This is a genomic window from Luteimonas salinilitoris (assembly GCF_041300785.1).
In the GTDB taxonomy this organism is placed as follows: domain Bacteria; phylum Pseudomonadota; class Gammaproteobacteria; order Xanthomonadales; family Xanthomonadaceae; genus Luteimonas; species Luteimonas salinilitoris.
On record NZ_JBFWIB010000003.1, the window covers coordinates 171,817 to 226,738 of the forward strand.

The 54,922-nt window shown below is 69.8% G+C and carries 60 protein-coding genes and 2 riboswitches (2 of these 62 running past the window's edge); of the genes, 31 read left to right on the top strand and 29 right to left on the bottom strand.

Annotation, left to right across the window (positions count from 1 at the left end; translation table 11 throughout):
* The 6 genes from mfd to aqpZ form a co-directional block, all read left to right on the top strand.
* Positions 1–1,004 carry the 3' end of a transcription-repair coupling factor gene (gene mfd, locus AB5T46_RS07495; protein WP_370563418.1) on the top strand. The gene continues 2,176 nt to the left of window position 1, outside the view, so the window shows 1,004 of its 3,180 coding nt (coding positions 2,177–3,180); the start codon falls outside the window, past its left edge; the stop codon is at positions 1,002–1,004.
* 353 nt (positions 1,005–1,357) lie between these two features.
* Positions 1,358–1,888 (top strand): SixA phosphatase family protein, encoded by a 531-nt coding sequence (locus AB5T46_RS07500; RefSeq protein WP_370563267.1) that lies wholly within the window; start codon positions 1,358–1,360, stop codon positions 1,886–1,888.
* Entirely contained in the window at positions 1,885–2,592 is a 708-nt protein-coding gene (gene nfi, locus AB5T46_RS07505) for a deoxyribonuclease V (RefSeq protein WP_370563419.1), read from the top strand. The genes AB5T46_RS07500 and nfi overlap by 4 nt, the downstream gene beginning before the upstream one ends.
* 128 nt (positions 2,593–2,720) lie before the next feature.
* The gene (locus tag AB5T46_RS07510; RefSeq protein ID WP_370563420.1) at positions 2,721–3,587 is read left to right on the top strand and encodes a pirin family protein; all 867 of its coding nucleotides are present in this window, start codon (positions 2,721–2,723) and stop codon (positions 3,585–3,587) included.
* Between the two features lie 104 nt (positions 3,588–3,691).
* Positions 3,692–4,153 (top strand): hypothetical protein, encoded by a 462-nt coding sequence (locus AB5T46_RS07515; protein ID WP_370563268.1) that lies wholly within the window; start codon positions 3,692–3,694, stop codon positions 4,151–4,153.
* 206 nt (positions 4,154–4,359) lie between these two features.
* Positions 4,360–5,115, top strand: coding sequence for an aquaporin Z (gene aqpZ / locus AB5T46_RS07520; protein ID WP_370563269.1), 756 nt, complete (start codon positions 4,360–4,362; stop codon positions 5,113–5,115).
* A 117-nt stretch (positions 5,116–5,232) separates the two neighbouring features.
* On the opposite strand, the gene AB5T46_RS07525 is transcribed toward aqpZ, so the two are convergent.
* The 4 genes from AB5T46_RS07525 to AB5T46_RS07540 form a co-directional block, all read right to left on the bottom strand.
* Positions 5,233–6,093: a pirin family protein gene (locus AB5T46_RS07525; RefSeq protein ID WP_370563270.1), complete on the bottom strand. Its 861-nt coding sequence runs from the start codon at positions 6,091–6,093 to the stop codon at positions 5,233–5,235.
* An 82-nt stretch (positions 6,094–6,175) separates the two neighbouring features.
* Positions 6,176–8,500 carry a bifunctional 23S rRNA (guanine(2069)-N(7))-methyltransferase RlmK/23S rRNA (guanine(2445)-N(2))-methyltransferase RlmL gene (rlmKL, locus tag AB5T46_RS07530; protein WP_370563271.1) on the bottom strand — a complete coding sequence of 775 codons (2,325 nt, stop codon included), beginning with the start codon at positions 8,498–8,500 and terminating at the stop codon, positions 6,176–6,178.
* Positions 8,501–8,661: 161 nt separating this feature from the next.
* Positions 8,662–9,192: a hypothetical protein gene (locus tag AB5T46_RS07535; RefSeq protein WP_370563272.1), complete on the bottom strand. Its 531-nt coding sequence runs from the start codon at positions 9,190–9,192 to the stop codon at positions 8,662–8,664.
* Positions 9,189–9,692, bottom strand: coding sequence for an MOSC domain-containing protein (locus tag AB5T46_RS07540; RefSeq protein WP_370563273.1), 504 nt, complete (start codon positions 9,690–9,692; stop codon positions 9,189–9,191). The genes AB5T46_RS07535 and AB5T46_RS07540 overlap by 4 nt, the downstream gene beginning before the upstream one ends.
* A gap of 23 nt (positions 9,693–9,715) precedes the next feature.
* Here AB5T46_RS07540 and AB5T46_RS07545 point away from each other — a divergent pair, with 23 nt between their 5' ends.
* From AB5T46_RS07545 to AB5T46_RS07560, 4 genes are all read left to right on the top strand, one after another.
* Complete coding sequence (locus AB5T46_RS07545; RefSeq protein WP_370563274.1) at positions 9,716–10,294, top strand: N-acetylmuramoyl-L-alanine amidase; 579 nt, start codon at positions 9,716–9,718, stop codon at positions 10,292–10,294.
* Positions 10,295–10,351: 57 nt separating this feature from the next.
* Positions 10,352–11,248, top strand: a complete 897-nt coding sequence (gene tesB / locus AB5T46_RS07550) for an acyl-CoA thioesterase II (RefSeq protein WP_370563275.1) — start codon at positions 10,352–10,354, stop codon at positions 11,246–11,248.
* A 4-nt stretch (positions 11,249–11,252) separates the two neighbouring features.
* Positions 11,253–11,663, top strand: a complete 411-nt coding sequence (locus tag AB5T46_RS07555) for a putative signal transducing protein (protein WP_370563276.1) — start codon at positions 11,253–11,255, stop codon at positions 11,661–11,663.
* 339 nt (positions 11,664–12,002) lie between these two features.
* Positions 12,003–13,154: an RNA polymerase sigma factor gene (locus tag AB5T46_RS07560; RefSeq protein ID WP_370563277.1), complete on the top strand. Its 1,152-nt coding sequence runs from the start codon at positions 12,003–12,005 to the stop codon at positions 13,152–13,154.
* Between the two features lie 89 nt (positions 13,155–13,243).
* Here AB5T46_RS07560 and AB5T46_RS07565 read toward each other — a convergent pair whose 3' ends face one another.
* Positions 13,244–13,918 (bottom strand): EF-hand domain-containing protein, encoded by a 675-nt coding sequence (locus AB5T46_RS07565; RefSeq protein ID WP_370563278.1) that lies wholly within the window; start codon positions 13,916–13,918, stop codon positions 13,244–13,246.
* A 146-nt stretch (positions 13,919–14,064) separates the two neighbouring features.
* On the opposite strand from AB5T46_RS07565, the gene AB5T46_RS07570 reads away from it, so the two are divergent.
* The 3 genes from AB5T46_RS07570 (at position 14,065) to AB5T46_RS07580 (ending at position 16,868) form a co-directional block, all read left to right on the top strand.
* Positions 14,065–14,643, top strand: coding sequence for a hypothetical protein (locus tag AB5T46_RS07570; protein WP_370563279.1), 579 nt, complete (start codon positions 14,065–14,067; stop codon positions 14,641–14,643).
* A complete protein-coding gene (locus AB5T46_RS07575; RefSeq protein WP_370563421.1) occupies positions 14,640–15,359 on the top strand; it encodes an arginyltransferase in 720 nt (239 codons plus the stop codon). The genes AB5T46_RS07570 and AB5T46_RS07575 overlap by 4 nt, the downstream gene beginning before the upstream one ends.
* A 258-nt stretch (positions 15,360–15,617) precedes the next feature.
* Positions 15,618–16,868 (top strand): endonuclease/exonuclease/phosphatase family protein, encoded by a 1,251-nt coding sequence (locus tag AB5T46_RS07580; protein WP_370563280.1) that lies wholly within the window; start codon positions 15,618–15,620, stop codon positions 16,866–16,868.
* Between the two features lie 201 nt (positions 16,869–17,069).
* Here AB5T46_RS07580 and AB5T46_RS07585 read toward each other — a convergent pair whose 3' ends face one another.
* Together AB5T46_RS07585 and purT are read right to left on the bottom strand one after the other, a co-directional pair.
* Positions 17,070–17,357: a hypothetical protein gene (locus AB5T46_RS07585; protein ID WP_370563281.1), complete on the bottom strand. Its 288-nt coding sequence runs from the start codon at positions 17,355–17,357 to the stop codon at positions 17,070–17,072.
* Positions 17,358–17,467: 110 nt separating this feature from the next.
* The gene (purT, locus tag AB5T46_RS07590; RefSeq protein ID WP_370563282.1) at positions 17,468–18,667 is read right to left on the bottom strand and encodes a formate-dependent phosphoribosylglycinamide formyltransferase; all 1,200 of its coding nucleotides are present in this window, start codon (positions 18,665–18,667) and stop codon (positions 17,468–17,470) included.
* 143 nt (positions 18,668–18,810) lie between these two features.
* On the opposite strand from purT, the gene AB5T46_RS07595 reads away from it, so the two are divergent.
* From AB5T46_RS07595 to AB5T46_RS07620, 6 genes are all read left to right on the top strand, one after another.
* Positions 18,811–19,680 carry an SPFH domain-containing protein gene (locus AB5T46_RS07595; protein WP_370563283.1) on the top strand — a complete coding sequence of 290 codons (870 nt, stop codon included), beginning with the start codon at positions 18,811–18,813 and terminating at the stop codon, positions 19,678–19,680.
* A 7-nt stretch (positions 19,681–19,687) separates the two neighbouring features.
* A complete protein-coding gene (locus tag AB5T46_RS07600) occupies positions 19,688–19,963 on the top strand; it encodes a hypothetical protein (protein ID WP_370563284.1) in 276 nt (91 codons plus the stop codon).
* Positions 19,960–20,148, top strand: coding sequence for a type II toxin-antitoxin system antitoxin (locus AB5T46_RS07605; RefSeq protein ID WP_370563285.1), 189 nt, complete (start codon positions 19,960–19,962; stop codon positions 20,146–20,148). Before AB5T46_RS07600 ends, AB5T46_RS07605 begins: the two co-directional genes overlap by 4 nt.
* Before the next feature lie 54 nt (positions 20,149–20,202).
* Positions 20,203–20,325: a DUF4177 domain-containing protein gene (locus AB5T46_RS07610; protein WP_370563286.1), complete on the top strand. Its 123-nt coding sequence runs from the start codon at positions 20,203–20,205 to the stop codon at positions 20,323–20,325.
* Between the two features lie 117 nt (positions 20,326–20,442).
* Positions 20,443–20,577 carry a hypothetical protein gene (locus AB5T46_RS07615; protein ID WP_370563287.1) on the top strand — a complete coding sequence of 45 codons (135 nt, stop codon included), beginning with the start codon at positions 20,443–20,445 and terminating at the stop codon, positions 20,575–20,577.
* A gap of 378 nt (positions 20,578–20,955) precedes the next feature.
* On the top strand, positions 20,956–21,777 hold the full coding sequence (locus AB5T46_RS07620) for a M15 family metallopeptidase (RefSeq protein WP_370563288.1): 822 nt from the start codon (positions 20,956–20,958) through the stop codon (positions 21,775–21,777).
* 97 nt (positions 21,778–21,874) lie between these two features.
* Here AB5T46_RS07620 and AB5T46_RS07625 read toward each other — a convergent pair whose 3' ends face one another.
* From AB5T46_RS07625 to AB5T46_RS07645, 5 genes are all read right to left on the bottom strand, one after another.
* On the bottom strand, positions 21,875–22,549 hold the full coding sequence (locus AB5T46_RS07625) for a DNA-3-methyladenine glycosylase family protein (RefSeq protein WP_370563289.1): 675 nt from the start codon (positions 22,547–22,549) through the stop codon (positions 21,875–21,877).
* Between the two features lie 17 nt (positions 22,550–22,566).
* On the bottom strand, positions 22,567–22,923 hold the full coding sequence (locus tag AB5T46_RS07630; protein ID WP_370563290.1) for a DUF423 domain-containing protein: 357 nt from the start codon (positions 22,921–22,923) through the stop codon (positions 22,567–22,569).
* 85 nt (positions 22,924–23,008) lie between these two features.
* Positions 23,009–24,220 (bottom strand): polyketide cyclase, encoded by a 1,212-nt coding sequence (locus tag AB5T46_RS07635; RefSeq protein ID WP_370563291.1) that lies wholly within the window; start codon positions 24,218–24,220, stop codon positions 23,009–23,011.
* A gap of 303 nt (positions 24,221–24,523) precedes the next feature.
* Positions 24,524–25,165 carry a response regulator gene (locus AB5T46_RS07640; RefSeq protein ID WP_370563422.1) on the bottom strand — a complete coding sequence of 214 codons (642 nt, stop codon included), beginning with the start codon at positions 25,163–25,165 and terminating at the stop codon, positions 24,524–24,526.
* 38 nt (positions 25,166–25,203) lie between these two features.
* The gene (locus AB5T46_RS07645; RefSeq protein WP_370563292.1) at positions 25,204–26,409 is read right to left on the bottom strand and encodes a sensor histidine kinase; all 1,206 of its coding nucleotides are present in this window, start codon (positions 26,407–26,409) and stop codon (positions 25,204–25,206) included.
* Between the two features lie 255 nt (positions 26,410–26,664).
* Between AB5T46_RS07645 and AB5T46_RS07650 the strand changes: the two genes are divergently transcribed.
* The 6 genes from AB5T46_RS07650 (at position 26,665) to AB5T46_RS07675 (ending at position 32,051) form a co-directional block, all read left to right on the top strand.
* Positions 26,665–27,261, top strand: a complete 597-nt coding sequence (locus AB5T46_RS07650) for a GNAT family N-acetyltransferase (protein WP_370563293.1) — start codon at positions 26,665–26,667, stop codon at positions 27,259–27,261.
* 2 nt (positions 27,262–27,263) lie between these two features.
* A complete protein-coding gene (gene minC, locus AB5T46_RS07655; protein WP_370563294.1) occupies positions 27,264–28,037 on the top strand; it encodes a septum site-determining protein MinC in 774 nt (257 codons plus the stop codon).
* 103 nt (positions 28,038–28,140) lie between these two features.
* Entirely contained in the window at positions 28,141–28,950 is an 810-nt protein-coding gene (gene minD / locus AB5T46_RS07660; RefSeq protein WP_370563295.1) for a septum site-determining protein MinD, read from the top strand.
* 3 nt (positions 28,951–28,953) lie between these two features.
* Positions 28,954–29,217, top strand: coding sequence for a cell division topological specificity factor MinE (minE, locus tag AB5T46_RS07665; RefSeq protein WP_370563296.1), 264 nt, complete (start codon positions 28,954–28,956; stop codon positions 29,215–29,217).
* 223 nt (positions 29,218–29,440) lie between these two features.
* Positions 29,441–29,935, top strand: coding sequence for a hypothetical protein (locus tag AB5T46_RS07670; protein ID WP_370563423.1), 495 nt, complete (start codon positions 29,441–29,443; stop codon positions 29,933–29,935).
* A gap of 148 nt (positions 29,936–30,083) precedes the next feature.
* The gene (locus AB5T46_RS07675; protein ID WP_370563297.1) at positions 30,084–32,051 is read left to right on the top strand and encodes a M2 family metallopeptidase; all 1,968 of its coding nucleotides are present in this window, start codon (positions 30,084–30,086) and stop codon (positions 32,049–32,051) included.
* 269 nt (positions 32,052–32,320) lie between these two features.
* Here AB5T46_RS07675 and AB5T46_RS07680 read toward each other — a convergent pair whose 3' ends face one another.
* From AB5T46_RS07680 to AB5T46_RS07695, 4 genes are all read right to left on the bottom strand, one after another.
* On the bottom strand, positions 32,321–33,538 hold the full coding sequence (locus AB5T46_RS07680; RefSeq protein ID WP_370563424.1) for a multidrug effflux MFS transporter: 1,218 nt from the start codon (positions 33,536–33,538) through the stop codon (positions 32,321–32,323).
* A 38-nt stretch (positions 33,539–33,576) separates the two neighbouring features.
* The gene (locus AB5T46_RS07685) at positions 33,577–34,011 is read right to left on the bottom strand and encodes a VOC family protein (RefSeq protein ID WP_370563298.1); all 435 of its coding nucleotides are present in this window, start codon (positions 34,009–34,011) and stop codon (positions 33,577–33,579) included.
* A gap of 290 nt (positions 34,012–34,301) precedes the next feature.
* Entirely contained in the window at positions 34,302–34,616 is a 315-nt protein-coding gene (locus AB5T46_RS07690; RefSeq protein ID WP_370563299.1) for a type II toxin-antitoxin system RelE/ParE family toxin, read from the bottom strand.
* On the bottom strand, positions 34,613–34,882 hold the full coding sequence (locus tag AB5T46_RS07695; RefSeq protein ID WP_370563300.1) for a YlcI/YnfO family protein: 270 nt from the start codon (positions 34,880–34,882) through the stop codon (positions 34,613–34,615). The genes AB5T46_RS07690 and AB5T46_RS07695 overlap by 4 nt, the downstream gene beginning before the upstream one ends.
* A gap of 135 nt (positions 34,883–35,017) precedes the next feature.
* Here AB5T46_RS07695 and AB5T46_RS07700 point away from each other — a divergent pair, with 135 nt between their 5' ends.
* A complete protein-coding gene (locus tag AB5T46_RS07700) occupies positions 35,018–35,221 on the top strand; it encodes a DNA/RNA helicase domain-containing protein (protein WP_370563301.1) in 204 nt (67 codons plus the stop codon).
* On the opposite strand, the gene AB5T46_RS07705 is transcribed toward AB5T46_RS07700, so the two are convergent.
* Positions 35,218–36,546 carry an alpha/beta hydrolase family protein gene (locus tag AB5T46_RS07705; RefSeq protein ID WP_370563302.1) on the bottom strand — a complete coding sequence of 443 codons (1,329 nt, stop codon included), beginning with the start codon at positions 36,544–36,546 and terminating at the stop codon, positions 35,218–35,220. The genes AB5T46_RS07700 and AB5T46_RS07705 overlap by 4 nt on opposite strands.
* A 469-nt stretch (positions 36,547–37,015) precedes the next feature.
* Positions 37,016–37,106: riboswitch (glycine riboswitch) on the top strand.
* A gap of 53 nt (positions 37,107–37,159) precedes the next feature.
* On the opposite strand from AB5T46_RS07705, the gene AB5T46_RS07710 reads away from it, so the two are divergent.
* Entirely contained in the window at positions 37,160–37,321 is a 162-nt protein-coding gene (locus AB5T46_RS07710; RefSeq protein ID WP_370563429.1) for a hypothetical protein, read from the top strand.
* An 8-nt stretch (positions 37,322–37,329) separates the two neighbouring features.
* Here AB5T46_RS07710 and AB5T46_RS07715 read toward each other — a convergent pair whose 3' ends face one another.
* Complete coding sequence (locus tag AB5T46_RS07715; RefSeq protein ID WP_370563303.1) at positions 37,330–38,868, bottom strand: MBL fold metallo-hydrolase; 1,539 nt, start codon at positions 38,866–38,868, stop codon at positions 37,330–37,332.
* A gap of 68 nt (positions 38,869–38,936) precedes the next feature.
* Here AB5T46_RS07715 and AB5T46_RS07720 point away from each other — a divergent pair, with 68 nt between their 5' ends.
* The 3 genes from AB5T46_RS07720 (at position 38,937) to AB5T46_RS07730 (ending at position 44,077) form a co-directional block, all read left to right on the top strand.
* Entirely contained in the window at positions 38,937–39,812 is an 876-nt protein-coding gene (locus AB5T46_RS07720; protein ID WP_370563304.1) for a helix-turn-helix transcriptional regulator, read from the top strand.
* Positions 39,813–40,078: 266 nt separating this feature from the next.
* A riboswitch (glycine riboswitch) is annotated at positions 40,079–40,169 on the top strand.
* A 53-nt stretch (positions 40,170–40,222) separates the two neighbouring features.
* Positions 40,223–43,111 carry an aminomethyl-transferring glycine dehydrogenase gene (gcvP, locus tag AB5T46_RS07725; protein ID WP_370563305.1) on the top strand — a complete coding sequence of 963 codons (2,889 nt, stop codon included), beginning with the start codon at positions 40,223–40,225 and terminating at the stop codon, positions 43,109–43,111.
* A 339-nt stretch (positions 43,112–43,450) separates the two neighbouring features.
* Complete coding sequence (locus tag AB5T46_RS07730; RefSeq protein WP_370563306.1) at positions 43,451–44,077, top strand: hypothetical protein; 627 nt, start codon at positions 43,451–43,453, stop codon at positions 44,075–44,077.
* Positions 44,078–44,410: 333 nt separating this feature from the next.
* On the opposite strand, the gene AB5T46_RS07735 is transcribed toward AB5T46_RS07730, so the two are convergent.
* A complete protein-coding gene (locus tag AB5T46_RS07735) occupies positions 44,411–45,370 on the bottom strand; it encodes a helix-turn-helix transcriptional regulator (RefSeq protein ID WP_370563307.1) in 960 nt (319 codons plus the stop codon).
* 109 nt (positions 45,371–45,479) lie between these two features.
* Between AB5T46_RS07735 and AB5T46_RS07740 the strand changes: the two genes are divergently transcribed.
* Positions 45,480–46,112, top strand: coding sequence for a glutathione S-transferase family protein (locus AB5T46_RS07740; RefSeq protein WP_370563308.1), 633 nt, complete (start codon positions 45,480–45,482; stop codon positions 46,110–46,112).
* 80 nt (positions 46,113–46,192) lie between these two features.
* Here AB5T46_RS07740 and AB5T46_RS07745 read toward each other — a convergent pair whose 3' ends face one another.
* The 10 genes from AB5T46_RS07745 to miaA all read right to left on the bottom strand — a co-directional run.
* Positions 46,193–46,777, bottom strand: coding sequence for an alpha-ketoglutarate-dependent dioxygenase AlkB (locus tag AB5T46_RS07745; RefSeq protein WP_370563425.1), 585 nt, complete (start codon positions 46,775–46,777; stop codon positions 46,193–46,195).
* Between the two features lie 13 nt (positions 46,778–46,790).
* Entirely contained in the window at positions 46,791–48,221 is a 1,431-nt protein-coding gene (locus AB5T46_RS07750) for an MFS transporter (RefSeq protein WP_370563309.1), read from the bottom strand.
* Between the two features lie 210 nt (positions 48,222–48,431).
* Positions 48,432–48,623 (bottom strand): hypothetical protein, encoded by a 192-nt coding sequence (locus AB5T46_RS07755; RefSeq protein WP_370563310.1) that lies wholly within the window; start codon positions 48,621–48,623, stop codon positions 48,432–48,434.
* Positions 48,620–49,912, bottom strand: a complete 1,293-nt coding sequence (locus AB5T46_RS07760) for an adenylosuccinate synthase (protein ID WP_370563311.1) — start codon at positions 49,910–49,912, stop codon at positions 48,620–48,622. The genes AB5T46_RS07755 and AB5T46_RS07760 overlap by 4 nt, the downstream gene beginning before the upstream one ends.
* 397 nt (positions 49,913–50,309) lie before the next feature.
* Positions 50,310–50,498 carry a DUF2065 domain-containing protein gene (locus AB5T46_RS07765; RefSeq protein WP_370563312.1) on the bottom strand — a complete coding sequence of 63 codons (189 nt, stop codon included), beginning with the start codon at positions 50,496–50,498 and terminating at the stop codon, positions 50,310–50,312.
* Positions 50,495–51,361 (bottom strand): protease modulator HflC, encoded by an 867-nt coding sequence (hflC, locus tag AB5T46_RS07770; RefSeq protein WP_370563313.1) that lies wholly within the window; start codon positions 51,359–51,361, stop codon positions 50,495–50,497. Before hflC ends, AB5T46_RS07765 begins: the two co-directional genes overlap by 4 nt.
* The gene (hflK, locus tag AB5T46_RS07775) at positions 51,358–52,497 is read right to left on the bottom strand and encodes an FtsH protease activity modulator HflK (protein WP_370563314.1); all 1,140 of its coding nucleotides are present in this window, start codon (positions 52,495–52,497) and stop codon (positions 51,358–51,360) included. Before hflK ends, hflC begins: the two co-directional genes overlap by 4 nt.
* Positions 52,498–52,902: 405 nt before the next feature.
* Positions 52,903–54,285 carry a ribosome rescue GTPase HflX gene (gene hflX, locus AB5T46_RS07780; RefSeq protein ID WP_370563315.1) on the bottom strand — a complete coding sequence of 461 codons (1,383 nt, stop codon included), beginning with the start codon at positions 54,283–54,285 and terminating at the stop codon, positions 52,903–52,905.
* Positions 54,286–54,402: 117 nt separating this feature from the next.
* Complete coding sequence (gene hfq / locus AB5T46_RS07785; protein ID WP_370563316.1) at positions 54,403–54,693, bottom strand: RNA chaperone Hfq; 291 nt, start codon at positions 54,691–54,693, stop codon at positions 54,403–54,405.
* Positions 54,694–54,866: 173 nt separating this feature from the next.
* A protein-coding gene (gene miaA, locus AB5T46_RS07790; RefSeq protein ID WP_370563426.1) for a tRNA (adenosine(37)-N6)-dimethylallyltransferase MiaA crosses the window boundary here: on the bottom strand, positions 54,867–54,922 show its end. Its footprint extends 904 nt past the window's final position; only the last 56 of its 960 coding nucleotides appear in the window; its start codon lies off the right edge, out of view; it ends in the stop codon at positions 54,867–54,869.

Genomic DNA, 54,922 nt, shown 5'->3' on the forward strand with positions numbered 1-54,922 from the left:
ACTTCCTGCACAACGACGTCGAGAGCATCGGCCGCATGCAGCGCGAACTGCAGGAGCTGGTGCCGGAGGCGCGGATCGGCATCGCCCACGGCCAGATGCCCGAACGCGAGCTGGAAAAAGTGATGCTCGATTTCCACAAGCAGCGCTTCAACACGCTGCTGTGCACGACCATCATCGAGTCGGGCATCGACATCCCCAACGCCAACACCATCGTCATCAACCGTGCCGATCGTTTCGGCCTCGCGCAGCTGCACCAGCTGCGCGGCCGCGTCGGCCGCTCGCACCACCGCGCCTACGCCTACCTGGTGATCCCGGACAAGCGCTCGATCACCGCCGACGCGCGCAAGCGCCTGGACGCGATCGCGGCGATGGACGAACTCGGCGCCGGCTTCACCCTGGCCACCCATGACCTGGAAATCCGCGGCGCCGGCGAGCTGCTCGGCGAGGACCAGAGCGGGCAGATGGCCGAGATCGGCTTCAGCCTGTACACCGAGCTGCTGGAACGCGCGGTGCGCAGCATCCGCCAGGGCAAGCTGCCGGATGCCGACGAAGCGCCCGATCGCGGCGCCGAGGTCGAGCTGCACGTGCCGGCCCTGATCCCGGAGGACTACCTGCCCGACGTGCACACCCGCCTGACGCTGTACAAGCGCATCAGCGGCGCGCGCGACGGCGACGAGCTGCGCGAACTGCAGGTGGAGATGATCGACCGTTTCGGTTTGCTGCCGGACCCGGCCAAGCACCTGTTCGCGATCGCCGACCTCAAGCTGCAGGCGACCGCGCTCGGCCTGCGCAAGCTCGACCTCGGCCCCGCCGGCGGCCGCGTGCAGTTCATCGACAAGCCGCGCGTCGATCCGATGGCAGTGATCCGCCTGATCCAGGGCCAGCCGAAGCACTACCGCATGGACGGCCCCGACAAGCTGCGCATCACCCTCGACCTGCCCGACGCCGAATCCCGCCTCAAGGCCGCGCGCGGTCTGTTGATCGCGCTGGCGCCGGCCGGCTGAGGCAATCTGGATCGAAGAAGCCGTCAGGCACCGGTGCCTGCTCCCGTAGGAGCGCGCCATGCGCGCGATGCCGCGGGCATTTCGCCGCCACGCGATTCCGCCCACCGACGCGCCTTCCGGCTTGCGGCGGAGCCGCGGATGGCCGAGACCAGACACATCGCCGGCATCGCGCGCATGGCGCGCTCCTACGAACAGCGGTTCGCAGCGCCGATTTCGAGGCGGACATCGAACCCATAGAAATAACCGTACCGATGGCACTGTTGTCGTTGCCGCGCACGCGGGTGATGATCCAGCCCCTTCCCTCCTCCACGGAGGACGCGGATGATGGCGAACATCCGTCAACGGAGTCTCCGATGCGTCCGATGATCCTGCTGCTGTCGCTGATGCTGGCCGGTTGCGCCGCGCATCCGGCGCGAACGCCGTCCGCGGCGGTCGCCCCGCCGGACCCGCCACAGACCGCCTTCCTGGTGGTGCGCCATGCGGAAAAGGCCGTCGGGGATACGGACGATCCGGTCCTGGATGCGTCCGGCCTGCGCCGCGCGGACGCTTTGGCGGAACTGCTGGCCGAGATGCCGGTGAGCGCCGTCTATGCCACGCCCACCCGGCGTGCGCGGCAGACCGCGCAGCCGATCGCGCGCCGGCACCGGATCGAGGTCCGCGACTACGACCCCGCGCAACCGCCGTCGGCGCTCGCCACCGTGCTGCACACGCGCCATGCCGGCGCCACCGTCGTCGTGGTGGGCCACAGCAACACCGTGCCGGGCATCGTGTCCGCGCTGTGCGCCTGCCCGATGGCGCCGCTGAGCGAAGAAGACTACGGCGATCTGTTCGAAGTGCGGATCGCCGCCGACGGCGCGTCGACGCTGGATCACCGGCAGTTCTGAGCGTGGCCGGCGCGGTCTTCGGCGACTGGGACGGCAGCATCGCCGGCGCGCGTGCGCTGCAGGTGGAACTGGCACGGCAGGTGTCGCTGCGCGACGGGTTCCGCGATCCGCCGCGCACGCTGGCGGGATTCGACGTCGGCTTCGAGGATGCGGGCGGCACCACCCGTGCGGCGGTGGTGCTGCTGGACGCCGACACGCTGCAGCCGCGCGCGGCGCACGTCGCACGGGTGCCGACCTCCATGCCCTACGTGCCGGGCCTGCTGAGCTTTCGCGAGCTGCCGGCGCTGCTGGCCGCGCTGGAGCTGCTCGACGAACGGCCCGACCTGGTGCTGGTGGACGGCCAGGGCATCGCCCATCCGCGCCGGCTGGGCATCGCGGCGCACTTCGGCGTGGTCACCGGGCTGCCCAGCATCGGCGTGGCGAAGAAGCCGCTGGCGGTGCGCTTCGATCCACCGGGCCCGGAACGCGGCGACCGCACGCCGTTGCTCCTGGGCGACGAGCGCGTCGGCGATGCCCTGCGCAGCAAGCCGCGCTGCAATCCGCTGATCGTCTCGCCCGGGCACGAGGTCTCGATCGATGCCGCCACCCGCCTGGTGCTGCGCTATACCACCCGCTACCGGTTGCCGGAGCCGACGCGGCTGGCCGACCGGCTGGCGTCGCGGCGCGGCGCACTGCCGTTGCCGGGATTCGATACCGACGGCTGAGCACGTGGGCTTGCGACATTGCTTTCACTCGACACTGGGAAAGAATCGCACGCTCCGTTCCGCGCAGTCGCCTGCTGCATGCCGCGGTCCGTGCCATGCTGCACGCACCCGATCGCGAGAGCTGGCCCATGACCCGGATCATCGCCCCGCGCGAACACGACCTCGGCGGCGGCTTCATCGTGCGCCGCGCCGTTCCGACGCTGCAGGCGCGCAGCATCGGCCCGTTCGTGTTCGTCGACCACATGGGCCCGGCGGTGTTCGAGCCCGGCACCGGCATCGACGTGCGCCCGCACCCGCACATCGGCCTGGCGACGGTGACCTTCCTCTGGGCCGGCACGATCCGCCACCGCGACAGCCTCGGTTCGATCCAGGACATCGAACCGGGCGACGTCAACTGGATGACGGCCGGGCGCGGCATCGCCCATTCCGAGCGTTCGCCGTCGCAGGTGCGCGCGGACGCGCATCCGGCGCACGGCATGCAGACCTGGGTCGGCCTGCCGAAGGCGCACGAGGAAACCGCGCCGGCGTTCCACCACCACGCGGCGGCCACGCTGCCGCAGCTGCAGCACGGCGGGGCACTGCTGCGGGTGATCGCCGGGCGTGCCTACGGCGAGGAATCGCCGGTGCGCTCCTTCAGCGAGATCCTCAACGTCGCCATCGATCTGGCGCCCGACGCCGAAACCCGCATCGACGCCGGCCACCGCGAACGCGCGCTGTACGTCCTCGAGGGCGATGCCCAGCTCGACGGCGCCGACATCCCGGCCCGCCACCTGGTGGTGCTCGACCCCGGCGCTCCGGCCACGCTGCGCGCCACGACCCCGCTCAAGGCGATGCTGTTCGGCGGCGAACCGCTGGACGGCGATCGCCGCGTGTGGTGGAACTTCGTCTCGTCCTCGCGCGAACGCATCGAACAGGCCAAGGAAGACTGGCGCCAGGGCCGGTTCGGGCGCATTCCCGGCGACGAGGAGGAGTTCATTCCCTTGCCGGAAAAGTGATATACATCACAATTCAACCTTCGATGCCCGACTATCGTCGGGACCCGGGAGGCCACATTTTTGCGGTGGATCACACCGCGTCCGGACTCAAAGGGGAAGTTTTCATGAAGTTCACGATCCGATACCTGGCGCCACTGGCCGCGCTGGGATTGCTGATTGCGGCCGCGGCACCGGCCCGGGCGCAGGTCGCGGAAGCCTGTCCACGGCTGCCGGGCGACTCGGGACTGACCTGGACCGAGCGCAGCAGCGAGGCCTTCGTCATCTGCCGCGCGGTGTCCGGGGACGGCCGCGAGGTCTTCGGGCTCTATCTCGCCGCCGATTCGCCGTTCCAGCCACGCCGCGCCAACCGCGAGGAGCGCGGGGTGATCAACGGCCAGGACATCCGCTGGTACAGCGGCGAGGTCGCGACCGATCCGGACAAGCTGGTGCGCGAGACCCTGCTCGAACTGGACAAGGACCGCGTGGTCCACATCTGGCTGCACGCCGACAGCGCGCAGGAGATGCAGCAGAGCATGCGCATGGTGGAAGAGCTGCGCTTCGAGGACACGCGCTTCAGCAGCAACTGAGCGTCCGGCTTCGCCACATCCGTCGTTCGCGGCCTGCCGATCGAACCGGCAGGCGCCGGCTCGGGAGTCGGGATCGAGACGTGGCACCGCCTCCCCTCTGCCGTATCGGCAACGAACGTGCATTAACGAAATCAGAACACCAGGATCACGGTCTTGATCTAGCGTTTGCAGCGGCCGTCCCGGCTGCATTCCTTGGGGGAAGTGTGATGATCAAGCGTCTTGCGGCCGAGTTCCTCGGCACGTTCTGGCTGGTGCTCGGCGGTTGCGGCAGCGCGGTGCTGGCGGCGAATTTCGGCGGCGACGGCAATCCGCTCGGGATCGGCCTGCTCGGCGTGTCGCTGGCGTTCGGCCTGACCGTGCTCACCGGCGCCTACGCGTTCGGCCACATCTCCGGCGGCCACTTCAACCCTGCGGTGAGCTTCGGCCTGTGGGCCGGCGGGCGCTTCGCGGCCAAGGATCTGCTGCCCTACGTCGCCGCCCAGGTGGCCGGCGCGGTCTTCGCCGGCTGGATCCTGTTCCTGATCGCCAGCGGCACCGCGGGGTTCGCGATCGATCCCGCCGCGCCCGGCGCGTTCGCCAGCAACGGCTTCGACGCCCGGTCGCCCGGCGGCTACGGCGCCGCGGCCGCGTTCCTGACCGAGGTCGTGCTGACCGCGATGTTCGTCGTCGTCATCATGGGCGCGACGCACAAGCTGGCGCCGGCGGCGTTCGCGCCGATCGCGATCGGCCTGGCGCTGACCCTGATCCACCTGATCAGCATTCCGGTGACCAATACCTCGGTCAATCCGGCGCGCTCGACCGGCGTGGCGCTGTTCGCCGGCTCCGGGGCACTCGGACAGCTGTGGCTGTTCTGGCTGGCGCCGATCCTCGGCGGCGTGATCGGCGGCATCGCCTACAGGTGGCTGGGCAGCGAAAAGCCCGACCTGCAGCCGCAAGCCGCAGCGGAAGCCACGACCGTGTAGCAGGAGTGAGTGGAGAGGAGTGAGAAACGAGAGAGAGCGGTAGAGCGGGAACGGCGGCATCGCGGGTTGTGGGCTGCCCTCTCTCGTTTCTCACTCCTCTTTACTCGTTTCTGCTCCTCAAAAGCGGCCTTCCTGGAAGTCCACGAAGGCCTGCATGATCTCCTGCCGGGTGTTCATCACGAACGGGCCGTGGCGCACCACCGGCTCGCGCAACGGCCGTCCGGCGACCAGGATCAGCCGCGCACCGGCATCGCCGGCCTGCAGCGCCAGCGCCTCGCCGCCGCCGAGCACCGCCAGTTCCCGGGCTTCCAACGCGCGCGCATCCTCGCCCTCGCCGATCGTCAGCGCGCCTTCGAAGGCATAGACGAAGGCGTTGTGGCCCTCGGGCAGGCGATGGCGCCAACCGGCCCCCGGCGCGAGCGCGACATCGAGGTAGACCGGATCGGTCGCCGGTTGCGCGATCGGGCCGGATACCTCGCCGACGCGGCCGGCGATCACCTTCACCTCCACGCCCGCGGCGGGCGCGACCACCGGGATCCGCTCCGGCCCGAACTCCTGGTAGCGGGGGTCCGACATCTTGTCCTTCGCCGGCAGGTTGACCCACAGCTGGAAGCCGCGCATGCGGCCGGCCTGCTGCTCCGGCATCTCCGAATGCACCAGCCCGCGGCCGGCGGTCATCCACTGCACGCTGCCGGGTACCAGCAGGCCCTCGTTGCCGTGGTTGTCGCGATGGCGCATGCGACCGTCGAGCATGTAGGTGACGGTCTCGAAGCCGCGGTGCGGATGGTCCGGGAAACCGGCGATGTAGTCCTCGGCGCGGTCGGTGCCGAACTCGTCGAGCAGCAGGAACGGATCGAGGTCCGGCAGCTCGGCGGCACCGATGACCCGGGTGAGCTTGACGCCGGCGCCGTCGGACGCCGCGCTGCCGCGGATCTTGCGGGCGATGCGGGCATGGCGGATCGGGGCGGTGGCGCTCATGGCGGCTCCTGTGTCGAAGACGTGTGCCGTTCAAGATGGGGACGCGGTGATGCAACGGCATCTCCATCGGTGGAACGGAAGGTTACGTGGGCGGATCGCCGGACGATCCCGTCGAGTGCGCCACGGCCGCCGTGGGAGCGCGCAGGCGCCAAGCCCTATGGATGCGCGGATTGCGGACGAAATCGGGCGGGATCGTCGCCGCGCCGACGTCCTCGCACTCCGCGAACGCGGAGACCGCCGCGGTATCCATCCGGAAGCGGCGGAAGTTGTTGCTGAAATACAGCACCCCGTCCGGCGCCAGCCGCGCCACCGCGGCGCGCAGCAGGCGCACGTGCTCGCGCTGGATGTCGAAGTCCTTCGCCCGCGCCGAATTGGAGAAGGTCGGCGGATCGCAGAAGATCAGGTCGTAGCGGCCGCGCTCGGCCTCCAGCCACTGCAGCGCATCGGCCTGCACCAGCCGGTGGGCGCTGCCGCCCACGCCGTTCTCGCGCAGGTTGTCGGCCAGCCATTGCAGGTAGGTCGCCGACAGGTCGACGCTGGTGGTCTGTTCCGCGCCGCCCACCGCCGCCTGCACGGTGGCCGCGCCGGTGTAGCAGAACAGGTTGAGGAAACGCGCGCCGCGCGCCTCGGCGGCGATGCGCGCGCGCAGCGGGCGATGGTCGAGGAACAGGCCGGTGTCGAGATAGTCGAACAGGTTCACGCGCAGCCGCGCACCGCCTTCGCGCACCACCAGGAACTCGCCGCGCGCGTCGAAGCGACCGTACTTGCTGCCGCCCTTGCCGCGGCTGCGGGTCTTCAGCGCGATGCGCTCGCGCGGCAGTTCGAACACCTCGCGCGCGGCCGCCAGCAGGTCGTTGAAGCGGCGGCGCGTGACCTGCTCCGGGATCTCGTCGGGGGCGGCGTATTCCTGCACGTGCAGCCAGCGGCGGTCCGGATCGTCGGCCTCGGCATAGACGTCGATCGCGGCGGCGTATTCCGGCAGGTCGGCGTCGTAGGCACGGAAGCAGTCGACGCCTTCGCGGCGGCGCCAGGCCTTGAGGCCGCGCAGGTTCTTGCGCAGGCGGTTGGCGACCATCTGCGCGCCTTCGGAGAGCGCGTGCGGCGCGTCCGTGGCGGCGGTTTCGTGCGCGACCGGATCGCACACGATCAGGGCGCATTCCAGCGCGCCGTTGAACACCTTGTAGCGCTTGCGCGCGCGCAGCCCGGTCGCGAACGCGAGTTCGTCGTCGCCGCACAACAGGCTCGCGCGCCAGCTGGGCACGGCGCGCCTGAGGGCGTCGCCGAGCGCGCGGTACAGGGCCGGATCGGCGGCCAGGCGCGCATCGTAGGGCGGATTGCAGACGACCAGCCCGGCCGCTCCCCCCGCACCTCCCCCACCCCGTAGAGCGGAGCTCGCTCCGCTACTCTCCCTCCCGGAGCCCACACCACGCACAGCGGACGAACCCGGCTGACGCAACCCGGAAAACGCGTCCGCCAACCGATCGATCGCGGCGACCTCGAACATGACGGCACCGGCAACGCCAGCGGCTTCGGCATTCGCTGTCGCGGCCCGGATCGCCTGCGGATCGAGATCGCTACCGAAGAACGCCGGCCGCAGCACGGCGCGCCCGCGGCGCTCGCGTTCGCATGCGTCCTGCCAGTGCGAACGCCATGCGACCCGGTCGAAACCCGGCCAGCGCGTCGGCAAGGGCGCGTCGTCGTCAGGACCGGCGTCGGCATCCCCGGCGGCACCGCGCAGCCGCTGCAACCCGGGCGCCACGTCCGCCGCCATCAGCGCGCCCTCGATCAGCAGCGTGCCGCTGCCGCACATCGGGTCGAGCAGCGCGCCGCCGTCGGCATGGCGCTGCGGCCAGCCGCCGCGCAGCAGCACCGCCGCGGCGAGGTTCTCCTTCAGCGGCGCCTCGCCCTGCGCGCGGCGCCAGCCGCGGCGATGCAGCGGTCCGCCGCCCAGGTCCACCGACAGCACCGCCCTGCCCTTGCGCACCACCAGGTTCAGTCGCAGGTCCGGCGCGTCGAGGTCGACGTCGGGACGGGTGCCGTCGTGCGCGCGCATGGCGTCGACCACCGCATCCTTGATCCGCTGCGCCGCGTAGCGCGCATGGGTGATCGCATCGCCGGAGACATGGGCGTCGACCGCGAGCGTCATGCCCGGCGCCAGGTGCTCGTGCCAGGGCAGCGCGTGCGCACCGGCATACAGCGCCTGTTCGTCGGGGCAGTCGTATTCGGTCAGCGGCCACAGCACGCGGCTGGCGATGCGCGACCACAGCACCGCGCGCTGGGCGTCGGCGAGACTGCCGTCGACATTGGCGCCGGCGACCGCCGCGGTGGCGTGCGCGCAGCCGAGCGCGGACAGCTCGTCGACGAGCAGGTACTCGAGGCCCTTGGCGCAGGAGGCGAAGAATTTCATGTCAGGCGACCATGGCTGCCGTGGCACGCAACCCCGTAGAGCGGAGCTTGCTCCGCTGCTCCGGGCTCCGGCGCCCACGTAGCCGAGCAAGCTCGGCTCTACGGGCCCCGCTCACACGCGGCCCTCTCGTACCTAGGATCGAAGCGACCATCGGCAAGCACTCACAATGCATCGAGCAGCTGCGCGAATGCCTGCGCCGACGCCTCGACATGGCCGGAGAGACGATGCGAATCGTCCACCAGCAGCAGCCGCGCGCGCCGCGCCTGTGCCCAGGCCACGACTTCCGCCGCCGGGATCAGTTCGTCGTCCCAGCCGTGCACCAGCGACATCGGCACCTGGGCTGCCTGCAGCGGCGGCGCACCGCCCATGCGCACCGGCGGCGCCATCAGGAACAGGCCCGCCACCGGCACCTGCAGCGACACCTGTCCCGACAGCCAGGCACCGAGGCTGGATCCGGCCAGCACCAGCGGTCCGCGCGCGGCCGCGCCGCGCGCCTTCGCCAGCAGCCGCTGCAGCCGCGACGGTACGTCGCCGAGATCGCTGATCTCGCGCCGGGCATCGAGATCGGTGTAGTCCGGGCGCTCGTGGCTCCAGCCCAGGCGTTCGGCCACGTCCGCCAGCGCGGTGACCTTGGTCGCGTCCGGGCCGCTCTCGAAACCGTGCGACAGAATGCAATGCCCGCGCGTGCTCACGGCTCGATCCATTCCACGGCGTCGCCGACCCGCAGCACGCCGCCAGCGACGATGCGCGCGCACAGCCCGCCCATGCCGCGCATGGCGTTGTAGCCGCCGGGGCCGAGCGCGTCTTCCATGCGCGAACACGGATCGCAGGGATCGGTGCCCTCGAACACCACCTCGCCGATGCGGAAGCGGCACCCCTTCAGCGCGATCAGTGCGATGCCGGACACCACCAGGTTGCGGCGCAGGGTGGGCGGCTGCACGACGGGCAGACCGGCCAGCGCGGCGATCGCGGGCAGGTGCTCGGCCTGGATCAGGGTGGCGCCGCGCTTGCCGCTGCCGCCGCGATAACGGTCGCCCTCGAGCCCGCCGTCGGCGCTCGCCTGGACGGATCCGACTTCCTGCATCGGCACCTCGCGCGCGGGGCGCAGGCCGATCCATTCGAGCCTGCCGCTACGTGGAAACCGTGTCATCAACCGATGCAGTTCGGAGCCCGGAGGCGGCAGCTTGATCATCCGCGAATGCTAGCATCCGCGGCATGTCGCCCGGCCCGGCCTCCATCCCGCAGATCGCGTCGCAGCCGCTGCCCTACGTGGACCGGCTGGGAACGCGGCCGCTGTCGGACATCGACCTGGCGGTGATCCACTGCACCGAGCTGCCGGACATGGCACTGGCACGCGAGTACGGCGAGCGCGTGCTGTATCCCGCCGCCGGCACCGGCGCCAGCGGCCACTGGTACGTCGACCGCGACGGCGCGATCGTCGAGTTCGTTCCGGCCGGGCGCATCGCCCATCACGTGCGCGGCTGGAACCCGCGCTCGGTCGGCATCGAACTGGTCAATCGCGGGCGCTTCCCGCACTGGTACGACTCGCGCCACCAGGCGATGGACGAAGCCTATCCGGACGTGCAGATCGACGCGCTGGTGCTGCTGCTGCGGCACCTGGCGAGCGCGCTGCCGGCGCTGCGCTCGGTCGCCGGACACGAGGACCTGGATACCGCACGCGTCGCGGCCAGCGACGACCCGGCGCGGACGGTGGCGCGCAAGTGCGATCCCGGGCCGCGGTTCCCCTGGACGAGGGTGCTCGATGCGGTACCGCTGCAGCGGCTGGTGCCATAAACCGTCTGCATCCCGGCACCGCCTATAATCCCCGGTCCGCCGCCGCTCCGTATCCGCATGCAATCGCCCGTCTCCGAACTGATCGAACTGCTGTCGCTGGAGCGGCTCGAGGACAACCTGTTCCGCGGCCAGAGCCGCGACATCGGCACCAAGTACGTGTTCGGCGGCCAGGTGCTCGGGCAGGCGCTGTCGGCGGCGCAGGCAACGATGACGCACTCGCGCGACGCGCACTCGCTGCACGCCTACTTCCTGCGCGCCGGCGATATCGAGCATCCGATCGTCTACGAGGTCGACCGCACCCGCGACGGCGGCACCTTCTCGGTCCGCCGGGTGACCGCGATCCAGCACGGCAAGGTGATCTTCTTCTGCGCCGCGTCGTTCCAGCAGCACGAAGCCGGCGCCGAGCATCAGTTCGCGATGCCGGAGGTCCCGGCGCCCGAGGACATCGCACCGGGGCCGTCGGTCCCGGCGTCGGTGCTGGCGACGCTGCCGACCAAGGTGCAGCGCTGGCTCGACCGCACCGGCCCGTTCGAGTTCCGCCACGTCTATCCCCGCGACGAGCTCGACCCACCCAAGCGCCCGCCCTACCAGCAGGTCTGGTTCCGCCTGTCGGAAGCCGTCGGCGACGCGCCGGAACTGCATCGCGCGCTGCTCGCCTACGCCTCCGACTTCCAGCTGCTCGGCACCGCCACCTTTCCGCATGGCATCAGCTACTACCAGCCCGGCGTGCAGATGGCCTCGCTCGACCACGGCCTCTGGTTCCACCGGCCGTTCCGCGCCGACGACTGGCTGCTGTATTCGATCGACAGTCCCAGCGCACAGGATTCACGTGGACTGGCACGCGGTCTGATCTACGATCGGGCCGGGCGCCTGGTCGCCAGCACCGCGCAGGAGGGGCTGATCCGGGTGGTGGCGGACGCCGATGCCGCGGCGCAGGTTCCCGTGAAAGAATGACGGCATGAGACAGATCTTCAGCAGTCAACGCCTCGAGAACGTCGAGAAGGTCGCGCAGCTGCTGCGCGACAAGGGCATCGAGGTGCGCATCACCAACGGCCGCTCCTACAAGAGCGGGCGCCGCCGCACGTTCAGCTACCGCGAGGGCGCCAACAACGGCCCGCAGCCGGCGGTCTGGGTGACCCATTCGGAAGACCAGCCGCGGGCGCGCGCGATCATGCGCGAGACCGGGCTTGCCGGCCCCACCACGCGTCCGGTCAGCGACAGCTATCTCTCCACCGCCTACACGCCCGGCAAGATGGGTTCGGGCCGCGCCGCGCCCGAGCCGACGCAGCGGAAGATCGTCCGCTACCGGCGCATGCTGCTGGTCGGGATCGCGATCCTGGTCGCGCTGGTGCTGGTGCGCTCGTTCTGATCCGCGCCAGGCAGCCTTCTCCGTTGCGGCGAGACAAGCCCCGTCGCCACGGGCGGTGCCAATCAATAGCCAAGCCCTTCACGATGGACCAACATCGCACCCGTGGGCTCCAGGTGTGGGCGATTCACTGACACCGCTCGTGGCGACGGCCCATTCTTCACTGCGACGGAAAGGGCTGCCTGGCGCGGCGCGCTCCTACGGATGCCACATCGTTGCGCCAGGAAAGGCCGATTTCGCGCATGCGCTAGTCTGATGTCCCGGCCAGGCCAAGCCAAGCCGGATACAGTCACATTCGGCGCCCGGATCCGTCCAGGATGCAGGCCCGAACCGGTTTACGCCATGTCCGCCGATACGCTCGAACAGCCGATCGAACAATTGATCCATCACGAACTGGCAGCCGCCGCCTCCGGCGATCGCCACGCTTACGGCCGCATCGTCGCCATCAGCCAGAACACCGTGACCGCGGTGGCGCTGGCGATCACCCGTGACGTCCCTGCCAGCGAGGACATCTCCCAGGAGGCCTTTCTCAAGGCCTGGCAACAGCTGGGCCGGCTCCACAATCCCGCCAGCTTCCTGCCATGGCTGCGGCAGATCACGCGCAACCTGGCACACGACCACCTGCGCGCCAACCGGCACCGGCCGCTGGACGGCGAGGTCGCCGAACTTGCGATCGCCCGGGCCGCAGACCCGGCGGGCACCCCGGTACGGCAACTGATCGACCGCGAACGCGAAGCGGTGGCGGCCGAACTGATCTCCGAACTGCCCGAGGACAGCCGCGAAGTGCTGCTGCTGTACTACCGCGAGGGCCGGAACTCGCGCCAGGTGGCGTCCCTGCTGGGGCTGTCCGATGCCGCGGTACGCAAGCGGCTCTCGCGCGCCCGCAGCTGCCTGCGCACCGAGCTGCTGGCGCGCTTCGGCGAGTTCGCACGCGGCAGCGCCCCGGGCACCGCGTTCGCGCTCACCGTGGTCACCGCGCTGGGCAGCTTCAGCAAGCCGGCGGCGGCGGCGGGCCTGACCACGGCCGGCTCGACGCTGGCCGGCGGCGTGCTCGGCAAGCTGCTCTTCGGGTCCGCCGGCGTGGTCGGCGGCGGCGTGCTGGCCAGCCTGGTCACCGCCTGGCTGTGCCGCAAGCTGCTCGAGCGCTATGCCGACGATGCCGAGGAACGGCGGCGCATCCTGCGCTGCTACAACACCTACCTGGCGATGTCGACGGCCGTGTGCCTGGGCGTGCTCGCCGCGGTTTGGCTGTTCGAGAGCCCGGTCCCGTCGCTGGCGATCGCGGTCGCCGGCTTCCTGGTGCTGAACTATCAGCTGATGGTGCCGCTGCCGCGGATCATGAATCCGTTGCTCCGGCGCGATGCCGAGCGCACCCCGTCGGGTGCCGCGCGCCGCGCACTGGTCTACCGCCTCACCTTCGGCCCGAGCGGCCTGCTGATCGCCAACATCGGCCTGATCGGGATGTTCGTGATCGTTTACCTGTCGAACAGTTGATCCCCATCGCGATCGCGTAAAAAAAGCCCGCGTGCGACGAACACGCGGGCGGAGACTACCGACTTACCCCTTGCTGCAACGCTCCCTGTTCAATGCGCCCGCTGCGGCCCGAGCTCTTCCCGGCTCAGGAAACCGTCGCGGCTTTCGTCCATCCAGGCGAAACTCCTTGCCAGTCGCGGCATCTTTTCCTCGATCTCGACCCGGCTCAGCTTGCCGTCGCCGTTGAGATCGGCGGCGGCGAAGCGCTGGTCGGCACGTTCGGCCATCTCGGCCCGGCGCTGCGGAAGCTGGCGCGCGTGCCAGGCGCGCAGTTCGCCGCGCGCGACCTGGCCGTCGCGGTCGGTATCGATGGCATCGAAGTGCTGCGCCAGATCGAAACGGGCGCCGCGGCCATCCTTGCGCGCGGCCGTGGCCTGCTCGAGCTCGACCCGGTTGATGCGACCGTCGCCGTCGGCGTCCAGCCGGGCGATGCGGTCCAGGCCCATATGGCCATGACCGCGGCCACCATGCATGCGCTTGCCGCCGTGCCGCGGCCTTTCGGCCGCATCGATGCGGCCGTCGCCGTTCTTGTCGAGGCGGTCGAACATCTCCGCCAGCCGCGGATGCGCGGCCGCTTCGTTGCGGTCGATCGCACCGTCGCCGTTGCTGTCGAGCTGCATGCGCGCCGGACGGGCCTCGCCCGCGGCCGGCTGCGCCACCGCCGCGGCAGTGGCGAACGTGCCCAGGGCCAACAGGGTCGCGGCAAACAGGCGGTTGGATTTCATGGGTGTCTCTCCGATGTGCAGCGGCGGCAATGCGCCGCCTGTGCACGGATCAACGCGGCCCCCGGGCGCGCGGTTGACAGCGCGACGGCCGTGTTCAGGCAACGGACAGTCGCGGCGCCTGCGATCGGCCGCAGTATGCTGGGCGGGTGAGCCGTTCCCTCGCCCGTACCGTATCGATCCTCGGCCATCCGCTGCTGATGCTGCCGTTGGCGCTGCTGCTGCCGGCAGTGGCGGGCGGCCTGCCGGGAACGGGCGGCATCGCGATCGCCTTCGCGCTCGCCGCCGCCCTGGTGATGGGCTGGTCCTGGCGCCGGGTCCGTCAGGGCCGCTGGGCGCATGTCGATGCCAGTGCCGGCGACGAACGCCGCTCGCTGCACCGGTTCCTGCTGCCGGTGCTGGCGGCGGCGATGCTGCTGGCGTTGTGGGCGCCGGCCGGCGTCTCGCTGTACCTGGGCCTGTCGGCGCTGATCGTCGCCGTGGCGATGCTGCTCGCGCGCTGGTGCACGCTGTCGCTGCACGCCGCCTTCGCCGTGTTCGCGGCGCTGATGCTGCTGCGCTGGACGTGGTGGGCCGGCGCGGCGGCGCTGGCATTCGCGGCCCTGGTGATCTGGTCGCGGCTGGCGCTGGCGCGGCATCGTCCGCGCGACCTCGGGGCCGGTGTCGCCACCGGAACGGGCGCCGCGCTGCTGTCGTGGCCGCTGGCGCCGCACTGGCCGTCGCCATGAGCCTGGGCGAGCCCGATTCGCTGCGCCTGTTCCACACCGGCCTGCATCCTTGCGGCTACTGGCCGGACCGTACCGCGCGCGACCTGGTCCTGGATCCGCGCGACCCGCGCCTGGCGCAGTTCTATCCGCAGGCGCTGCAGTGGGGTTTCCGCCGCTCCGGCGACATCGTCTACCGGCCGCATTGCCAGGGCTGCCGCGCCTGCGTGGCGGTGCGGATCCCGGTGGCGGCGTTCCGTCCCGACCGCAGCCAGCGCCGCTGCCTCGCGCGCAACGCCGACGTCGAGGCGCGCGTGGTGCCGGCCGAACGCGACGATGAGCGGCTCGCGTTGTACCGCTGCTATCTGCGCGCGCGCCATCCGCAGGGCGGCATGGACGGGCACGGCGCCGCCGAGTTCGACCAGTTCCTGCTCGGCAGCTGGACCCAGGGCCGCTTTCTCGAGCTGCGCGTGCGGCAGCGGCTGCTCGCGGTGGCGGCGACCGACCTGACCGGCGATGCGCTGTCGGCCGTGTACACGTTCTACGATCCCGACGAGGCCGCGCGCAGCCTCGGCACGCTGGCGATCCTGCGCCAGATCGAATGGGCCCGGCGCGAGGACCGCAGCCACCTCTACCTGGGTTACTGGATCGCCGGCCACGGCAAGATGGACTACAAGCGCCGGTTCCGCCCGCTGGAGGCTTTCGACGGTCGCCACTGGCAACCGCTTGATGAAGGATGACTCGGGAATCGGGAATCGGGAATCGGGAATCGGGAATCGGGAATCGGGAATCGGGAAAAGCGTAGCGCCCTTGCTCGCCATCCCGGCGCAAGCCGCGCCGGACGGATCTTTCCGTTGCGGTGAGACAAGCCCCGTCGCCACGGGTAGCGTCAATGACTAGCCGGGATCAACGCATTGATGCTGCACGAAACAAGATGGATCCCGGCTTGTGCCGGATGACGATGCGAGAGCGGTGATATCACCCTATACAATCCCGCCATGATTCCATCAGCCCGTTTCTTCGCCCTGGCCCTGTTTTCCGTAGCGCTGCTCGCCTGCACCGCCTGCGTACGCGTCAACGTCCACGGCGATCCGGGACACCGCTCGATGCCCGTCCAAACCCCGCTGCGTATCGCCACCTACAACGCATCGCTGTACGCCGGCGAGACCGATGGCCTGCGCGCGCGGCTGGAAGCCGGCGATGCCGGCGCCCGCAAGGTCACCGCGGTGCTGCAGCGGGTGCGTCCGGACATCGTGCTGCTGAACGAGTTCGACTACGACGCCGGGGGCCGCACCGCCGACCTGTTCCAGCGCGACTACCTGGAACGCGCGCAGGCCGGAGGCGGCGAGGCATTGCACTATCGCTACCGCTACTTCGCGCCGGTCAACACCGGCGTGCCTAGCGGATTGGACCTGGACGGCAACGGCACGACCGGCGGTGACGGGCGCGAGCGCGGCAACGATGCCTGGGGCTACGGCCTGCATCCGGGCCAGTACGGCATGCTGCTGCTGTCGAAGTACCCGATCGATACCGCGGCCGCACGCACGTTCCGGCAGTTGCGCTGGAGCGCGATGCCGGACGCGCGCCGGCCGCGCGATCCGGACGGCGGGCAGTGGTGGCACCCGGACGCGGTGTGGTCGCAGCTGCGGCTGTCGTCGAAGTCGCACTGGGACGTACCGGTGCGCACCCCGGCCGGCGTGCTGCACGTGCTCGCCTCGCACCCCACGCCGCCGGTGTTCGACGGCCAGGAGGATCGCAACGGCGCCCGCAACGCCGACGAGATCCGGCTGTGGACCGAATACCTCTCCGCCGGCGACAAGCCCTGGTTGTGCGATGACAGCGGCCGCTGCGGCGGGCTGGAGGCGGATGCGCGCTTCGTGATCCTGGGCGATCTCAACAACGACCCGGTGGACGGCGACGGCCGCCATGAGGCGATCGTCGAACTGCTGGAGCATCCGCGCGTGCTGCGCTATCCCACGCCAGCCAGCGAAGGCGCGGCGATCGCCGCGGCGACAAGCGCGGATGCGGCAACCGGAGACACGGGCCCGGCACGCCGCGGCGCGCCAGCACACGCGACCGGCGATTTCGGGCCGCGGGTCGGTCCGCTGCGGCTGGATTACGTATTGCCGTCAACGGGCTTCGAGTTCGTGGACAGCGGCGTGTTCTGGCCGCCGCCGGGCGATCCGGCCGCCGCCATCGTCGACGGCAGCGACCACCGCCTGGTCTGGGTCGACCTGCGCCACCCGTAGGAGCGCGCCGCGCCAGGCAGTCCCTTCCGCGGCGACGAAGCAAGCCCCGTCGCCACGGGTGGTGCCAGTGAATAGCCCGCACCTCAAGCGAAAAGATGAGATGTTGGTCGATCGTGATGGGCTTGGCTATTGATTGGTACCGCCCGTGGCGACGGGGCTTGTCTCGCCGCAACGGAGAAGACTGCCTGGCGCGGCGCGCTCCTACGAAACCGGGGCGGTGCGCGGACCGAAGCCGAAGTCGCCGTCGCCCTGGGTCGAGACGATCATCCGCACCATGCTGCCGGGCACCATCAGTTCCACCGTGACGTCGCCACCCTGCTCGGTGCGGCCGCGCAGCGTCATCTCGATCAGCGCGCCGCCGGTGTCGATCTCGTCGCAGGCCACGTGCGCGCCCATCGGGCTTTCGCGCAGGTAGGGCTTGATCGCCTCGCCCAGCGCCTCCAGCGCCTGCGGGTAGAGAAAAACGGCGTAGCCGTTGTGTGCGTTCATCGCTTCGATTCTCCAGAAATCCTCGATCGTCGGATCCGCGCTCACGCGCGGGAGCGGCACAACCGCGCTTCACCCGCGAAAGGCGTGCGGGTGAAGCGGATGCACCATGATTATTCCAGCGCGATCGCGACCGCCTCGGCCGCCTCGCGGGCGCCGCGCCGCGCGCTGTCGATGTCGCGTCCGCGCGCCAGGGTCACGCCGACCCGGCGCTGGCCTTCCACGCGCGGCTTGCCGAACAGGCGCAGCGCCGAATCCGGCGCCCGCAGCGCCGCCTCGACGTTGGAGAACACCGGCACCCCGGCGCCTTCCGCCAGCAGCGCGCAGGACGCAGACGGGCCCACCTGCCGGATCAGCGGAATCGGCAGGCCTAGGATCGCCCGCGCATGCAGCGCGAACTCGCTCAGTTCTTGCGACACCAGCGTCACCAGGCCGGTATCGTGCGGCCGCGGCGAGACCTCGGAAAACCAGACGTCGTCGCCCTTGACGAACAGCTCCACGCCGAACACGCCCCAGCCGCCGAGATCGTCGGTGATGCGCCGCGCGACATCCTGCGCGCACGCCAGCGCGGTCGCCGACATCGGCTGCGGCTGCCAGCTCTCGCGATAGTCGCCGTCGCGTTGCAGGTGCCCGATCGGCGCGCAGAAATCGGTGCCGCCGGCATGGCGCACGGTGAGCAGGGTGATCTCGTACTCGAAATCGACGTAACCTTCCACGATCACCCGTCCGGCGCCGGCACGGCCGCCGGTGCGGGCGTATTCCCACGCGCGCTCGACGTCGGCCTCGCCCCGCACCAGCGACTGCCCCTTGCCCGACGACGACATCACCGGCTTGACCACGCACGGCAGGCCGATCTCCGCCACCGCGGCCCGGTACTCCTCGGGCGTATCGACGAAGCGGTAGGGCGAGGTCGGAAGCTCCAGCGTTTCCGCGGCCAGTCGGCGGATGCCCTCGCGGTCCATGGTCAGCCATGCCGCGCGCGCCGTCGGAATGACGCGGGTGTCGTCGCCGACCTCGGCGAAGCTCTTCTCCAGTTCCACCAGGGTCGCGGTGTGGATCGCCTCGATCTCGGGCACGATCAGCTGCGGCTTTTCCTCGGCGATCAGCGCACGCAGCGCCTCGGCATCGAGCATGTCGAGCACGTGGCTGCGGTGCGCGACCTGCATCGCCGGCGCATCGGCGTAGCGGTCGGCGGCGATCACCTCGGCGCCCAGCCGCTGCAACTCGATCGCCACTTCCTTGCCCAGCTCGCCCGAGCCCAGCAGCAGTACGCGGGTGGCGTGCGGGGACAGCGGCGTGCCGAGACTGACCATCGTGGATTCCTGCGTGGGCGGTCGGACATTGTATGCGGGCGCCACCGCCGGCCGATGACGACAGGGCCGGGAGGAATTGACAAATTGATATCAATTCGATATCAATACCCCACTCGCCCAAGGGGGGCGGAGGAGACTTCGTCATGAAAGAGAACCCGATCCGCTCGCTGCCCGGCATCCCGATGCTGCTGGCGCTGCTGGCCGTGCTGCTGGCATGCGCCTACGCCTTTTTCACCGTGGTCGTCACCGGCGACGGCGGCGTGCTGCGGCTCGTCGGCGCCGTCATCGTCAGCGCGATCGCGGTGGTCGCCCTGGTCGGCCTGTACATGGTCGAGCCCAACCAGTCGGCAGTACTGAGCCTGTTCGGCAAGTACATCGGCACCGTGCGCGACAACGGCCTGCGCTGGAACAACCCGTTCTTCACCAAGCGCAAGGTGTCGCTGCGGGTGCGCAACTTCGAGAGCGGCAGGCTCAAGGTCAACGAGCTCGACGGCAGCCCGATCGAGATCGCCGCGGTGATCGTGTGGCGGGTGGTGGACTCGGCCGAGGCGGTGTTCAACGTCGACGACTACGAGAGTTTCGTGCACATCCAGTCCGAGGCGGCGCTGCGGGCGATGGCCACCACCTACCCGTACGACCAGCACGAGGACGGCCAGATCTCGCTGCGCAGCCACGCCGCCGAGATCTCCGACCGGCTCAAGGAGCATCTCGACGAACGCCTGACCTCGGCCGGCGTCGACGTGCTGGAGGCGCGCATCAGCCACCTCGCCTACGCGCCCGAGATCGCCCACGCCATGCTGCAGCGGCAGCAGGCCAATGCCGTGGTCGCGGCGCGCGCGCGGATCGTCGCCGGCGCCTGCGGCATGGTCGAGATGGCCCTGGCCGAGCTGCAGAAGAGCGGCGTGGTGCAGCTGGACGAGGAGCGCAAGGCGGCGATGGTGAGCAACCTGCTGGTGGTGCTGTGCGGCGACCGCAGTGCGCAGCCGGTGGTCAACGCCGGATCGCTGTATTGAGCCGGCGATGCCCGAAGGCCTGCTCCTGCCGATGATCGTCGCCGCCAGCAGTCTGCCGGCGTTCCTGGCCGCGCACGCGTTCGCGCGCGACCGGCGCCGGCTGGCGACGCTGATGCGGCTGGTCGGTTTCGCGATCCTGGCCGGCGCGGCCGGCCTGGCCTGGGCCGGCGGCGACCGCACGCGGATGCTCGCGGTCGCGGTGATGCTGGCGCTGGCGGTCAACGGCCTCGGGCTGGTGGTGCTGGTCGACGCGCTGCGCAGGCGCCGGGACGGGCCGCGATGAGCGAGAAGAAGAGCTATCCGCTGCGCATCAACGCCGAGATTCTGGCCGCAGTGCAACGCTGGTCGGACGACGAATTGCGCAGCCTCAACGCACAGATCGAGTACGTGTTGCGCGACGCCCTGCGCAAGGCCGGCCGGCTGCCGGACAAGGGCGCCAAGCCATCGAACAAGGAGAAGACGTCATGAGCCACCGCTGGACCTACCAGATGGTCGAGGTCAAGCCTTCGATCCTGAGCCAAGGTGAAACCCGAGAAGATCCAGGCCGAACTCAACCGCCTCGGCGCGCAGGGCTGGGAACTGGTCAATTTCGCCTTCTCCGGCCCGATGGGACCGGCAATGCTGGTGCTGAAGAAACCGCAATGACCGGGCGAAGACCGGTCACTGCGACCCGCCGCCGGACAAGGTCGGCGACGCGCTGATCGACGACATTGCCGCCCGGATCGCAGGATCCGATCCGCACATCGAAGCGAGGACACCACCATGTTGCATGTCGTGAAACTGATCGAACGTCGCTTTCCCGGACGCGGCCGCGCCGTCACGATCGCATTGCTGCTGGCATCCCTACTGGCGCTGCTGGTCGGAACGCTGCTGTTGTCCACGCCGGGTGGCACCTGAAGGCAGCGGCTTCACCTGGGCAAACGTAATGGGGCCGCCGCGCCCTGTGGATCCGGAAGGGCGCGTGTTCTACCCACCAGCCCGGCTGACACATTCCGTCGCGACGAAGCCTGTCCCGAGTTTGCCGAAGGGTCGCTCCACAACAGCCGGATTTGCTTTGGTTTCCGTTCGATGTGGGAGTGGCGGCGGCATGCCGCCGCCGGGAAGTCGCGACGGCGAACCTTCGGACAAGCCGATGCCATTGCAAACGGCAGACCACCCGGCGCGGGGCTGCTCGGGCGTTGGTCCGGCCTGCAGTGATGGCCGCGCCAGCCATGGGCCAGCTGCAGCGTCCGCAGGATTTGGCGCCCCGCGCCGCACGCGGCTAAGCTGAGACGCATGCGCAGGCATCCACGCATCCTGATCAACACACCGGATATCGAGCTGTGGCCGGCCGCCCTGCTGCGCGCGCGCGGCAATCGCGACGCCCGGATCCTCGCCCGCGCGCGCTACGTGCTGCGGCGCAAGCGCGATGGCCGCTATCTGGCCGCCGACCTGCCGGAGGGGCTGATGCCTCTGCTGCCGCGCTGGATGCGCGAGGCCGGCATCGACGACGCGCTGGATGCGCTCGACGCCGTGCCCGTGCACGCCCGGTCCGGCCTCGAACACGTCGGCGCGCTGCCGCTGCACCGCCTGCACGAGCGCCTGGACGCGCTCGGCATCGACGCAGGCACCTACGCCGAACGCACCGGCCTGCCGCTGGTGGCCGAACCCGACTGGCTCGCGCTGGCCGGGTTCGACCGCTTCCGGCGCCCGCTGTGGCTGCACGTGGATGCCGCACGCGCCTGGGCCCGTTTGCGCACTGCCGCACACCGAGATGGCGTGGTGCTGGAAGCGATCTCCGGCTACCGCAGCCACGACTACCAGCTCGGCATCTTCGAAAGAAAGCGGGCCCGCGGCCTGGCGCTGGACGAGATCCTGCCGATCAACGCCGCGCCCGGCTACAGCGAACACCATTCCGGCCTGGCGCTCGACATCGGCGCGCCTGGCGAACCGCCCGCGGAGGAATCGTTCGAGACCACCGAGGCGTTCGCCTGGCTGACCGGCAACGCCGGCGACTACGGTTTCGCCATGAGCTACCCGCGCGACAACCCGCACGGCATCGTCTACGAGCCGTGGCATTGGCGCCATGACGTGCACCCACCAGCCGGTACCCCGTAGAGCGGAGCTTGCTCCGCTGCTCCCGGCTCCGGAGCCTGCGCAGCCGAGCAAGCTCGGCTCTACGTGAGGCGCCGGAGCCCGCGCCGTGGAGCAGGATTCACTCCTGCGAGCGCTTGGTCGGCGCCTTGGCACCGGTGGCGAAATCGGCGATGCGCCACAGGTACAGGCTGGCGTAGGTGCGATACGGGCCCCAGCGTTCGCCGCGCGCGAGCAGTTCCTTCGGCGTCGGCATGACCTCCGATTGGTCGACGATCTGCGCGCCCTTGCGGATGCCGAGGTCGTCGACCGGCAGCACGTCGGGCCGGCCGAGGCGGAACATCAGCATCATCTCCACGGTCCAGCGGCCGATGCCGCGGATCGGCGTGAGCGCGGCGACGATCTCGTCGTGGTGCAGGGTCGACATCTGCCGCAGGGTCGGGATCTCGCCCCGCGCCTCGCGCGCGGACAGATCGCGCAGGGCCAGGGCCTTGTTGCCGGACACGCCGCAGGCGCGCAACGCGGCATCGTCGATCCGGTCCAGCGTATCGGCGTGCAGCCGACGGCTGCCGATCGCCGCCTCCACGCGGCCGACGATGGTGGCGGCGGCCTTGCCGCTGAGCTGCTGGTAGAGGATCGCCCGCGCCAGCGCATCGACCGGATCGAACGTCCGTCGCCAGCGCGGCTCGGGTTCCAGGACGCCGATCCGCTTCATCCAGCCGCCGAGCCGGCGATCGCTGCGGTCCAGGCGCGCGCGCGCCTGCTCGGTATCGAATCCACGGCGATGACGCGGCATGTTCCGACCCTCTTCCCTCAGCGCCGCAGGAAATCGACCGCCAGCAGCAGCCAGCCGACGATCAGCAGCATGCCGCCGAGCGGCGCTGCCGCCGTCGTCCAGCCGAACAGCACGTTGCCGGCCAGGCTGCCGCAGAACAGCAGCATGCCGAGCAGCAGCGCGAACAAGGCCACCTGGCCGAATCGGCGGACGGCCGTCGTCGCCAGCAGCGCCAGCGCGACGCCGTGCCCGAACGCATGGATGGCGGCGGTCTGCAGCCGCAGCTGCGCCTCGCCGTCGACGCCATGGGCGGCGTAGGCCGACAGCGCGACGGCGGCGGCCGCGGACAGCGCGCCCGCGGCGGCAAGCGGCGAACGGCGGACGGTTGGATTCACGTCGCGCGGCCCGCAAACGCGACACGCCGCACCCGGAGGATGCGGCGTGTCGTGACGCAGGCGGTGACTGCCGGCAAGCGGCAGCCTACTGCTTGAGGTTCCAGAAGACCTCGTACTCGCCGTCCGCGGTGAACGAGTCGTCGACGCCGCGGATGTAGCTCTCGTAGGGCCGGCCGATCGCCTCGAAGCCCTGGGTCATGGCCCAGGCGCGCAGCGCGTTGCGGACGTTCTCCAGTTCAGCCATGTAGCCGGTGTAGCGGGCCTTGGCGACCAGGGTCGGCTCGGTGCGCACGTACTCCACCGGGCCCAGGGTCTCGACTTCGAGCTCGTCGCCCTGCGCGGCCACCACGGGTACCGGGGTGTTGTCGAGCTTGCGCTCCGCGGGGGCATCGCCTTCCTCGCCTTCCTCGCCCTCTTCTTCGTCGGCGGCCTGGTCTTCTTCCTGCTCGTCCTCGTCCTCGCCGTCGTCGGCATCATCGCCGTTGCCCTGGCGCCGCACCGGCTGCACCACGTCGAAGGTGTAGGTATCGCGGCCCAGCTCGCTGGAGACGATGCGCATCGGGCCGGCCGCCTCGAGGTCGTTGGCCGCCATGGTGCGGTTGATCCACTCCATGTTGCTCTCCATGGACTCCTGGATGACCTGGTTGTTACGCTCGACCGCGCCGGCCTTGACCACCAGCAGGTCCTCGGCGGGACGCTCCTCGACGGTCATGTTGCGCAGGGTGGTGCCTTCGACGGCGTAGTCGACGTTCGGCACCGAGGCCAGCATGCTGGACAGCCGGCGCAGGCCGAGCTGCATGTCGTCGCCGATGTTGCGGCTGACGTACAGGCCGGCATAGCGGCCGATCAGGTCCCAGCCATAGGCGACGTGGAAGCTCTGGGTGATCTCGATGTTGCGGCCGGCGCGACCGGTCGGACGGAGCACGAAGCTGGTCCGCTTGTCGCGGCCGCGGCGGTGGTCCTGGAGCTCGAAATCGATGCGATCGCGCGGCTCGGAGGTGACGATCTCCCAGCTGCCGCTGCCGACGTTCTGGTTGTCCGAGCTGTAGTCCAGGCGCGCGCCGACGCCCGAATCAGGGCCGGAGATCTTCAACTGCATGCGCGGATCGCGCAGCACCAACGGGTTCCAGTCGTCGAAGCGACGAAAACTGTTGAGGGTGTCGAAAACGATGGTCTGGCGGCGGTTGGTTTCCACCTTCTCGACCAGGTTGCGCTCGGAGGGAAGCAGGACGCCCACCACCACGAACAGCACGGCCACAATCAGCAGCGAAATCAAAATCTCAAGCAAACGGGTCATTCAGGGTTCTCCAGGACCGGATCCGGCCGTGCCGGGGCGCAGATCGGCAATCCTACCAACTTGTGTGGCCATCGGCGAGCAAGCCGAAAACGTTATCACGACGTCGGGAACGATCGCGGGCCGATCGCCCGAACACATCGGCGGCCGGGACGCCTTGGCGGTGCATGGCCGCCCCGGCCGCCATGGCCACCGACGACTGTCGGAGCGGTCCGGCCCGAATGCCTCGGGCACGACCTGGGACGATCACGCCCGCCCGGGGCCGGGCCTGGCGAGGTTGCCACTCCGGGCCGGGCATCGTCCGTGTCAGACCAGCTTGAGTTCGAAGGCCTTGAGCACGGCCCGGGTGCGGTCGCGCACACCGAGCTTGCTGAGAATGTTGGACACGTGGTTCTTGATCGTGCCCTCGGCCACGCCCAGCGAATTGGCGATCTCCTTGTTGGAGAAGCCGCCCGCCATCAGCCGCAGGATCTCGGTCTCGCGATCGGTCAGCGGGTCCGGGCGGTCCAGGCTGACGAAGTCGTTGCGCATGTGCTCCAGCCCCGACAGCAGGCGCTGGGTCATCGCCGGCTGCACCAGCGATCCGCCGCCCGCCACGGTGCGGATCGCGCCGACCAGCTGCTCCAGCGACACGTCCTTGAGCAGGTAGCCCTTGGCCCCGGCCTTCAGCCCGGCCAGCACCAGCTGGTCGTCGTCGAAGGTGGTCAGGATGATGGTCGGCGGCAGCTGCCCGTTGCGCGAGAGATGCTGCAGCGCTTCCAGGCCCGACATCGCCGGCATGCGCATGTCCATCAGCACCACGTCGGGCGCCACCTGGGGAATCGTCTCCACCGCCTGCCGGCCGTCGCTGGCCTCGGCCACCACCTCGATGCCGCCGTCCAGCGCCAGCAGCGAGCGGATCCCCTGCCGCACCAGGGTTTGGTCGTCCACCAGACATACGCGGATCATCGTCTTCTCCTGTTGCTCGCCGTCGCCTCGCGGCGCGTTCATTGGCCCGCCGCCGCCGCGACCACGCCGGCCTCGGCCGGCTCGCGCAGGGGCAGGCGGATGCGCAGGGCGAATCCCTCGCCCGGCGCGGTCTCGATCTCCACGGTACCGCCATAGGCCGCCAGCCGCTCGCGCATGCCGCGCAGGCCGTTGCCGATCGCCGCGATCTCGGCGCCGCGGCCGTCGTCGCGCGCGTCCAGCCACACCATGCCCTGCCGCAGACTGTAGCCGAGTCGCAGCCGGCCGGCCTGGGCGTGGCGGACCGTGTTGGTGATGATCTCCTGGGTGCAGCGCAGCAGCACGTGCGCCCGCTCGGCGTCGTCGACCAGGAACGGTTCGGGCAGTTCCATGTCCACGTGCAGCCGCGGCACGTTTTCGGCCAGTGGCCGCAGCGTGGCCACCATGTCGATGGCGTCGTCGTCGCGCAGCTGGCTGACCGCCTCGCGCACGTCGCTGAGCAGCAGCTTGGCGATGGTATGCGCCTGGCTCACGTGCTCCTGCGCGGAGCCCTCGGTCAGATGGTTGGCGACTTCCAGGTTCAGGCTCAGCGCGGTCAGGTGGTGGCCGAGCAGGTCGTGCAGCTCGCGCGAGATCCGGGTGCGCTCGTTGACGCGCACGCTCTCGGCCAGCAGCGCGCGGGTGGCGCGCAGTTCGGAATTGAGCCGGCGCTGCTCGTCGCGGGCCTGCGCCTGCTGCCGCGCCACGAAGCCGGTGACGAAGGCGAAGCCGGTGAAGCCGACGTACAGGCTCGCCTGCACCACCGCCTCGCCCCAGGAGAAGTCGAAGCCGCGCACGTACACCGGCACGATCACGAACTCGCACAGCACCAGCAGCGCCACGCCGATCCACAGCGGCAGCAGCCACGGCAGCACGCAGGCCACCACCATCAGCAGGATGCTGCCCAGTCCGCTCTGGCTGTAATAGCTGATCGCGATCGAACTGCTGGCCAGCAACAGCACCAGGCCGTGGTCGACCGGCGTCACCCGGCGCTCGCCGAGCGCCCGGGTCAGCCAGGCGTAGCAGAAACCGAACAGCGCCCACGCGACCCAGGCGCGCCAGCGGCTCACCATCAGCACCGATTCCTCGCCCATCACTGCCTGTTCGACCTCGGGCATCGTCAACAGCAGCAACGGCAGGCCGGTCACGCCCCACGTGAACATGCCGGCGTAGCGCAGCAGGCGGTTGTGGTTCAGGTGCGCGATCATCTCTCGAGGGGCCTGTCGATCCAGCGGTGGGCGGCACGGGCCGCTCCACTGCTGCCCGGCAGGTGGCGACGCGCCGCTGCGATGTTAGGCGCAAACGGGCCGCCGCACGCCCACCAGAAGTCATGCGCGCCGAGTCGCCGACGACTGCCCGGCGTGCGATAATCCCCTGCCCGGCCGGAATGCGCCGCATTCCGTCGGGCCGGCCGCACGAAGCCGCGGCCGTTTTCGTGTGCCAAGCAGCGAGGAAGTCAGGTAATGTCGATCGTCATCCGCGACGTGCGCGAGCACGAGCTGGATTCCATCCTCGCCCTCAACAACGCCGCCGGCCCCAGCATCCTGCCGCTCGACGCCTCCCGCCTGAAGCGGTTCTTCGATGCCGCCGAGTATTTCCGCGTCGCCGAGCGCGACGGCAACCTGACCGGCTTCCTGATCGGCTTCGGCTCGAATTTCGGCCACGACAGCAGCAATTTCCGCTGGTTCCGCGAGCACCACGAGGCGTTTTTCTACATCGACCGCATCGTCGTCGCCAGCCGCCGGCGCGGCGGCGGCGTCGGCCGCGCGTTCTATGCCGACGTGCAGAGCTACGCCGAGGTGCGCTATCCGCTGCTGGCCTGCGAGGTGTTCATCGAGCACGACAACGACCCGGCGCGGCTGTTCCACGGCAGCTTCGGCTTCCACGAGGTCGGCCAGCACGTGATGCCGGAGACCGGCGTGCGCGCCTCGATGCTGACCAAGGAGCTGTGCAGCTACACCTGGGTCCGCGACCACTACGGCGACGACCTGCCCGACATGCCCTGGCTGCGGCGCGCGCGGCAGGCGGCGGCGCCCGCCCAACGCTCGACGGGAACCTGAGCGTGGCGGCGGCGAACCTCGATTTCGAGCCAGCGGGCGAACTCAAGTTCGGCCAGGTCGGCATCGCCAACCTGCGCGTGCGCACGCTGGACCCGGAGCGGCTGGCGGCGGAAATGCGCGACCGGGTCGCGCGCGCGCCCAAGCTGTTCGGCCGCGCCGCGGTGGTGATCGATTTCGGCGGCCTGCCCGCCACCCCGGATCCCGCCAGCGCGCGCGCCCTGCTCGAGGCCCTGCGCGGCGCCGGCGTGCTGCCGGTGGCGCTGGCCTGGGGCAGCAGCGACAACGAGAAGCTGGCCGAGGAGATCGGCCTGCCGCTGCTGGCCAAGTTCCGCGCCCAGTACGAGCGCGAGGGCGCCGGCCCCGAGCCGGCGGCCGCGCAGGCGTCCGCCCCGGCGGGCTCCTCCGCCAAGGCGGCCGCACCCGCCGCCACGGGCACGGCCGCGGCGCAGCCCGGACTGGTGCAGAACGGCGCGGTCCGCTCCGGCCAGCAGGTCTATGCCGACAACCGCGACCTCACCGTGCTCGGCGCCGTCGGCGCCGGCGCCGAGGTCCTCGCCGACGGCTCGATCCACATCTACGGCCCGCTGCGCGGCCGCGCCCTGGCCGGCGCCCAGGGCAACGAAAAGGCGCGGATCTTCTGCCGCGCGTTCCAGGCCGAGCTGGTGGCCGTGGCCGGACACTACAAAGTGCTGGAAGATATCCCCAAGGACTTGCACGGCAAGGCCGTCCAGGTCTGGCTGGAAAACGAAGAACTCAAGATCGCCGAGTTGGCGTGACGTGATTGGCGATTCGTGATTGGTGATTCGCTCAGAAACATCACCCGTCGCAGATCGCCAGCCCCGACCACGAATTACAAATCACGAATCACGGAGAACGACATTGGCCGAAATCATCGTAGTCACGTCCGGCAAGGGCGGCGTCGGCAAGACCACCACCAGCGCCAGCCTTGCCAGCGGCCTGGCCCGGCGCGGCAACAAGGTCGCCGTGATCGATTTCGACGTCGGCCTGCGCAACCTCGACCTGATCATGGGCTGCGAGCGCCGGGTGGTCTACGACTTCGTCAACGTCGTCACCGGCGAAGCGTCGCTGAAACAGGCGCTGATCCGCGACAAGCGCTTCGAGAGCCTGCACGTGCTGGCCGCCTCGCAGACCCGCGACAAGGACGCGCTGACCAAGGAAGGCGTGGAAAAGGTGCTCAACGACCTGTCCGCGGACGAGTTCGACTACATCGTCTGCGACTCGCCGGCGGGCATCGAGAAGGGCGCATACCTGGCGATGTACTTCGCCGACCAGGCGGTGGTGGTGGTGAACCCGGAAGTGTCCTCGGTGCGCGATTCCGACCGCATCCTCGGGCTGCTGGCGTCGAAGACGCGCCGCGCCGAGGCCGGCGAGCGGGTCAAGGAATCGCTGCTGCTCACGCGCTACAGCCCGTCGCGGGTCCACACCGGCGAGATGCTGTCGATCGGCGACGTCGAGGAAGTGCTGGGGCTGAAGACGATCGGCGTGATCCCAGAATCCACCGACGTGCTCAATGCCTCCAACAAGGGCGAGCCGGTCATCCTGGACATGGAATCGAACGCCGGACAGGCCTACGACGACGCAGTCGCGCGCCTGTTGGGCGAGGAGCGGCCGATGCGCTTCACCCTGCCGGAGAGGAAAGGGTTCTTCAGCAAGATGTTCGGGGGTTGAGGCATGGGCCTGTTCGATTTCCTGAAGACCAAGAAGAACACCGCCTCGATCGCCAAGGAACGCCTGCGCATCATCGTCGCCCAGGAGCGCAGCAGCCGCGGCGCGCCGGATTACCTGCCGATGCTGCAGCGCGAGCTGCTGGAAGTGATCCGCAAGTACGTCAGCGTCGATGCCGAGGCCGTCAAGGTCGACGTGGTCAAGGACGGCGCACACGACGTGCTCGACATCTCGGTCTCGCTGCCCGACGGGCGGCCCTCGGCCGTTTGAACGCATGATCCCGCGGCACCCGGGATCTCCCGCGGAGGCATCGATCCCGCCAATGGATGCCGCGCCCGACGCTGCGCCCGACAGCGCTCTTGTGGGAGTGGCGGCGGCAAGCCGCCACCGGGAAGTCGCGACAGCGGGCTCCGGAGCAGACTCGGGTCGCGACTTCCGTCGCTCCCACAACACCGCCCCTGACGACGCCACCACTGCCGCCTCACCTGACGCGGTGCTGCGCCTGCGCGACATCGGCTTCGAGACCGCCGGCGCGCTGCTGGCGCGGCACGGCCTGGCCCTGCGCCGCGTGGCCGACGGCGCGCCGATTCCCGGCAGCTACTGGGGCGAACCGGAGGCCGGCGTCATCGGCGGCACCGTGCATGCCCGTGCCGACACCCCGGTGCACTCGCTGCTGCACGAGGCCTGCCACCTGATCGTGCTGCCGGCCGACCGCCGCGCGCTCGTGCACACCGATGCCAGCGACTCGGACGCCGAGGAGGACGCCACCTGCTACCTGCAGATCCTGCTCGCCGACGCATTGCCCGGCGTCGGCCGCGACCGGCTGATGGCGGACATGGACGCCTGGGGCTACAGCTTCCGGCTCGGCAGCACCCGCGCCTGGTTCGAGCAAGACGCCGACGACGCGCGGCGCTGGTTGTCCGGGCGCGGCCTGGCCGAGCCGTCGGATACGGCGGCGACGCCCCTGACGGTGGCGGCATGCACATGACCGGCGCAGACCGGTCGCGGGACGCGCTGGCCGTCGTGCACGGCCCCTGCCGGACCTGCGGGGGACGGGGCCCTTCCGCACTTGCGGCCTCCCCGGCACCGCTCTAGCCTGCCGTTTCGTTCAGCCGGCCCTCATCCAGGAATCGCCCGTGACCTATCGCAAGCTCTGTCTCCTCGCCCTCGTCGCCGCCGGCCTGGCGCTCTCCGCCTGCAAGCGCGACGCCGCGCCCGCGGCCGGGCCGGCCATTCCCGAGGACGAGACCGCGGACCAGTTCATCGCCCGCGTCAACGACGAGATCCGGGAGATGTATCCGGAGCTGACCGCCTCGCAGTGGCTGTCCTCGACCTACATCAACGACGACAGCCAACTGCTGGCCGCCAAGGGCAACGAGCGCTGGCTGACGCAGCTGAACGCGTGGATCGACCAGGCGCGCCGCTTCGAAGGCCAGAAGATGTCGCCCGCCACCGCCCGCGCGATCAACCTGCTCAAGCTCAGCACCGCAATGCCGGCGCCGAAGGATCCGGCGCGGCTGGCCGAGCTGACCCGCATCGCCACCAAGATGGAAGGCATGTACGGCAGCGGCGCCTACTGCGTGGGCGAAGGCGACGCCGAGCGCTGCCGCCAGCTCGGCGAACTGGAGGACGTGCTGCGCAGGAGCCGCGACTACGACCAGCAGCTCGACGCCTGGCGCGGCTGGCATTCGATCGCCCAGCCGATGCGCAACGACTACGTCCGCTTCGTCGAACTGGTCAACGAGGGCGCCCGCGACATGGGCTTCGCCGACGCCGGCGAGATGTGGCGTTCCGGCTACGACATGAGCCCGGCCGAGATCGCCGCCGAGACCGACCGCCTCTGGGGCCAGGTCAAGCCGCTGTACGAGCAGCTGCACTGCTACGCCCGCACCCGCCTCGAAGCCAAGTATCCCGACCGCGGGTCGGTCGAAGGCCTGCTGCCGGCGCACCTGATGGGCAACATGTGGCAGCAGGACTGGAGCAACCTCTGGGACATCCTGGAGCCCTACCCCAATACCGGCAGCCTCGACGTCACCGGTGCGCTGGAGGCCCAGCACCGCGAAGGCCTGGACAAGCGCCTGGCCGCCCTGTCAGGCCTCCCGGAGGGTGCCGAACGGGTCGAGATCGAGCGCAAGGCGCAGGTCGACAGCGCCACCGCGATCACTCGCCGCGCCGAGGACTTCTACACCTCGCTCGGCATGCCCGCGCTGCCGAAACCGTTCTGGCAGAAGAGCATGCTGATCAAGCCGCGCGATCGCGAAGTGGTCTGCCACGCCAGCGCCTGGCCGATGGACATGGCCGACGACGTGCGCATCAAGATGTGCATCGAGCCGACCGAGGAGGACTTCACCACCGTCTACCACGAGCTCGGCCATATCTACTATTACCTCGCCTACGAGGACCAGCCGCCGCTGTTCCAGAGCGGCGCCCACGACGGCTTCCACGAGGCCATCGGCGACACCATCGTGCTGGCGATGACGCCGCAGTACCTGTCCTCGATCGGGCTGGTCGACGAGCAGCAGCAGAGCCAGGCCGGCCTGATCAACTCGCAGATGCGCATGGCGCTGGCGAAGGTGGCGTTCCTGCCGTTCGGGCTGATGATCGACCGCTGGCGCTGGGGCGTGTTCGACGGATCGATCGCGCCGGACGAGTACAACAGCGCCTGGTGGGACCTCAAGGCGCAGTACCAGGGCGTCGCCCCGGCCACGCCCCGCGGCGAGGACTTCTTCGATCCGGGCGCCAAGTACCACGTGCCGGGCAACACGCCGTACACGCGCTATTTCCTCTCGCACATCCTGCAGTTCCAGTTCTACCGCGCGCTGTGCGACGCCTCCGGCTACGACGGCCCGTTGTACGACTGCAGCTTCTACGGCGACGAGGCCGCGGGCCAGAAGTTTTGGGCGATGCTCGGCAAGGGCGCCAGCCAGCCCTGGCAACAGACGCTGAAGGAACTGACCGGCACCGAGACCATGGACGCCTCGGCGGTGCTGGAGTACTTCGCGCCGCTGCAGGACTGGCTGGAGGACCAGAACGAAGGCCAGGCCTGCGGCTGGCCGGCGGCAGCGCCGGTGGCCGGCGCGGGCGCGGGCACCGAGTCCGAATAGCGACGACGCGAAGGGCCGGCATCCCCCGGTCCTTCGCCCGCGCATTGCCACGCGGAACGACGGTCCGTCTGCGCGGAACGTTCGCGGGTATCGCGCGCTCCTACGGACGTGCGCCGCGGCGTGAATCCGGCCGCGCGGATCGCGCCCGCCCTTCGTAGGAGCGGGCCACGCCCGCGATGCCGCGGGTGCCGGACGCGGATGCGCCGATCGCATCGCGCGCATGGCGCGCTTCTACGGTGCGATCTTCGCCGCGCGACGCAGGCGAGCGGTCACATGTGCTCCGTCGGCTCCATTCCGGTCGGCGCCTTCGGGCACTGCGGCCGGGTGCGGTCGCGGCGGATCTCCCAGCGCCAGAACCCCCAGCCGACCAGTAGGAACCCGGCCGCGGTCAGCGCCAGGTACAGGCCGTGGTGGCTCACCAGCGGCGACAGCACGCCGGCCACGATCGCATTGAGCACCAATCCGGTGAACGCTTGCAGCGACGAGGCCGAGCCGCGCTGGCGCGGGTACATGTCGAGGATCGCCAGGGTGATGATGGGGAACACCAGCGCGATGCCGAACGCGTTCAACACCATCGGCAGCACCGCCCACGGCACCGCGGGTTCGGCGACGACCAGGTTGTAGACGATGTTGCCGGCGATCGCCACGCCGCTGCAGGCGAAGCCGATGTTGGCCAGGCGGACGCCGGTGATGCGGCCGGCCGCCCGCCCCGACACGAACGAGCCGATCATCATCCCGCTGATCATCGGGATGAAGAACCAGCCGAACTGGCGCTCGTCGAGGCGCAGGATATCCATCACGAACGCCGGCGCCGAGGCGATGAACAGGAACAGCGCCGAGAAATTGAACGCGCCGGCCGCCGCCAGCCGCTGGAAGCGCGAGTTGGTGAAGATCGCCACGTAGTCGCGCAGCAGGCGCCGGGGCACCAGCGTGCCGCGCGCCTCGCGCGGATGCGTCTCCGGCAGCCAGGCCCAGGTCGCCAGCAACAGCGCGATCGAGAACAGCACCAAGAACCAGAAGATCGCCGGCCAGCGCTCCCAGCCCAGGATCCAGCCGCCGATCACCGGCGCGATCGCCGGCGCGATGCTGAAGATCATCATCACCTGGCTCATCAGCCGTTGCGCATCGTCGCCCTGGTAGACGTCGCGGATCACCGCGCGCCCGACGATCAGGCCCACGCCGGCCGACAGCCCCTGCAGCGCGCGGAACACCAGCAGCGTGGTCAGGTCCGGCGCCAGCGCGCAGCCCACCGACGCCGCGATGAACACCACCAGCCCGCCCAGGATCACCGAGCGGCGCCCGATCGCGTCCGACAGCGGCCCGTGCACGATGCTCATCAGCGCATAGGCGATCAGGTACACGCTGATCGTCTGCTGCATCGCCAGCTTGTCGGCGCCGAACTCGCCGCCCATCTGCGCGAAGGCCGGAAAGATGGTATCGATCGAGAACGGCCCGAACATCGCCAGCCCGGCCAGCAGCCAGGCCAGGCGGCGTCCGGGCGGGATCGGCTTCTGCGCGGCGCCGGTCACGCCGCCGGCCGCGGCGCGTCGGGTGGGCCTTTCAGTTCGACCGCGTTGCCTTCCGGGTCGAGCAGGTACTGCGACGGGCCCTCGCCCTCGGCGCCGTAGCGCGAGCCGAACTCGCCGATCTCGACCCCGTGCGCCTGCAGGTGGGCGACGATCGCCGCACGATCGAACGGATCCACGCGCAGGCACAGGTGATCCATGTTACGGCCCTCGCTGCCCGGCGCGGCGCCGCCGATGCGGCCGAGCTTGCCGTCGATGTCGACCAGATCGATCAGCGCATCGCCGGCGCGCAGCTGCAACAGCCCGATCTCCTCTTGTCGGTTTTCCACCGTACAGCCGAGCACGTCGCAATAGAACGCCTGCATGCGCGCGATGTCGCGCACGCGCAGCACGATGTGATCGATGCGAAGCGGGCGAAACGGCGGTTCGTTCATGGCGGCGGCGATCATGCGAGCAGGAGCTGAACAGTGTAAGCCTTGCGACGAAAACGGAACGTTCGGCAGGCAGGCCTCACCTTCCGCAGGCGCGCATCATGCGCGAGAAGCCTGCCTCGAACCGCGCCGGTTTGTCCCGAAGGCCTACCGTTGTCCGTAGGAGCGCGCCATGCGCGCGATGCCCGCACCCCGAACCGCACCGGCCTTATACGATCCCCCAAGATCTACCGACACGGAAACGCTGGTAGATGCCGTTGGCGCGCACGCTCAACGGCGCATCCGGTGGCGCTTCAGCGGATACTGTAGTCGTCCTCGCGCTGGTGCCGGACCGCGAGCACCGTCACCCAGTCGGAATCCTCGATCTCGAACAGCGCCACGTAGCCGGTTGCGCCGAAGGCGATGATCAGCTCACGCAGGAACGCATCCCCGCCCTCGGCCTTGCGGCAGCTGAAGGGCGAGGTCCCGAGCAGACCGATCGCGTTGCGGATCGCATCGAGCGCACGCTCGGCCTCGCCCCAGTCGCCGTCGGCGCGCGCAAGCACGAAGTCGTAGAGCCGCTCCAGGTCGGCCAGCGCTTCCTCCGTGAAGCGGACCTGGAAACTCATCGCCGGGATTGCCTCGCCTTTTTCAATCGCTCCTCGAGCGACTCCAGCACCGAACCGGCCGCGACGTAGCTCCCCTCCCGCCTGGCGCGCTCGCGGGCCGCGAGCCCGCGGGCGACGAACTCCACCTGGGTGCGACGCAGGTCGATCTGCGCACGCACCGATGCCTCGACGAACGCCGACAGGGTCTCGCCTTCGTGCAACACGTCCTCGGCAGCCCGGCGCAAGGCCGGCTCGACGCGCAGCGGTGGAAATGTGGCGGTCTTCATTGGGCGCCTCTGCATTGCAATTGCGATGCAATGATGCCCGATCGCCTTCGACGACACAAATGTTGGAAACGCGAACGGTCCCCGCAAATGTTCACCAGAACATTAGGGAACCTCGTTTCGACAAAGCGGGAATCCATGGACATCAAGCTCCAGATGGTGACCCTCAGCGACATCGGCCACACCGCCGAACTCGAGCGCTGGGCCAGGCAGTTGGGCGCGCATGTCATCCGGCTGGAGCTTTCGTCGCAGTTCCGCTGCAGCGGCTCCGATGGCTACCTCCTTGGGCACCGCATCCTGAGCCAAGCCAGCATTCCCGTGGACCGTCGAGAATCGCACTAAGGGTGCGAAGACAGCTCGGCCTTTCCGTACTCCGGTTGCAGCGGCCCGCCACGGATGAAGTCAGCCATCAGGCGGAAGTAGCCCTCGGGCTGGCGGGTGGAGACGCGCTCGCCGTCGGGGCCGGTCTCGAACTCGTACATGCCGTGGTCGGCGTCGGGGTACACCGCGGTAACGATCGGCTTGCCGTCGCGCTGCAGCGCGGCCAGGCGGCGCAGCGTCTCGTCCGGTGGGGCGTCGCGGTCCTGGCCGCCCAGCACCCAGAGCTGCGGGACGTCCAGCGTCTCCAGCACCGGCATGGGGTCGTAGTGTGCCGGTATGCCGTACACCAGCTGCGGGGCGTCCTTGCGCACGGTCGCTTCGTCGTTGCCTAGCAGGTACCAGGTGAAGTTGCCGCGCACCGCGGGGTACCAGGGTTCGTCGCGGTACCTCGCCTTCACCGCCTCCAGCTGCTCGTAGCCTTCGGTGAAGCCGCTCTCGATCACCCGCGCGGTGGCATCGGCGATCTCCATGGCACCGGCAGTGGCCTCCGGGCCGAAGCCGCCGCGCTGCATGTCGAAGGCGATGGCCTCGCGATCCTCCCCCAGCGGCGAGACCGCCAGGCCGAAGCTGACGATGACGAAGTCCACCGGGGCGATGCGCGCCGCCAATGGCGCCACCCAGCCGCCCTGGCTGCCGCCCTGGTAGCCGACGCGCCCGGCGCGCGCACCGGCCAGGCGCCGCGCCTCGCGCATCGCGTGGATGGCGTCGACAGCCAGCGTCAGGTAGTCCTGGGTGTAGCGGCCGCCGGAGGCGCCGGTTCCGCGCTTGTCGTAGGCGAACACGCCGATACCGGCGCTGGCGAACTCGCGCTGCAGCGAATACCGCTCCAGCGCGGAGTCGCGTTCGGAACCGTGCACCAGCACCACCAGCGGCACCGGGGCGTCGCCGGGGGGAAGCGTCAGCCGCCCGATCAGCGTCACGCCGCTGCCCTGGAAGCGGGTGTCGATCTGCTCCAGCAGCACACGTTGTCCGGGCGTCCGGTCGAAGCGGATGCCGCCGCGCCCACAATCGGTGAACGACACGCGGTGCCCATCCGGCCGCTTCGTCCAGCCCAGGGTGCTGGTCCAGGTGCCGTCGCCCTGCGGCGCGAGCGCGCCGGTGCGCCCGTCTGTCGTGCGCCAGCGCAGCTGGCCCCCGGCGCCGGGGCCGATGTCGAGCATGTCGCCGTTGTCCAACTGGTAGCTGCCGACCTCGCAGGGCGGCGACTGCTCCGACGCTAGCGCCTGCCCCGAAAGCAACGCGCCTGCGAGCGCGATGGCGCCCAGCCATGATCGCTTCGAACGCATGTTGCCTTTCAAGCCGGTGACCTCTCTTCCCGTGGGGACGACCGCAGCCTGTCACGGCCTGCCCGCGCCGCGCCACCGGCAGGCGACGAAAACGCCGGATGCGGCGACGGATCGCCGCGATACGTGGCTGGAAGCCGCGGGCAACGGCCGCCGCGCTACCGTAGGAGCGGCCCATGGTCGCGATGCCGCGGGAATCTCCGGCAGGCATGGCGGTGATCCCAGGTGTTGCCGGCCGCGCCGGCATCGCGCGCATGGCGCGCTCCTACGGGTGGCGTGCCAGCGAGGCGGCAGCGTCGCGCGCGCCGACTGATGAATACGGCGGCGCGAGCCGACGCGGCATCCGCCGGACCGCCTACAGTCGTTCCCGCAACACCCCCGACGGGAGAAGCAGGCACCCCGGCCCACCGGGCGCCCGCGGCCGAAGGCGCAACGCCCGTAATCGCTCAGGCTCACGTACCGCCGGCGGGGACAACTCTGGAAAGACCGGTTCGATCCGGTGCCGAAGGTGCATGGGAGGGGTTCGCCCCCTCTCCGAACTCTCAGGCAAAAGGACAGAGGGGCGCTCTGCGTGCAGCCGCACGCGGCCCTTCCGCGCCCGCCAGAGTCCCACGCCATGTCCCAGTCCACGTCCCTCCGCTCGCTCGAGCAGCACGATGCGTTCATCGCGCGCCACATCGGCCCCAACGACGCCGAGATCGCGCAGATGCTCGAAGCGGTCGCGCGAACTGCGCTCGGTGTCGTCGACACCGAGCCGAGCCACCATTGCGCGTCATGACTTGCGGATCAATAGCCGCGAAAACCCGCTAGTGCCAAGGCGCGGCGGAATTCCTCCATGGTGACGATACGGGTGTTGTGCGCTTCGAGCAGCGCCTGGAAGTCGTCGATGCCGAGCGATTTCAACTTTTTTGCGAAATCGATGCCGATCGGCATCGCCGGATTCACCCCGCCCCCGGTGCCCGGCGAGAAATAGACGTCGGCCTGCCAGACGATGCCCTGTCTTGGCAGATGCACCATTGTCAGCTCCTCCGAATGGGCATTCGGGCCGATGTCGTAGAGCACCATGGTCTGGCTGCCATCCGAGATCACCCACTTGTCCCGGAAGGTTTCGATCGAAGGTGAGGTTTTCGTCGCATCGTATGGATCCGGCGAGATGGTCCGGCTCACCCGCGCCAGCCGACGGTAGAACTCCACATGGCCGGGCGTGGTCACCAGGGTCGCACCGGCGTGGAAGTACGCGCGGGCGCCGCCGCCATGATCGCCATGGGTGTGGCTCGGCACCACGTAGCGCACCGGCTTGCCGGGGAATGCCTCGCGAACAGCGGCGATGGTCGAATGCGACATGCTGTAGTTGCCAGGGCATTCGACCACCGCCAGGAAGTCGTCGAATTCGACGATCATGATGCCGCCCATGTGGGTGTCGAGGTAGACGCCGTCGCCGATCTCCCGCAGGCGTTCGCCTGTTTCCGTTTCCTTGGGCTGCGCATAACCGGACGGCAACTCGAACTGGCTGTCGGCGAGTGCAGCGTCGACGCGATAGCGCAGCTCGAGGTCGCGCGCGATTTCGTCGTTGAACCAGTCCGTACGGCGGGTCGGGAAGTACACGCCGTCGATCGCGCGCCAGCCGGAATACTCGATGCAGTTGATGACGTCACCGTACACACCGTCGTCATGGATCGACTCGTATCCGCTGAACGCACCGCTGGCCGTGTCGAACAGCATGGTGATGGTCGCGCCGTCGCGCTGTGTCCAGACGAGCGCATGCATCGGCTTGCCGTTGCGCACCGCTCGGCCCAGTGAGCGCAGGTTCGTGCCGCCGTCCCAGGCGTCGACCAGCATCAGCGGCGGAATCCAGCGTGGAATGAAAGCCCACGGTCCGTCCGCGTCTTTCCCGGAAAAGTTCATCATGATTTCGCTGCCGTGATGATTGCGGTCGGGCTCCCAGTGCACGCCGCGGTCGCCCTTCAGCGCCCAGGCGCCGCCGAAGCGGCCGATCCCTGGATAGGACGTGTAGTTGTCGGCGAACATCCGCTCGCCTTCGAGGTCGACGACGACGCTGCCGCTGGCGGGTTCGCGGTCCCAGGGTGGGAACGCGCGCCGGCTCTGGTTGATCATGTTGCGATGGCCGGTATAGCCGAGTGAGACGTTGCGCAGGCGGCGGATGGCGGCTTCGCCGCCGGCGACCTCGATCGCGCGGGCCAGCACCGCGCGCGCCTGCTGGTAGGAAGCCAGGGTGGAACCGGCCGCAGCAGGCTCGGCTGCGCGTTCGTGCGCCGGGACCACGAAGGGCAGCGACAGGAGCAGTACGAGCAGGACAGTTTTCATCGTGGGACAGGCCCGAAGGTAGAATGGCTTCATCACGGCCAAGCCTGAAGCCGGCGGAGACCTTCGTCTTGAACGAACGCAAGGTGGGCTGCGAATGCCATCGCTCGCCGGATCTCGCCGCCGGCGAGTTCTACGGCGACGTGGTAAGCAGGCATGCCTCGCCGCAGTTCGTGCTGTCCGAGATCCGCCATGCCCACGGACGCGAGTTGCCAACGCACGCGCACCAGGCAGCCTACTTCAGCCTGCTGGTCGAGGGGCGTTATGCGGAAACCTACGATGGCCGGCGCCACGAATACGATCCCCTGACCGTCTGGTGGCACCGGCCGGGTGTCGTTCACCATGATGAGGTCGGGCAGGACGGCGGTCGTTTCTTCAATGTCGAACTGACCCAAGAAGGCGCGGACACGCTGGCCGAAGCCGGGCCGTCACGCCGCGATTTCCACGAACAGGGGACGCGGGTGGTCTGGTTCACCTGCCGGCTGCTGCACGAGCTTCGGCACTGGCAGCCGTGCTCCACGCTGGTCGTGGAGAACCTGGTGCTGGAGATGACGGGATGCGCGTTGCGGTATCCCGAGCAACCGGTGTCACCGCAACCGGCTTGGCTCGGTCTGGTGGTGCAAAAGCTGCACGACGAGCCGGATCGGCGGCATTTCACCTCGGCGCTCGCGCGCGAGGCCGGCGTGCATCCGGTCCATCTGGCATCGGTTTTCCGGCGCATCCATCGGCAGACGATCGGCGAATACCTGCGTGTACTGCGCGTCCGCCAGGCCGCGAACCTGTTGCGTCGCGCGGACATGCCTCTCGCGCAAGCCGCCGTGATGCTCGGTTTCGCCGACCAGGCCCACTTCACGCGTATTTTCGGCGATGTCGTCGGCATGACGCCGAGCGCGTTCCGCCGTCTGTTGCGCCCGCGCCACACAGGTTGCCGCATTCCGAATGCGTAGAAAGTTTGCCGGCGGGGTCGAACCCCCAATGTTCGCCTTGGGTCGGGATCGGCCACCCGCCTGCAGTTTGACTCATTAGCCTTCCGATCCAATCGCCTGCCCTCTGAATCGGGCACCACCCCGCTGACGCGCGGCAACCGCCGAACCGCCTATAATTACCCCCGCAACACCCCTCGACGGGAGAAGCAGGCCCCCGGCCCACCGGGCGCCCGCTGCCGAAGGCGCAACGCCCGTAATCGCTCAGGCTCACGTACCGCCGGCGGGGACAACTCTGGAGAGACCGGTTCGATCCGGCGCCGAAGGTGCATGGGAGGGGTTCGCCCCCTCTCCGAACTCTCAGGCAAAAGGACAGAGGGGCGCCCTGCGTGCAGTCGCACGCGGCCCTTCCGCGCCCGCCAGAGTCCCACGCCATGTCCCAGTCCACGTCCCTCCGCTCACTCGAGCAGCACGATGCGTTCATCGCGCGTCACATCGGCCCCAACGATGCCGAGATCGCGCAGATGCTCGAAGCGGTCGGCTTCGATTCGCTGGAGTCGCTCACCGACGCGATCGTGCCGGGTTCCATCCGCACCCGCGACCCGCTGGACCTGCCCGAGTCGGTGACCGAGGAGGAGGCGCTGGCGCGCATCCGCCAGGTGGCCGATCGCAACCGGGTGTTCCGCAGCTTCATCGGCCAGGGCTATCACGGCACGCACGTGCCCAGCGTCATCCTGCGCAACATCCTGGAGAACCCGGCCTGGTACACCGCCTACACCCCCTACCAGGCGGAGATCTCGCAGGGCCGGCTGGAGGCGCTGATCAACTTCCAAACGATGTGCGCGGACCTCACCGGCATGGAGATCGCCAACGCCTCGCTGCTGGACGAGGCCACCGCCGCGGCCGAGGCGATGACCCTGGCGCGACGGATGTCGAAGGCGAAGTCGGCGGTGTTCTTCGTTTCCTCCGGCGTGCACCCGCAGACCGTCGAGGTGCTGCGCACCCGCGCCGAGCCGCTGGGCATCGAGCTGCTGGTCGGCGACGACGACAAGGCCGCCGAAGCGGATGCCTTCGGCGTGCTGCTGCAGTACCCGGACACCTTCGGCCGCGCCAATGACTACGCCGCGCTGGCCGATGCGGTGCATGCGCGCCAGGGCGTGGTGTGTGCGGCGGTGGACCTGCTTGCGCTCACCCTGCTCAAGGCGCCGGGCGAATGGGGCGCCGACATCGTGCTGGGCAACACCCAGCGCTTCGGCGTGCCGTTCGGCTTCGGCGGGCCGCACGCCGCCTTCATGGCCTGCCGCGACGCCTACAAGCGCTCGATGCCGGGCCGGCTGATCGGCGTGTCGATCGACGCCGAGGGCAACCCCGCCTACCGCCTCACCCTGCAGACGCGCGAGCAGCATATCCGCCGCGAGAAGGCCACGTCGAACATCTGCACCGCGCAGGTGCTGCTGGCAGTGATGGCGTCGATGTACGCGGTCTACCACGGCCCGGACGGGCTGGTGCGCATCGCCCGCCGCACCCATCGCTTCGCCGCCATCCTGGCTGCGGTGCTGTGCGAGGCCGGCGTCGCCGTGGGCGGCGACTTCTTCGACACCCTGCACGTGACCGGCATCGACGCCGGCCAGGTGCACGCGCACGCCGGCGAGGCCGGCATCAACCTGCGCCACATCGACGCGAACAGCCTGGGCATCAGCCTGGACGAGACCACCACCCGCGAGGACGTCAGCCGCCTGGCCGGGCTGTTCGGGGTGGAACTGGGCGACCTGGACGCACTGGATGCGGCCACGCCCGACGCGCTGCCGGCGGCGCTGCTGCGCACCTCGGATTTCCTTGCCCACCCGGTGTTCAACACCCACCACTCCGAGCACGAGCTGCTGCGCTACCTGCGCACCCTGGCCGACCGCGACCTGGCGCTGGACCGCACCATGATCCCGCTGGGCTCGTGCACCATGAAGCTCAACGCCACCGCCGAAATGATCCCGGTCACCTGGCCGGAGTTCGCCAACATCCACCCGCTGGCGCCGCCGGAGCAGACCCAGGGCTACCGCGAGCTGATCGAGGGCCTGGAGGCGATGCTGGTGGCCTGCACCGGCTACGACAACGTCAGCCTGCAGCCCAACTCCGGCGCGCAGGGCGAGTACGCCGGCCTGCTCGCCATCCGTGCCTGGCACCGCGCGCGCGGCGAGGGGCAGCGCGACATCTGCCTGATCCCGGAGTCCGCGCACGGCACCAACCCGGCCTCGGCGCAGCTGTGCGGCATGAAGGTGGTGGTGACCCGCTGCGACAAGGACGGCAATGTCGACGTGGCCGACATCCGCGCCAAGGCGGAGCAGTACGCCGACCGCCTGGCGGCGATCATGATGACCTACCCGTCCACGCATGGCGTGTTCGAGGAGGACGTGGTGGAGATCTGCGAGGTCGTGCACCGGCACGGCGGCCAGGTGTACACCGACGGCGCCAACCTCAATGCCATCCTCGGCCTGGCGCAGCCGGGCCGGTGGGGCTCGGACGTCAGCCACCTCAACCTGCACAAGACCTTCTGCATCCCGCACGGCGGCGGCGGCCCCGGCGTGGGCCCGTGCGCGGTGAAGTCGCACCTGGCGCCGTACCTGCCGGCGGCGTTCGGCACCGGCGGCGCGCGCACCGGGGGGATCGGCAATGGCGGCATGGTCAGCGCGGCCACCTTCGGCAGCGCCAGCATCCTGCCGATCAGCTGGATGTACATCACCCTCATGGGCCGCGAGGGCCTGCGCAAGGCCAGCCAGGTGGCGATGCTCAACGCCAACTACGTCTCGAAGCGGCTGGCCGGGCACTACCCCACCCTGTACAGCGGCCGCAACGGCCTGGTGGCGCACGAGTGCATCCTCGACCTGCGGCCGATCAAGGACGCCACCGGCATCACCGCCGAGGACGTGACCAAGCGCCTGATCGACTTCGGCTTCCACGCCCCGACCCTGAGCTTCCCGGTCCCCGGCACGCTGATGGTGGAGCCGACCGAGAGCGAATCGCTGCATGAGCTCGACCGGTTCATCGACGCCATGATCGAGATTCGCGACGAGATCCGCGCGATCGAGGAAGGCAAGCTCGACCGCGACGACAACCCGCTGCGCAACGCGCCGCACACCGCGACCATGGTCGCCGGCAGCGAATGGACCCACGCCTACCCGCGCGAGCTCGCCGCGTTCCCGCTGGCCGTGCTGAAGACGACGAAGTACTGGCCGCCGGTGGCGCGCGTCGACAACGTCTACGGCGACAAGAACGTGATGTGCGCCTGCATTCCGGTCGACGCCTACAGGGAGGAGGACGCCGCGGCCTGAGCGCGGTTTCCCGCATTCCCCACCGCAACCCGGGCACCACACCCTCGTAGAGCGGAGCTTGCTCCGCTGCCCTTGCTCCGCTGCCTTGCTCCGCTGCCCTTGCTCCGCTGCCTTGCTCCGCTGCCCGCACCGCCTCCGGGCCGGAAGCAGCCGAGCAAGCTCGGCTCTACGGCCCGCAACGCATGTCGCGGGGAGCGCGAAGGATGCCGACCCGATGGCACACATTCACGGCTCGCTGCGCAACCTGAACGGTGCCGCGCCACGCTCGCGGGCCTCAGGGCGGCTTCACACGGGCACGGTGAGACTCCATTCGAGTTCCCGCCATCCAGGAGGCGCCCTATGCATACGATCAGACATGCCACGCTGGCAGTCGCGCTGGCCATCGGCCTCGGCCTGCCGGCGGCGTCCAATGCGCAGACCGTCGGCTACAACGTCAGGACCGGCGACGTGTGGGTGGACAACCGCCTGGGCGAGATCAACGACTACGGCAGGCGCTATCGCGACCCCTTCGTCAACGAGATGACCGGCTACTACGGCGCACCGCGTCCGCTGGTCGTCGAACTGCTGGACGAACGCCGCTGGGCTCCGGGCGACGTCTACTACGCCTGCGCGATCGCGCACGCGCTGGGCATGCCGTGCATGGACGTGGTGCGCGAGTACGACCGCGATCCCGGCCAGGGCTGGGGCGCGGTCGCCAAGCGGATGGGCATCAAGCCCGGCTCGCCCGCCTTCCACGCGCTCAAGCGCGGTACCGCGAGTACCTACGACCGGTGGGGATACCCGGTGGTCGTCGATCGTCCGGTGCGGGTGGACTGGTCCAAGCACGGCCCGGACAAGCGCGCGAGGACGGCCGGCAGATCCGACGCGCATCCGGCCCCGCACACGAACAGCAGGCGCGCCGACCGACCCGGGCAAGACAAAGGCAAGGGCAAGGGCAAGAACAAAGGGAAGGACAAGGACGACTGACGCGACACCGTTGTTCGAAGCGGCGGCCGATGGCCGCCGCTTTTTCTGGTGCTTCTCCCGATCCAAGGGGAAGCGCACGTCGGTCCGGAAGGCGACGCATTCGGATCCGGCCTGCCATCTCCGTAGGAGCGCGCCATGCGCGCGATGCCGACATCGCCGGCCCGGTCCGCATGGCTTCGGCACCGCAACGTGTCCGAAGCATTACCCCGTCGCACGGCGCGGGCTTCGCGCGCATGGCGCGCTCCTACGGGGCGGCGACCAGAGAAGCGCGGGCGTGGGCCCCGCGTTCGAACAGCCCTGACGCAGACGCGCGGACGCGCCTGCGCGGACGGGTCAGGCGCGTGCGGCGGCGCGCGCAAGCCGGCCCGCCATGGCGGCCAGGTGTTCGGCCAGTCCCGGCGGCTCGCGCACTTCGAACTCCACGCCGAGCAGCGCGATGTGATACGCCAGCTCTTCCGGCGAGCGCGCGCCCGCCTCGAGCACGCAGCGCTCGTCGTCGATGCGTTCAAGCCGCGCGGCCGTCGGCGGGACCAGCTCGGCCATCCGCTCCAGCGGCGCGTGCAGCACGATGCGCGCCCGGACCGGATAAGGGCTGGACGAGACCGTGCGCGACACGTAGGCCGCCAGGTCGCCGCCCGGTATCTTTCTCGGCACGAACCGCTGCCCGGTCGCGATCCGCGCCTCGATCCGGTCGACCCGGAACGTGCGCCAGTCCTGCCGCTGCAGGTCCCAGCCGACCAGGTACCAGCGCGCGCCGGTACAGACCAGGCCATGCGGCTCGAGATCGCGCTCGCTGCTTTCGCCGTCGTGGGCACGGTACCGGAACGACACGCGCTGCTCGCCGCGACATGCGCCGCCGAGAGTGGTCAGCACCTCGGACGATACCCGGGGCCCTGCCATGCCGAGCGGCGCAACCGCGGCATGCAGCGCGCGAACGCGCTTGCGCAGCCGCGTCGGCAGCACCTGCTCGAGCTTGGCCAGCGCACGCACCGCGCTTTCCTCCATGCCGGCGACGGTGCCGGTGGCGGCCATCCGCAGCCCCAGCGACACCGCGAGCGCCTCGTCGTCCTCCAGCAGCAGCGGCGGCAGGGTCGCCCCGGCACCAAGCTGGTAGCCGCCCGCCAGTCCGCTGCTGGAGCGCACCGGGTAGCCCAGGCTGCGCAGCCTGTCGGCATCGCGGCGCACCGTGCGTGGCGTCACCTGCAGGCGCTCGGCCAGCTCCGCACCGCTCCAGAAGCGGCGGACCTGGAGCAGCGTGAGCAGGCGGAGCAGGCGGGCCGAGGTGTCGAGCATGCGGGGAAGGATCACCGAGGTCGAGGACAGAAACTGTCCTCAATGCTTGCTAGCTTATCGCAACGGTCCGACGCATCCCGCGGGACCGATCAGCCAAGGAACATCCGCCATGTCGCTCACCCTCTACGCCGCCCCCATGTCCAGCGCCACCCCCGTGGTCTGCGCCCTGGCCGAACTCGACGTCCCGCACGAACTGGTGATGCTGGACCTGACCGCCGGCGACCAGAAGAAGCCCGAGTACCTGGCCCTCAATCCCAACGGCGTGGTGCCGACCCTGGTGGTGGACGGCACGCCGATGTTCGAGGCGGTGGCGATCATGCAGTGGCTGGGCGATCGCTACGGCGTCGAGCGCGGCCTGTGGCCCGCCGCAGATGCACCCGAACGTCTGACCGCCCTGTCGTGGACGACGTGGGCCTACGTGACCTACGGCACCATGATCAACATCCTCAACTATTCGCAGAACCCGCTTGCCGACCCGGCACTGCACCATCCGCCGCTGGCGGCGCACGCGCAGGGCGAGTTCGGCAAGCTGCTCGGCCGCCTGGATGCGCGCCTGGCCGAGCACCCCAACCTGCTCGGCGATGCGTACTCACTCGCCGACATGATCGTCGCCAGCGTGGTCGCCTACAGCACCTATTGCGGCGTATCGGTCGACGCACACCCGCACGTGAAGGCATGGCTGCAGCGCTTCCATCAGCGGCCGGCCTACGCGAAGACCTGGGGCGCTGCGCCCGCCGCCTGAGCGTCACACAAGGGGTGAGTATCCTGCCCGCTCCTTCCTGATATCGCATCCGTCCCGGCGGGCGGCGACTCTCCCCCTCGTCAATCGGGCAGGTGCGCCTCGGTCCGCACGCGGAAGACGATGCTCATGCGTGGGCCGACCGGTCGTGCGGTCTTGGGAATGCCGTGCTCGTGGGTGATCTGGGAGGCGTGGCTCATGCCGAGCAGGCTGCCGTGGGCGAGATCGACGGCGATGCGCCCGCGGTCGCCGGCCTTGGCGCGGATCAGCATGCGGCGCGGATGGCCGAGCGAGAGCAGCGTGATCGGCTGGCCGGGGACGATGGTGTGCAGCTTGTCGTTGTGCATGGCGACGCTGTCGCTGCCGTCGCGGTAGAAATTCAGGCCGACGGCGTTGTAGGGCGCCGGCACGATGGCCTGCACGCGGGCGAGGATCTCGGCCAGCGGCAGCGCCGGCGGCAGGGCGTCGGTGCGATAGCCGGCGAGCAGGCGCGGCACGTCGACGACGCGGTCGTACATCTTGCGGCGTTCGCTGTACCAGCCGGCATGCTGCCGCAGGATGCGGAACCAGGCATCGGCATCGGCCGCGCCGGCGAAGGCGGGCCAGTAGCGGACGCCGCCTTCGGCGTCGTCGAGCAGGGTCTGCGGCGGGGAGGCGAAGAGATCCATGGCCATCCTCCGATCAGGTCCCCGGCCGCCCCACCGGCTTCGGTTCGGTCATCTCTTCTCCCGGCCGCGCGCGGCCGGACATCTCGGCGCCGGCCTCCGGCGCCAGGCGCAGCATCGCCAGCACCGAACTGGCCGAGATCAGCCCGACCGTCAGGAACGCGAAGCCGAAGTTGGTCACCGTGCCCATGGGGTCACCCGTGGCCGCGCTCGCCACGCTCAGCGCATAGCCGCCGACGGTGATGCCCAGCGCCAGCGACGCCTGTTGCGCCATCGCCGCCAGGCTGCTGGCCTGGCTCATGCGCTCGGGCTCGATGTCGGCGTAGACGATCGCGTTGAGGCTGGTGAACTGCAGCGAACGGAAGCAGCCGCTGACCAGCAGCACGCCGATCATCAGCGGATACGGCGTGTCCGCGCGGAACAGCCCAAACCCGCACAGCAGCGCCGAGGCGATCAGCGCGTTGATCACCAATACGCGACGGAAACCGAAGCGCCGCAGGATCGCCGGCGCCACCGTCTTCATGAACATCGCGCCGGCCGCCGAGGTGAACGTGATCAGGCCCGACTCCAGCGGGTTGAGCCCGAACCCCAGCTGCAGCATCAGCGGCAGCAGGAACGGCGTGGCGCCGATGCCGATGCGGAACAGCGAACCGCCGATCACGCCGTTGCGGAAGGTCGACAGCCGGAACAGGTCCAACCGCAGCAGCGGATGCGGGTGCCGCCGCGCGTGCAGCGCGTACAGCGCCAGCGCGATCAGTCCCAGCAGTGCGCAGCCCAGCGCCAGCGGCGTGCTCACCAGGTGCCGGCCCACCGATGCGAAACCGAAGATCGTCAGCGCCAGCCCCAGGCTCGACAGCGCGAACCCGCGCCAGTCCAGCGGCCCAACCGCCGAGCGCAGCAGCGGGATGTGCCGCCACGCCAGCCAGATGCCGAGCAGCCCCATCGGGATGTTGATCAGGAAGATGAAACGCCAGTGGCTGTACGTGGTAATGAATCCGCCCAGCACCGGCCCCAGCATCGGCCCGAGCAGCGCCGGGATGGTCAGCCAGCTCAGCGCGCGCACCAGCTCGGCCTTGGGCACGCTGCGCAGCAATACCAGGCGCCCCACCGGCACCATCATCGCCCCGCCCATCCCCTGCACGAACCGCGCCGCCACCAGCTCGCCCAGCGAACCCGATGCCGCGCAGGCGAGCGAACCGAGCAGGAACACCCCGATCGCCGCCATGAAGGTCGGCCGCGCGCCGAAACGGTCCGCCACCCAGCCGCTGACCGGGATGAACACCGCCAGCGCCAGCATGTAGGTGGTCAACGCCAGCTTCAGCGCCACCGGCGCCACGCCCAGGTCCACCGCGATCTGCGGCAACGAGGTCGAGATCGCCGTGGCATCCATGTTCTCGATGAACAACGCGGTCGCGACGATCAGGGGCAGCAGGCGTTCGGGTCTCAAGGCGGACGGGCGGCACGGTCAGGCGGGCCGTCCATTGTCGCCTGTCCGGCCATGCACCGCCGTGACGCCGACCCGGCATCGCACCCGCTGCGAACGATCACCGTGCCGTTGCCTGCGCGAGGCTTCCGCTTCCTTGCGCAAGCACCGCAAACCTCGACGCACGACGACTACACGCCCGCTCTTCGAGGGCCCGCTCTTCGAGGCGCGGCCTCAGCCGCCCATCAGTCCGCCGCCCATCGCACCGGGCAGATCGGTCGGCGCCTTCTTCTTGATGTCGGACTCGTCGGCCTGCGCGGTGTGTGCGGCATGTTCAGAACCCGCGTGCGGATAAAGGCGGACTCGCGCCGCAAGCGCCGGAATCTGCAATGCGGTCAGCGCAACCGCCTGCCGGCGCGGTATCACGCAAACGGATCCTGCAGCACGATGTTGGCGTCGCGATCGGGGCCGGTGCTGACCATCGCCAGCGGGCTGCCCGACAGCTCCTCCAGCGCGCGCAGGTAGGCGCGGGCGGCCGGCGGCAGCTTGTCCCATTCGGTGATGCCGTGGGTGGATTCGCTCCAGCCCGGGAACTCCAGGTACACCGGCTCGCACTCGTCCCAGCCGGCGGCGTCGAGCGGCGCGTACTCGGTCTCCTTGCCGCGGTAGCGGTAGGCGATGCAGACCTTCAGGCTCGGCAGGCCGTCGAGCACGTCGAGCTTGGTGATGCACAGGCCGCTGATGCCGTTGATCGCCACTGCGCGCTTGAGCGCGACCAGGTCGATCCAGCCGCAGCGGCGCGGGCGACCGGTGGTGGCGCCGAACTCCTGGCCGCGTTCGGCGATCGTCTTGCCGACGTCGTCGTGCAACTCGGTCGGGAACGGTCCGCCGCCGACGCGCGTGGCGTAGGCCTTGGCGATGCCGAGCACGTAGTCGATCGCGTCCGCGCCCACGCCGCTGCCGGCCAGCGCGCCGCCGATGGTGGTGTTGCTGGAGGTGACGTAGGGATAGGTGCCGTGGTCGATGTCGAGCAGCGAGCCCTGCGCGCCCTCGAACAGCACGCGCTGGCCCTGCTTGCGCAGGTCGTGCAGCAGGCCGGCGACGTCGGACTTCATCGGCTGCACGTATTCGCCGAATTCCAGCGCCTCGTCGAGGGTCTGCCGGTAGTCCACCGCGTCCACGCCCAGGTACTTGGTCAGCACGAAGTTGTGGTAGTCCATGGTGCTGCGCAGCTTCTCGGCGAGCTGCTCGGGGTAGTGCAGGTCGGCCACGCGGATGCCGCGGCGCGCGGCCTTGTCCTCGTAGGCGGGGCCGATGCCGCGGCCGGTGGTGCCGATGGCGGCGCCACCGGCGGCCTTCTCGCGGGCCTGGTCCAGGGCGATGTGGTACGGCATGATCAGCGGCGTGGCCGGGCTGATCTTGAGCCGCGAGCGCACGTCGATGCCTTCGGCTTCCAGCTCGTCGATCTCCTTGCGCAGCGCCGCGGGGCTGAGCACCACGCCATTGCCGATCAGGCACAGGGCGTCCTTGCGCAGGATGCCCGACGGGATCAGGTGCAGCACGGTCTTCTTGCCGCCGATGACCAGGGTGTGGCCGGCGTTGTGGCCGCCCTGGAAGCGCACCACGGCGCCGATCCGCTCGGTCAAGAGGTCGACGATCTTGCCCTTGCCTTCATCGCCCCACTGGGCACCGAGAACGACGACTGACTGACCCATGGGGGACTCCTGGTTGGCTGTAGGAGCGGGCCATCCCGCGCCGGCGCGGCGGATGCGCAGTCGCGGAATGGTCGCGGGTATCGCGGCCATGGGCCGCTCCTACGGGGGTGGATCGTGGTTGGTTGGGCACGGAAAAAGCCGGCGGGCAAAGGGCCCGTCCGGCTTTTGTGCATTATCCGGGATTGTGGGGGGAATGCCACCCTCGAGCGGGTGACCGAGGAGCGGCTGGGCCGCCACGGGCGTCGCGACTTCCGTCGCTCCCACAGGGTGGATTGCCGCTTTTCGCGAGCTCGACCTGCTCCTCGTGGGAGTGGTGGTGACATGTCACCGCCGGAAGTCGCGACTGGCACCGGCCCCGGAGCGCCGCAGCGGTTGCACCGTCCGCGGCGGGCGCGGTTCAGCCGCTGCGGATCAGGTACAGCGCCAATATGCCGACCGCCAGGACGATGCCGCCGATGGTGCGCAACTGGCGGTCGGGCATGGCCAGCATCTGTTCGGCGGCGCGTTTCCAGCCGCGCGGGGCGGCGAACAGCATCAGGCCCTCCAGCACCGCCACCAGGCACAGTGCCGCCCACAGGTCGGTCATCGGTCGCTGCGCATGTACTGCAGGAACGGATCGTCGCGCTCGAGCACGATCACCGCGTTGCCGTCGTCGAACGATTCCCGGTACGCCTCCAGGCTGCGCTGGAAGGCGAAGAAGCCTGGATCGCGGCCGGCGGCCTCGCCGTAGAGGCGCGTGGCCTCGGCATCGCCCTCGCCTCGCAGCGTCTGCGCGTCGCGCTCGGCCTCGGCCAGGATCACGGCCTGGTCGCGGTCGGCGGTGGCGCGGATCTGCCGGGCCTGCTCCTCGCCCTCGGCGCGCAGGCGCGCGGCAACCTGGTTGCGCTCGGCGCGCATGCGGTTGTAGACCTGCCCGATCACCTCGCTGTCGGTCGGCAGGTCGATCTGCTTGAGGCGGATATCGATGATCCGCATGCCGAGGTTCCTGGCGCCTTCGTTGATCGACTGCAGCTGCCGGGCGATCACCTCGCTGCGGTCGCCGGAGACCAGCTGGGTCAGGGTGCGGGCGTTGATCTCGTTGCGCAGCGAGTCCTTGATGATCGGCGCCAGGCGGTCGCTGGCGTTCTCCTCGTCGCCGGCGGTGGCACGGTAGAAATCGCCGACGTCCTCGATGAACACGATCGCCACGAAGTCGACGCTGACGTCCTTGCGCTCCGAGGTCAGGTAGCGCTCGGGCGAGAAGTCGAGGGCGTTGAAACGGCGGTCGAACACGCGTGCGGTCTCGATCATCGGCCACTTGAAGTGCAGGCCGGGGCCGATATCGGTGCGCGATACGCGGCCCAGGTGCAGCACCAGGCCGACCTGGCCTTCGCGCACCACGTACACCGAGCCCAACAGGCCCAGCAGCAGGACGACGATCAGGACCGGGATCAGGGTGGTGATTCTCATCGCGTACCTCCTTCACCGCGGGTGGGCCGCGGGGTGCGCTGGCTTCGGCCCGGCTCGTCCCGGGTGGCGCCGACCGTCGGCGAGAGCACCTCGGCCGGCAGCACCGGGGGATTGTTGTTGTTGGCGTCGCCGCCGCCGCTGCGGCCTTGCCCGGTCATCGGCACGTAGATCAGCTGGCGGCCGTCGCCGCCGATCACCTTGCGGTTGCCGGCGAGCACCTGCTGCACGGTCTCCAGCCACAGGCGCTTGCGGGTGACGTCGGGCGCATTGCGATACGCGTCGAGCAGCAGAGAGAAGCGGGCGGCATCACCGGTGGCGCGGGCGATGGCGGCGGTCTTGTAGCCCTCGGCCACGGTACGGGTGCGGGACGCCTCGCCGCGCGCTTCGGGCACGATCTTGGCAGCGTAGGCGCGGGCCTCGTTGACCAGGCTTTCCTGCACCTGCTGCGCGCTGTTGACCGCGTCGAAGGCCGGCTTGACCTCTTCCGGCGGGCGCGCATCCTGCAGGTTGAGTTCGGTGACGATCAGGCCGGTGCGGTAGATGTCGAGCGAATCCTGCAGCTGCTTGGCGGCCAGCGCCGACAGCGGGCCGCGCGCGCCGAGCACGGTGTCCAGGTCGGAACGGCCGACCTGTTCGCGCACCACGCCCTGTGCGACCTGCTCGAGCACGCGGGAGGCGTCGCGGGTGCCGAACAGGTACAGCTCCGGGTCGCCGACGCGGTACTGCACGTTGAGCGAGACCACCACGATGTTCTCGTCGCGGGTCAGCACCGGCACCGTATTGCTGAAGGTGCGGATGCTGGTGGCGTTGACCTTGACCACGCGCTCGATCGGCCAAGGCGCCTTGAAGTGCGGGCCCGGCTGCATCACGCGCACCGCCTGGCCGAAGCGCAGCACCACGCCGCGCTGCTGTTCGCCGACCAGGGTGAAGGAGCTGAAGGCCAGCCAGATCGCCAGGGCGATGCCGACCCAGCGCAGCGGTCCGCCGCCGCCGCCGCCGAACAGGCGGCGCAATGAATCGAGCAGGCCGTCGAAGGCGCCGCCGCCGCCGCTGCGACCGCCGCTCGGCTTCCAGGGACTGCGGCCTTTGCCGCTTGGCCCGCCGTTGTTCTTCTTGCCGGGGATGTTCCAGGCCATGCCTGCTCCAATCTGGGGATCGCGCCGCGCGACGCCGGAAGGCGGTGCGGGAGGCACATTCTACTGATGTGTGGCCCGCGGTGCCCGAAGCCAAGGTGCAGCCGCCTGCGGTCCCGGCGAATCGGCCCAACGGCTCCGCTGCAAGGGCGAGTCGCTGCCGTTGCCGTAGGAGCGCGCCGCGCCAGGCAGCCTTCCCCGCTGCGGTGAGATCAGACCCGTCGCCACGGGTGGTGCAAATAGGCAGCCGAGCCCTTCGCAATGGGCTGACCACCATCAAGGCTTGAAGCGCCGGCGATTCATTGGCGACACCCGTGGCGACGGCCCATCTCTCACCGCAGCGGAAAGGATTGCCTGGCGCGGGCCGAGGCGGCGGCTACGGCGTGAGCCGCGACTGCACCTGGACCATCAACCCGCACCGTCCAGCAGCGGCCGCAGGGGCGCGCCGTCGGCCTGTGCCGCGAGCCGTGCGGCGTCGGTGTGCGGCAGGTCGATGCGCAGATGCCAGCCGTCTTCGTCGTGGCGTTCGCCGCGCACCGCGTCGAGTTCGTGCAGGCGCGCGCGCAGGCGCCCCGCGCTGGCGGGCAGCGCCAGGTCGGCGACGATCCGGCGCAGGCCCAGGTGCGCGGTCAATGCGTTGCGCAACAGGTCGAGTCCGAGGTCCTCGCGGGCCGAGATCCAGACCCGCTCGCGGCCGGGCTCGTCCGCCGCGGCCCCGTGCGGGCGGTCGCGGCGCGGCGCCATCGGCATGCGCGCCCCGGCACCGTCCCCGTCGGCACGCGCATCGCCGGCGGCGGCGGTGTCGACCCCCTCGCCCGCCAGCGGCAGCCGGTCGATCTTGTTGAACACCAGCAGCTGCGGAATGTCGCCGGCGCCGATCTCGGCCAGCACCATGTCGACCTGGCGAATGCGCTCACCGCGCAGCGGATCGGCGGCATCGACCACGTGCAGCAGCAGGTCGGCCTCGCGCGCCTCCGACAGGGTGGAACGGAATGCGGCAACCAGCTCGTGCGGCAGATCACGGACGAAGCCGACGGTGTCGGCGAGCACCGCGTTGCCGCCCGGCAGCGCGATCTTGCGCACGGTCGGATCCAGGGTGGCGAACAGCTGGTCGGCGGCGTAGGCGCCGGCGCCGGTGAGGGTGTTGAACAAGGTGGACTTGCCGGCATTGGTGTAACCGACCAGGGCCACGCGCGGCATCTCGCTGCGCACGCGCGCGCGACGCATCTGGGTGCGCTGTACCTCCACCTTGTCCAGCCGCCGCTGCAGTTGCTCGACGCGCTTCTGCAGCAGCCGGCGGTCGGTCTCGAGCTGGGTCTCGCCGGGACCGCGCAGTCCGATCGAACCGCCGCGCTGGCGCTCCAGGTGGGTCCAGCCGCGGACCAGCCGCGTGGACATGTGCCGCAGCTGGGCGAGCTCGACCTGCAGCTTGCCTTCGTGGCTGCGCGCACGCTGGGCGAAGATGTCGAGGATCAGGCCGGTGCGGTCGACCACGCGCCGCTCCAGCGCCTTCTCCAGGTTGCGTTCCTGGCCGGGCGTGAGCGGGTGGTTGATCAGGATCAGGTCGGCGCCGCTGGCGTCGGCCGCGGCCTTCACCTCCTCCAGCTTGCCGCTGCCGATCAGGGTGGCCGGGTTGGGCTTGTCGATGCGCGCGTTCAGCTGCACCGCCACGGCGGCACCGGCGGAACGGGCGAGGTCGGCGAATTCCTCCAGCGCGTCCTCGTCCGGCGGGCCGCCGGCATGAGGCTGGATCAGCAGGGCATGCTCGCCCTTGCGGCTGCGTTCAAACACGCGTCGGCGCCTCCATGGGCACGGTCGGACCCTTCGATATGGGGCCCCGACCGGTCATTGTCAATGCACCGATCGGCGCCGCGGCGGGTAGCACCCGCGGCATCGCCGCCGCGCGGCCTACTCGTTGTCGTCGGGCTCGTCTTCGGTCGCCGGTTCGCCGTCGGACGGCGACGCCTGCACATGGCCGCCGCCCGGTCCGACGCGCACGTTGCGTGCCGGCACCACGGTGGAAATGGCGTGCTTGTAGACCATCTGGCTGACGGTATTGCGCAGCAACACGACGAACTGGTCGAAGGACTCGATCGTGCCCTGCAGCTTGATGCCGTTGACCAGGTAGATCGAAACCGGCACACGCTCGCGCCGCAACGCATTCAGGAAAGGATCCTGCAAGGACTGTCCCTTGGACATGGTGTTTCCCCAGCTTGGTTATTGTTGTGGGCGGCCAGCGGCCGCATCGCCCGACCCGCTTCCCCGTGGCGGCGACACGCCGATGTTACACAAATCGGAGCTGAACACTGCGCGCGGTTTGGCGGAAATCGTGCCGGCGTCGCGTTTTCCGGGCCGGCATCGGCGGTCGGCGCTCACCGCGATACCAGGAATCCGTCCAGCGCCCGCCGCAGGCGCTCGCCATCGCGCG

Coding starts and splice junctions, on each gene's coding strand:
- AB5T46_RS07740 (WP_370563308.1), top strand. CDS start 45,480: ATGTCGCTCACCCTCTACGCCGCCCCCATGTCCAGCGCCACCCCCGTG.
- AB5T46_RS07625 (WP_370563289.1), bottom strand. CDS start 22,549: ATGCCGCGTCATCGCCGTGGATTCGATACCGAGCAGGCGCGCGCGCGC.
- purT (WP_370563282.1), bottom strand. CDS start 18,667: ATGGTCAGTCTCGGCACGCCGCTGTCCCCGCACGCCACCCGCGTACTG.
- AB5T46_RS07510 (WP_370563420.1), top strand. CDS start 2,721: ATGACCCGGATCATCGCCCCGCGCGAACACGACCTCGGCGGCGGCTTC.
- AB5T46_RS07540 (WP_370563273.1), bottom strand. CDS start 9,692: ATGATCAAGCTGCCGCCTCCGGGCTCCGAACTGCATCGGTTGATGACA.
- minE (WP_370563296.1), top strand. CDS start 28,954: ATGGGCCTGTTCGATTTCCTGAAGACCAAGAAGAACACCGCCTCGATC.
- AB5T46_RS07575 (WP_370563421.1), top strand. CDS start 14,640: ATGAGCCTGGGCGAGCCCGATTCGCTGCGCCTGTTCCACACCGGCCTG.
- hfq (WP_370563316.1), bottom strand. CDS start 54,693: ATGTCCAAGGGACAGTCCTTGCAGGATCCTTTCCTGAATGCGTTGCGG.
- tesB (WP_370563275.1), top strand. CDS start 10,352: ATGCAATCGCCCGTCTCCGAACTGATCGAACTGCTGTCGCTGGAGCGG.
- AB5T46_RS07580 (WP_370563280.1), top strand. CDS start 15,618: ATGATTCCATCAGCCCGTTTCTTCGCCCTGGCCCTGTTTTCCGTAGCG.
- AB5T46_RS07760 (WP_370563311.1), bottom strand. CDS start 49,912: ATGGGTCAGTCAGTCGTCGTTCTCGGTGCCCAGTGGGGCGATGAAGGC.
- AB5T46_RS07605 (WP_370563285.1), top strand. CDS start 19,960: ATGAGCGAGAAGAAGAGCTATCCGCTGCGCATCAACGCCGAGATTCTG.
- AB5T46_RS07745 (WP_370563425.1), bottom strand. CDS start 46,777: ATGGATCTCTTCGCCTCCCCGCCGCAGACCCTGCTCGACGACGCCGAA.
- AB5T46_RS07565 (WP_370563278.1), bottom strand. CDS start 13,918: ATGAAATCCAACCGCCTGTTTGCCGCGACCCTGTTGGCCCTGGGCACG.
- AB5T46_RS07635 (WP_370563291.1), bottom strand. CDS start 24,220: ATGACCCGTTTGCTTGAGATTTTGATTTCGCTGCTGATTGTGGCCGTG.
- AB5T46_RS07700 (WP_370563301.1), top strand. CDS start 35,018: ATGGACATCAAGCTCCAGATGGTGACCCTCAGCGACATCGGCCACACC.
- AB5T46_RS07525 (WP_370563270.1), bottom strand. CDS start 6,093: ATGAGCGCCACCGCCCCGATCCGCCATGCCCGCATCGCCCGCAAGATC.
- hflC (WP_370563313.1), bottom strand. CDS start 51,361: ATGAGAATCACCACCCTGATCCCGGTCCTGATCGTCGTCCTGCTGCTG.
- AB5T46_RS07650 (WP_370563293.1), top strand. CDS start 26,665: ATGTCGATCGTCATCCGCGACGTGCGCGAGCACGAGCTGGATTCCATC.
- AB5T46_RS07735 (WP_370563307.1), bottom strand. CDS start 45,370: ATGCTCGACACCTCGGCCCGCCTGCTCCGCCTGCTCACGCTGCTCCAG.
- AB5T46_RS07710 (WP_370563429.1), top strand. CDS start 37,160: ATGTCCCAGTCCACGTCCCTCCGCTCGCTCGAGCAGCACGATGCGTTC.
- AB5T46_RS07560 (WP_370563277.1), top strand. CDS start 12,003: ATGTCCGCCGATACGCTCGAACAGCCGATCGAACAATTGATCCATCAC.
- AB5T46_RS07555 (WP_370563276.1), top strand. CDS start 11,253: ATGAGACAGATCTTCAGCAGTCAACGCCTCGAGAACGTCGAGAAGGTC.
- rlmKL (WP_370563271.1), bottom strand. CDS start 8,500: ATGAAATTCTTCGCCTCCTGCGCCAAGGGCCTCGAGTACCTGCTCGTC.
- AB5T46_RS07765 (WP_370563312.1), bottom strand. CDS start 50,498: ATGACCGACCTGTGGGCGGCACTGTGCCTGGTGGCGGTGCTGGAGGGC.
- AB5T46_RS07595 (WP_370563283.1), top strand. CDS start 18,811: ATGAAAGAGAACCCGATCCGCTCGCTGCCCGGCATCCCGATGCTGCTG.
- AB5T46_RS07730 (WP_370563306.1), top strand. CDS start 43,451: ATGCATACGATCAGACATGCCACGCTGGCAGTCGCGCTGGCCATCGGC.
- aqpZ (WP_370563269.1), top strand. CDS start 4,360: ATGATCAAGCGTCTTGCGGCCGAGTTCCTCGGCACGTTCTGGCTGGTG.
- AB5T46_RS07705 (WP_370563302.1), bottom strand. CDS start 36,546: ATGCGTTCGAAGCGATCATGGCTGGGCGCCATCGCGCTCGCAGGCGCG.
- AB5T46_RS07640 (WP_370563422.1), bottom strand. CDS start 25,165: ATGATCCGCGTATGTCTGGTGGACGACCAAACCCTGGTGCGGCAGGGG.
- gcvP (WP_370563305.1), top strand. CDS start 40,223: ATGTCCCAGTCCACGTCCCTCCGCTCACTCGAGCAGCACGATGCGTTC.
- AB5T46_RS07500 (WP_370563267.1), top strand. CDS start 1,358: ATGCGTCCGATGATCCTGCTGCTGTCGCTGATGCTGGCCGGTTGCGCC.
- AB5T46_RS07600 (WP_370563284.1), top strand. CDS start 19,688: ATGCCCGAAGGCCTGCTCCTGCCGATGATCGTCGCCGCCAGCAGTCTG.
- AB5T46_RS07615 (WP_370563287.1), top strand. CDS start 20,443: ATGTTGCATGTCGTGAAACTGATCGAACGTCGCTTTCCCGGACGCGGC.
- AB5T46_RS07685 (WP_370563298.1), bottom strand. CDS start 34,011: ATGAACGAACCGCCGTTTCGCCCGCTTCGCATCGATCACATCGTGCTG.
- AB5T46_RS07545 (WP_370563274.1), top strand. CDS start 9,716: ATGTCGCCCGGCCCGGCCTCCATCCCGCAGATCGCGTCGCAGCCGCTG.
- AB5T46_RS07695 (WP_370563300.1), bottom strand. CDS start 34,882: ATGAAGACCGCCACATTTCCACCGCTGCGCGTCGAGCCGGCCTTGCGC.
- AB5T46_RS07715 (WP_370563303.1), bottom strand. CDS start 38,868: ATGAAAACTGTCCTGCTCGTACTGCTCCTGTCGCTGCCCTTCGTGGTC.
- hflK (WP_370563314.1), bottom strand. CDS start 52,497: ATGGCCTGGAACATCCCCGGCAAGAAGAACAACGGCGGGCCAAGCGGC.
- AB5T46_RS07620 (WP_370563288.1), top strand. CDS start 20,956: ATGCGCAGGCATCCACGCATCCTGATCAACACACCGGATATCGAGCTG.
- AB5T46_RS07585 (WP_370563281.1), bottom strand. CDS start 17,357: ATGAACGCACACAACGGCTACGCCGTTTTTCTCTACCCGCAGGCGCTG.
- AB5T46_RS07515 (WP_370563268.1), top strand. CDS start 3,692: ATGAAGTTCACGATCCGATACCTGGCGCCACTGGCCGCGCTGGGATTG.
- AB5T46_RS07645 (WP_370563292.1), bottom strand. CDS start 26,409: ATGATCGCGCACCTGAACCACAACCGCCTGCTGCGCTACGCCGGCATG.
- AB5T46_RS07690 (WP_370563299.1), bottom strand. CDS start 34,616: ATGAGTTTCCAGGTCCGCTTCACGGAGGAAGCGCTGGCCGACCTGGAG.